This is a genomic window from Nonomuraea sp. NPDC004580, assembly GCF_040609855.1.
In the GTDB taxonomy this organism is placed as follows: domain Bacteria; phylum Actinomycetota; class Actinomycetes; order Streptosporangiales; family Streptosporangiaceae; genus Nonomuraea; species Nonomuraea salmonea.
On record NZ_JBEXLH010000034.1, the window covers coordinates 1 to 55,393 of the forward strand.

The 55,393-nt window shown below is 72.6% G+C and carries 55 protein-coding genes and 2 pseudogenes (1 of these 57 cut by a window edge); 27 read left to right on the top strand and 30 right to left on the bottom strand.

Features of this window, described 5'->3' with window-relative positions; genetic code table 11:
* Together ABZW11_RS29005 and ABZW11_RS29010 are read left to right on the top strand one after the other, a co-directional pair.
* Positions 1-355, top strand: a 355-nt coding sequence (locus tag ABZW11_RS29005; RefSeq protein ID WP_355423577.1) for a helix-turn-helix domain-containing protein, incomplete at its 5' end; no start/stop codon positions are given.
* 24 nt (positions 356-379) lie between these two features.
* The gene (locus tag ABZW11_RS29010; RefSeq protein ID WP_355423580.1) at positions 380-1,213 is read left to right on the top strand and encodes a metallophosphoesterase; all 834 of its coding nucleotides are present in this window, start codon (positions 380-382) and stop codon (positions 1,211-1,213) included.
* A 57-nt stretch (positions 1,214-1,270) separates the two neighbouring features.
* Here ABZW11_RS29010 and ABZW11_RS29015 read toward each other — a convergent pair whose 3' ends face one another.
* From ABZW11_RS29015 to ABZW11_RS29025, 3 genes are all read right to left on the bottom strand, one after another.
* Complete coding sequence (locus tag ABZW11_RS29015) at positions 1,271-2,899, bottom strand: hydantoinase B/oxoprolinase family protein (protein ID WP_355423583.1); 1,629 nt, start codon at positions 2,897-2,899, stop codon at positions 1,271-1,273.
* Positions 2,896-4,920 (bottom strand): hydantoinase/oxoprolinase family protein, encoded by a 2,025-nt coding sequence (locus ABZW11_RS29020; protein ID WP_355423586.1) that lies wholly within the window; start codon positions 4,918-4,920, stop codon positions 2,896-2,898. The genes ABZW11_RS29015 and ABZW11_RS29020 overlap by 4 nt, the downstream gene beginning before the upstream one ends.
* A gap of 171 nt (positions 4,921-5,091) precedes the next feature.
* Entirely contained in the window at positions 5,092-5,409 is a 318-nt protein-coding gene (locus ABZW11_RS29025; RefSeq protein WP_355423589.1) for a hypothetical protein, read from the bottom strand.
* Between the two features lie 80 nt (positions 5,410-5,489).
* On the opposite strand from ABZW11_RS29025, the gene ABZW11_RS29030 reads away from it, so the two are divergent.
* Positions 5,490-6,110 carry a YigZ family protein gene (locus ABZW11_RS29030; RefSeq protein WP_345385516.1) on the top strand — a complete coding sequence of 207 codons (621 nt, stop codon included), beginning with the start codon at positions 5,490-5,492 and terminating at the stop codon, positions 6,108-6,110.
* A 58-nt stretch (positions 6,111-6,168) separates the two neighbouring features.
* Here the strand turns inward: ABZW11_RS29030 and ABZW11_RS29035 are convergent, their stop codons facing one another.
* On the bottom strand, positions 6,169-7,398 hold the full coding sequence (locus tag ABZW11_RS29035; protein WP_355423592.1) for an isochorismate synthase: 1,230 nt from the start codon (positions 7,396-7,398) through the stop codon (positions 6,169-6,171).
* A 218-nt stretch (positions 7,399-7,616) separates the two neighbouring features.
* Between ABZW11_RS29035 and ABZW11_RS29040 the strand changes: the two genes are divergently transcribed.
* A complete protein-coding gene (locus tag ABZW11_RS29040) occupies positions 7,617-8,456 on the top strand; it encodes a GDSL-type esterase/lipase family protein (RefSeq protein WP_355423595.1) in 840 nt (279 codons plus the stop codon).
* A 1-nt stretch (position 8,457) separates the two neighbouring features.
* Here ABZW11_RS29040 and ABZW11_RS29045 read toward each other — a convergent pair whose 3' ends face one another.
* Positions 8,458-9,171: an HNH endonuclease family protein gene (locus tag ABZW11_RS29045; RefSeq protein WP_355423598.1), complete on the bottom strand. Its 714-nt coding sequence runs from the start codon at positions 9,169-9,171 to the stop codon at positions 8,458-8,460.
* A 72-nt stretch (positions 9,172-9,243) separates the two neighbouring features.
* On the opposite strand from ABZW11_RS29045, the gene ABZW11_RS29050 reads away from it, so the two are divergent.
* From ABZW11_RS29050 to ABZW11_RS29060, 3 genes are all read left to right on the top strand, one after another.
* Positions 9,244-9,699: a CrcB family protein gene (locus ABZW11_RS29050; protein WP_355423600.1), complete on the top strand. Its 456-nt coding sequence runs from the start codon at positions 9,244-9,246 to the stop codon at positions 9,697-9,699.
* Entirely contained in the window at positions 9,696-10,055 is a 360-nt protein-coding gene (gene crcB, locus ABZW11_RS29055) for a fluoride efflux transporter CrcB (protein WP_355423602.1), read from the top strand. The genes ABZW11_RS29050 and crcB overlap by 4 nt, the downstream gene beginning before the upstream one ends.
* Positions 10,056-10,141: 86 nt before the next feature.
* The gene (locus ABZW11_RS29060; RefSeq protein WP_355423604.1) at positions 10,142-11,062 is read left to right on the top strand and encodes a trypsin-like peptidase domain-containing protein; all 921 of its coding nucleotides are present in this window, start codon (positions 10,142-10,144) and stop codon (positions 11,060-11,062) included.
* 143 nt (positions 11,063-11,205) lie between these two features.
* Here ABZW11_RS29060 and ABZW11_RS29065 read toward each other — a convergent pair whose 3' ends face one another.
* The 5 genes from ABZW11_RS29065 to ABZW11_RS29085 form a co-directional block, all read right to left on the bottom strand.
* Complete coding sequence (locus ABZW11_RS29065; RefSeq protein WP_355423607.1) at positions 11,206-12,504, bottom strand: glycosyltransferase family 4 protein; 1,299 nt, start codon at positions 12,502-12,504, stop codon at positions 11,206-11,208.
* A 158-nt stretch (positions 12,505-12,662) separates the two neighbouring features.
* Positions 12,663-15,869 carry a PDZ domain-containing protein gene (locus ABZW11_RS29070; protein ID WP_355423610.1) on the bottom strand — a complete coding sequence of 1,069 codons (3,207 nt, stop codon included), beginning with the start codon at positions 15,867-15,869 and terminating at the stop codon, positions 12,663-12,665.
* Positions 15,870-15,966: 97 nt separating this feature from the next.
* Positions 15,967-16,089, bottom strand: a complete 123-nt coding sequence (locus tag ABZW11_RS29075) for a hypothetical protein (RefSeq protein WP_355423612.1) — start codon at positions 16,087-16,089, stop codon at positions 15,967-15,969.
* A 157-nt stretch (positions 16,090-16,246) separates the two neighbouring features.
* Complete coding sequence (locus ABZW11_RS29080; RefSeq protein ID WP_355423615.1) at positions 16,247-18,121, bottom strand: translation factor GTPase family protein; 1,875 nt, start codon at positions 18,119-18,121, stop codon at positions 16,247-16,249.
* A 145-nt stretch (positions 18,122-18,266) separates the two neighbouring features.
* A complete protein-coding gene (locus ABZW11_RS29085; protein ID WP_355423617.1) occupies positions 18,267-19,307 on the bottom strand; it encodes an Rv2578c family radical SAM protein in 1,041 nt (346 codons plus the stop codon).
* A gap of 133 nt (positions 19,308-19,440) precedes the next feature.
* Here ABZW11_RS29085 and ABZW11_RS29090 point away from each other — a divergent pair, with 133 nt between their 5' ends.
* Complete coding sequence (locus ABZW11_RS29090) at positions 19,441-19,722, top strand: DUF3040 domain-containing protein (RefSeq protein WP_355423619.1); 282 nt, start codon at positions 19,441-19,443, stop codon at positions 19,720-19,722.
* 141 nt (positions 19,723-19,863) lie between these two features.
* On the opposite strand, the gene ABZW11_RS29095 is transcribed toward ABZW11_RS29090, so the two are convergent.
* The gene (locus tag ABZW11_RS29095) at positions 19,864-20,334 is read right to left on the bottom strand and encodes an OsmC family protein (protein ID WP_355423622.1); all 471 of its coding nucleotides are present in this window, start codon (positions 20,332-20,334) and stop codon (positions 19,864-19,866) included.
* Between the two features lie 146 nt (positions 20,335-20,480).
* On the opposite strand from ABZW11_RS29095, the gene ABZW11_RS29100 reads away from it, so the two are divergent.
* Positions 20,481-21,128, top strand: coding sequence for a PadR family transcriptional regulator (locus ABZW11_RS29100; RefSeq protein WP_355423624.1), 648 nt, complete (start codon positions 20,481-20,483; stop codon positions 21,126-21,128).
* A gap of 131 nt (positions 21,129-21,259) precedes the next feature.
* A complete protein-coding gene (locus ABZW11_RS29105) occupies positions 21,260-22,102 on the top strand; it encodes an alpha/beta hydrolase (RefSeq protein ID WP_355423627.1) in 843 nt (280 codons plus the stop codon).
* 12 nt (positions 22,103-22,114) lie between these two features.
* Here the strand turns inward: ABZW11_RS29105 and ABZW11_RS29110 are convergent, their stop codons facing one another.
* From ABZW11_RS29110 to ABZW11_RS29130, 5 genes are all read right to left on the bottom strand, one after another.
* On the bottom strand, positions 22,115-23,689 hold the full coding sequence (locus ABZW11_RS29110; protein ID WP_355423630.1) for a penicillin-binding transpeptidase domain-containing protein: 1,575 nt from the start codon (positions 23,687-23,689) through the stop codon (positions 22,115-22,117).
* Between the two features lie 81 nt (positions 23,690-23,770).
* Positions 23,771-24,430 (bottom strand): lysophospholipid acyltransferase family protein, encoded by a 660-nt coding sequence (locus ABZW11_RS29115; RefSeq protein ID WP_355423633.1) that lies wholly within the window; start codon positions 24,428-24,430, stop codon positions 23,771-23,773.
* Positions 24,431-24,768: 338 nt separating this feature from the next.
* The gene (locus ABZW11_RS29120; RefSeq protein WP_355423635.1) at positions 24,769-25,365 is read right to left on the bottom strand and encodes a CoA pyrophosphatase; all 597 of its coding nucleotides are present in this window, start codon (positions 25,363-25,365) and stop codon (positions 24,769-24,771) included.
* A 50-nt stretch (positions 25,366-25,415) separates the two neighbouring features.
* Positions 25,416-25,685 (bottom strand): hypothetical protein, encoded by a 270-nt coding sequence (locus ABZW11_RS29125; protein ID WP_355423637.1) that lies wholly within the window; start codon positions 25,683-25,685, stop codon positions 25,416-25,418.
* Positions 25,686-25,740: 55 nt separating this feature from the next.
* Entirely contained in the window at positions 25,741-27,741 is a 2,001-nt protein-coding gene (locus ABZW11_RS29130) for an ATP-binding domain-containing protein (RefSeq protein WP_355423640.1), read from the bottom strand.
* A gap of 68 nt (positions 27,742-27,809) precedes the next feature.
* Between ABZW11_RS29130 and ABZW11_RS29135 the strand changes: the two genes are divergently transcribed.
* From ABZW11_RS29135 to ABZW11_RS29150, 4 genes and pseudogenes are all read left to right on the top strand, one after another.
* Positions 27,810-28,412, top strand: a complete 603-nt coding sequence (locus tag ABZW11_RS29135; RefSeq protein WP_355423642.1) for a TetR family transcriptional regulator — start codon at positions 27,810-27,812, stop codon at positions 28,410-28,412.
* A 437-nt stretch (positions 28,413-28,849) separates the two neighbouring features.
* Positions 28,850-29,857, top strand: a pseudogene (locus ABZW11_RS29140) (SulP family inorganic anion transporter); the annotation flags it as partial.
* A gap of 250 nt (positions 29,858-30,107) precedes the next feature.
* Positions 30,108-30,215, top strand: a pseudogene (locus ABZW11_RS29145) (hypothetical protein); the annotation flags it as partial.
* Between the two features lie 25 nt (positions 30,216-30,240).
* Positions 30,241-30,447 carry a hypothetical protein gene (locus tag ABZW11_RS29150; protein ID WP_355423645.1) on the top strand — a complete coding sequence of 69 codons (207 nt, stop codon included), beginning with the start codon at positions 30,241-30,243 and terminating at the stop codon, positions 30,445-30,447.
* 114 nt (positions 30,448-30,561) lie between these two features.
* Here the strand turns inward: ABZW11_RS29150 and ABZW11_RS29155 are convergent, their stop codons facing one another.
* Complete coding sequence (locus ABZW11_RS29155) at positions 30,562-31,536, bottom strand: WYL domain-containing protein (protein ID WP_355423648.1); 975 nt, start codon at positions 31,534-31,536, stop codon at positions 30,562-30,564.
* A 127-nt stretch (positions 31,537-31,663) separates the two neighbouring features.
* Here ABZW11_RS29155 and ABZW11_RS29160 point away from each other — a divergent pair, with 127 nt between their 5' ends.
* Entirely contained in the window at positions 31,664-32,059 is a 396-nt protein-coding gene (locus tag ABZW11_RS29160) for a RidA family protein (RefSeq protein WP_355423651.1), read from the top strand.
* Between the two features lie 92 nt (positions 32,060-32,151).
* Here ABZW11_RS29160 and ABZW11_RS29165 read toward each other — a convergent pair whose 3' ends face one another.
* Together ABZW11_RS29165 and ABZW11_RS29170 are read right to left on the bottom strand one after the other, a co-directional pair.
* On the bottom strand, positions 32,152-33,123 hold the full coding sequence (locus ABZW11_RS29165; protein ID WP_355423653.1) for a tyrosine-type recombinase/integrase: 972 nt from the start codon (positions 33,121-33,123) through the stop codon (positions 32,152-32,154).
* Positions 33,124-33,133: 10 nt separating this feature from the next.
* Positions 33,134-34,798, bottom strand: a complete 1,665-nt coding sequence (locus ABZW11_RS29170; protein ID WP_355423656.1) for an acetolactate synthase large subunit — start codon at positions 34,796-34,798, stop codon at positions 33,134-33,136.
* 149 nt (positions 34,799-34,947) lie between these two features.
* Between ABZW11_RS29170 and ABZW11_RS29175 the strand changes: the two genes are divergently transcribed.
* Positions 34,948-35,394: an aldo/keto reductase gene (locus ABZW11_RS29175; protein WP_355423659.1), complete on the top strand. Its 447-nt coding sequence runs from the start codon at positions 34,948-34,950 to the stop codon at positions 35,392-35,394.
* A gap of 6 nt (positions 35,395-35,400) precedes the next feature.
* Here ABZW11_RS29175 and ABZW11_RS29180 read toward each other — a convergent pair whose 3' ends face one another.
* Positions 35,401-36,435, bottom strand: a complete 1,035-nt coding sequence (locus ABZW11_RS29180; protein WP_355423661.1) for an aldo/keto reductase — start codon at positions 36,433-36,435, stop codon at positions 35,401-35,403.
* Between the two features lie 60 nt (positions 36,436-36,495).
* Positions 36,496-36,921, bottom strand: a complete 426-nt coding sequence (locus tag ABZW11_RS29185) for a VOC family protein (RefSeq protein WP_355423664.1) — start codon at positions 36,919-36,921, stop codon at positions 36,496-36,498.
* 197 nt (positions 36,922-37,118) lie between these two features.
* On the opposite strand from ABZW11_RS29185, the gene ABZW11_RS29190 reads away from it, so the two are divergent.
* Entirely contained in the window at positions 37,119-37,502 is a 384-nt protein-coding gene (locus ABZW11_RS29190) for a VOC family protein (RefSeq protein WP_355423667.1), read from the top strand.
* 4 nt (positions 37,503-37,506) lie between these two features.
* Here ABZW11_RS29190 and ABZW11_RS29195 read toward each other — a convergent pair whose 3' ends face one another.
* Complete coding sequence (locus tag ABZW11_RS29195; protein ID WP_355423670.1) at positions 37,507-38,022, bottom strand: hypothetical protein; 516 nt, start codon at positions 38,020-38,022, stop codon at positions 37,507-37,509.
* 188 nt (positions 38,023-38,210) lie between these two features.
* On the opposite strand from ABZW11_RS29195, the gene cseB reads away from it, so the two are divergent.
* The gene (gene cseB / locus ABZW11_RS29200) at positions 38,211-38,897 is read left to right on the top strand and encodes a two-component system response regulator CseB (protein WP_355423672.1); all 687 of its coding nucleotides are present in this window, start codon (positions 38,211-38,213) and stop codon (positions 38,895-38,897) included.
* Positions 38,894-40,156, top strand: coding sequence for a HAMP domain-containing sensor histidine kinase (locus ABZW11_RS29205; RefSeq protein ID WP_355423675.1), 1,263 nt, complete (start codon positions 38,894-38,896; stop codon positions 40,154-40,156). The genes cseB and ABZW11_RS29205 overlap by 4 nt, the downstream gene beginning before the upstream one ends.
* 13 nt (positions 40,157-40,169) lie before the next feature.
* Here the strand turns inward: ABZW11_RS29205 and ABZW11_RS29210 are convergent, their stop codons facing one another.
* The gene (locus tag ABZW11_RS29210) at positions 40,170-40,631 is read right to left on the bottom strand and encodes a TrkA C-terminal domain-containing protein (protein ID WP_355423678.1); all 462 of its coding nucleotides are present in this window, start codon (positions 40,629-40,631) and stop codon (positions 40,170-40,172) included.
* A 357-nt stretch (positions 40,632-40,988) separates the two neighbouring features.
* Between ABZW11_RS29210 and ABZW11_RS29215 the strand changes: the two genes are divergently transcribed.
* The 5 genes from ABZW11_RS29215 (at position 40,989) to ABZW11_RS29235 (ending at position 46,412) form a co-directional block, all read left to right on the top strand.
* Positions 40,989-42,695 (top strand): potassium/proton antiporter, encoded by a 1,707-nt coding sequence (locus tag ABZW11_RS29215; RefSeq protein ID WP_355423681.1) that lies wholly within the window; start codon positions 40,989-40,991, stop codon positions 42,693-42,695.
* A gap of 152 nt (positions 42,696-42,847) precedes the next feature.
* Positions 42,848-43,873, top strand: coding sequence for a hypothetical protein (locus tag ABZW11_RS29220; RefSeq protein WP_355423684.1), 1,026 nt, complete (start codon positions 42,848-42,850; stop codon positions 43,871-43,873).
* Between the two features lie 35 nt (positions 43,874-43,908).
* Positions 43,909-44,241 (top strand): YciI family protein, encoded by a 333-nt coding sequence (locus ABZW11_RS29225; protein WP_355423686.1) that lies wholly within the window; start codon positions 43,909-43,911, stop codon positions 44,239-44,241.
* On the top strand, positions 44,238-45,530 hold the full coding sequence (locus tag ABZW11_RS29230) for a sigma-70 family RNA polymerase sigma factor (protein WP_355423689.1): 1,293 nt from the start codon (positions 44,238-44,240) through the stop codon (positions 45,528-45,530). Before ABZW11_RS29225 ends, ABZW11_RS29230 begins: the two co-directional genes overlap by 4 nt.
* Before the next feature lie 111 nt (positions 45,531-45,641).
* Entirely contained in the window at positions 45,642-46,412 is a 771-nt protein-coding gene (locus tag ABZW11_RS29235; protein WP_355423692.1) for an alpha/beta hydrolase, read from the top strand.
* Between the two features lie 116 nt (positions 46,413-46,528).
* Here the strand turns inward: ABZW11_RS29235 and ABZW11_RS29240 are convergent, their stop codons facing one another.
* Complete coding sequence (locus ABZW11_RS29240; RefSeq protein ID WP_355423695.1) at positions 46,529-47,719, bottom strand: alpha/beta hydrolase; 1,191 nt, start codon at positions 47,717-47,719, stop codon at positions 46,529-46,531.
* 70 nt (positions 47,720-47,789) lie between these two features.
* Positions 47,790-48,581 carry an aminoglycoside phosphotransferase family protein gene (locus ABZW11_RS29245; RefSeq protein WP_355423699.1) on the bottom strand — a complete coding sequence of 264 codons (792 nt, stop codon included), beginning with the start codon at positions 48,579-48,581 and terminating at the stop codon, positions 47,790-47,792.
* Positions 48,582-48,651: 70 nt separating this feature from the next.
* Here ABZW11_RS29245 and ABZW11_RS29250 point away from each other — a divergent pair, with 70 nt between their 5' ends.
* Together ABZW11_RS29250 and sigJ are read left to right on the top strand one after the other, a co-directional pair.
* On the top strand, positions 48,652-49,386 hold the full coding sequence (locus ABZW11_RS29250) for an SDR family NAD(P)-dependent oxidoreductase (RefSeq protein ID WP_355423702.1): 735 nt from the start codon (positions 48,652-48,654) through the stop codon (positions 49,384-49,386).
* Positions 49,387-49,415: 29 nt separating this feature from the next.
* A complete protein-coding gene (sigJ, locus tag ABZW11_RS29255) occupies positions 49,416-50,348 on the top strand; it encodes an RNA polymerase sigma factor SigJ (RefSeq protein WP_355423705.1) in 933 nt (310 codons plus the stop codon).
* An 11-nt stretch (positions 50,349-50,359) separates the two neighbouring features.
* Here the strand turns inward: sigJ and ABZW11_RS29260 are convergent, their stop codons facing one another.
* Together ABZW11_RS29260 and ABZW11_RS29265 are read right to left on the bottom strand one after the other, a co-directional pair.
* On the bottom strand, positions 50,360-51,064 hold the full coding sequence (locus ABZW11_RS29260; RefSeq protein WP_355423708.1) for a helix-turn-helix domain-containing protein: 705 nt from the start codon (positions 51,062-51,064) through the stop codon (positions 50,360-50,362).
* The gene (locus tag ABZW11_RS29265; RefSeq protein ID WP_355423711.1) at positions 51,058-52,260 is read right to left on the bottom strand and encodes a cytochrome P450; all 1,203 of its coding nucleotides are present in this window, start codon (positions 52,258-52,260) and stop codon (positions 51,058-51,060) included. The genes ABZW11_RS29260 and ABZW11_RS29265 overlap by 7 nt, the downstream gene beginning before the upstream one ends.
* Positions 52,261-52,389: 129 nt before the next feature.
* Here ABZW11_RS29265 and ABZW11_RS29270 point away from each other — a divergent pair, with 129 nt between their 5' ends.
* Positions 52,390-53,019, top strand: a complete 630-nt coding sequence (locus ABZW11_RS29270) for a TetR/AcrR family transcriptional regulator (RefSeq protein ID WP_355423714.1) — start codon at positions 52,390-52,392, stop codon at positions 53,017-53,019.
* A gap of 10 nt (positions 53,020-53,029) precedes the next feature.
* Here the strand turns inward: ABZW11_RS29270 and ABZW11_RS29275 are convergent, their stop codons facing one another.
* The 3 genes in view from ABZW11_RS29275 to paaE are tightly spaced (at most 53 nt apart) and all read right to left on the bottom strand, a layout consistent with a single transcriptional unit that may run on beyond the window.
* Positions 53,030-53,914 carry a 3-hydroxyacyl-CoA dehydrogenase family protein gene (locus ABZW11_RS29275; protein ID WP_355423717.1) on the bottom strand — a complete coding sequence of 295 codons (885 nt, stop codon included), beginning with the start codon at positions 53,912-53,914 and terminating at the stop codon, positions 53,030-53,032.
* Complete coding sequence (locus ABZW11_RS29280; RefSeq protein WP_355423720.1) at positions 53,911-54,666, bottom strand: enoyl-CoA hydratase/isomerase family protein; 756 nt, start codon at positions 54,664-54,666, stop codon at positions 53,911-53,913. The genes ABZW11_RS29275 and ABZW11_RS29280 overlap by 4 nt, the downstream gene beginning before the upstream one ends.
* A gap of 53 nt (positions 54,667-54,719) precedes the next feature.
* Positions 54,720-55,393, bottom strand: partial view of a 1,2-phenylacetyl-CoA epoxidase subunit PaaE gene (gene paaE, locus ABZW11_RS29285; RefSeq protein ID WP_355423723.1) — the 3' portion only. It continues 409 nt past the right edge of the window; 674 of the gene's 1,083 nt are visible here — the last part of the coding sequence; the start codon falls outside the window, past its right edge — the gene reads right to left on this strand; it ends in the stop codon at positions 54,720-54,722.

The following is a 55,393-nucleotide window of genomic DNA, read 5'->3' on the forward strand; positions in this document are numbered from 1 at the left end:
GTTCGTGGCCGCGCCCGGCACGGTGGCGCGGGCCGACCGCATGGGCCCCGCCGAGCTGCTGGGCGCGCTGCCGGTCGGCGGGCTGCGGGCGCCCGCTGAGGTCGTGCTGCGCCCGCTGCTGGCCGTCGACAAGGACGGCACGCTGCTGGAGACGCTGGCCGCGGTGCTGGACGAGGGCGGCGCGCTGCGCGCCGCCGAGCGGCTGGGCGTGCACCGCAACACGATCACGACCAGGCTCGAACGCATCAAGGCGGCCGGCTTCGACCTCGACGACGCCCCGGCCAGGCTCGCCCTGCAGCTCGCCTGCCACGTGCTGCTGCGATCACCGGGGACGCCCGACGTGACATCCTCTTAAGAGCAGCAGGAAAGGAGACCCCCGTTGCCGGACGCCAGACTGCTCGCCGTCAGCGACCTGCACGTCGCCTACCCCGAGAACCGCGCCATCGTGGAGGAGCTGAAACCGCTCGCGCCCGGCGACTGGCTGCTGGTGGCCGGCGACGTGGGCGAGCGGCTGGCCGACATCCGGTGGGCGCTGGGCCTGCTGGCCGGCCGATTCGAGCGGGTGGTGTGGGTGCCGGGCAACCACGAGCTGTGGACGCCGCCCGGCGACCCGCCCGAGCTGCGCGGCGTGGCCCGCTACGACGAGCTGGTGCACATCTGCCGTGAGCTGGGCGTCGTCACGCCGGAGGACGACTATCCGTTATGGCGGGGCGCGGGCGGCCCGGTGCGCATCGTGCCGCTCTTCCTCCTGTACGACTACACGTTCCTCCCCGAAGGCCACACCACCAAGGAGAGCGCGCTCGCCTACGCCCACGGCACCGGCGTGGTCTGCACCGACGAATACCTGCTCCACCCCGACCCCCACCCCACCCGCGACGCCTGGTGCCGCGACCGCGTGGCGCGCACCGAGCGCCGGCTGGCCGAGCTGGACGACGACGTGCCGCTGGTCTTCGTCAACCACTACCCCCTGGTACGCGAGCCGACCGACATCCTGCGCTACCCCGAGTTCGCCCAGTGGTGCGGCACCACGGCCACGGCCGGCTGGCACGTACGTCACCCCACGGCCGCGATGATCTACGGCCACCTGCACATCCCGCGCGTCACCCGCCACGACGGCGTGCGCTTCGAGGAGGTGTCGCTCGGCTACCCGCGCGAGTGGAAACGCCGTCCCGGCGGCCGTCGGCTGCTGCGCGACGTGCTGCCGGAGGCGTAGAAGGGGGAGGCCCGCCGCCCCGGTGCCAGGGGAAAGCACCGGGACGGCGGGCGGGTCTCATCCGGTGACCATGCCTTCCGCGCGGTCCTCCGCCACCGCCTCGGGCGCGCGCTCTGCCGGCGGCCCGTAGCCGCCGCCACCGCCCGACTGGCAGCGCAGCACGTCACCGGCCTTGACGGGCAGCGCGTTGACCTTGAGCATGTGCCGCTCGCCCGGCGTGCCGGGGTTGAGCGTGACGCGCGGCGGCGCGCCGTCCGCGCCGCCCGCCAGGCCCCACGCGGGCGTCACCGACCGCTCGAACCACAACGACAGCGAGGTGTCGCCGCAGAACTCGTACTCGCGCACCACGCCGTTGCCGCCCCGCCAGCGCCCCGCGCCGCCGGTGTCGGGGCGCACCTCGTAGCGGGTGACGCGGACGGGGAACAACGTCTCCAGCACCTCGATCGGCATGTCGCGCAGCGACCCGTTGACATTGTTGATCAGGCAGCTCTCGCCGTCGCCGCCCTCCCAGGCGCCCCAGCCGCCGACGGTGGCCTCCTGCGAGACGTAGAGCTTGCCGGTGCGCGGGTCGGTGCCGGTGAACTGCACGATCATCGAGTCGCCGTACGACGCGGCGGCCGCCTTGCCCGGCAGCACCGGCGCCAGCGCCTTGACCACCAGGTCGATGAGCAGCCCCAGGTGGGAGTAGTAGTACTGGCAGGCGGCCGGCGACTCGGCGGCCAGCATGGAGCCCGGCCTGGTGCGCACCGACAGCGGCCGGAACGAGCCGCCGTTCAACGGCACGTCGCCGGAGACCAGCAGCTTGTAGCCGACCCGCACGGCGGCCACCGCCTGCGCGGCGCCGCAGTTGACCGGGCCGGTCGCCTGGTCGGCGCAGTCGGTGAGGTCCACGTGCATGCTCTCGCCCGACACCGTGATCGCCACGGTGACCGGCAGCGGCGTGTCCAGGTCGATGCCGTCGTTGTCGAGGAAGCCCGAGGCCCGGTAGACGCCGTCGGGGATGGCCGCGATGGCCGCGCGCTCCATGCGCTCGGTCTGGGCGAAGATCTGCTCGCGCGCCTCGGCGAGCGTGGCCAGGCCCCACCGGCCGACGATCTCCTTCAGCCGCCGCTGCCCGGTCATCGCGCAGCTCACCTGGGCGCGCAGGTCGCCCAGCGTGGCGTGGGGGAAGCGCACGTTGCGGGAGATGATCTCGTGCAGGTCACGGCAGGGCTCGCCGCCCTCGCACACCTTGACGGGGCCCATCCGCAGGCCCTCCTGGAAGATCGACGTGGAGTCCATCGAACCGCCGGGGTCCTTGGAGCCGACGTCCAGCCAGTGGGCGCGCGACGCGGCGAACCCGGCCAGCTCGCCGCCCGCGAAGATCGGCCCGTAGACGGTGACGTCGTTGAGGTGAGTGCCGCCGATGTAGGAGTCGTTGAGCACCCACACGTCGCCCTCCCGCCACACCTCGGGCCCGTACAGGCGCTCGGTCTCGCGGGTGCACACCTCCAGGTTGCCGAGGAAGATCGGCAGCCCGGACGACTGGCCGAGGACGTTGTGATCGCGGTCGAGCAGCGCGACCGCGCAGTCCTTGGCCTCGTAGATGACGGGGGTGTAGGAGCTGCGGATGAGGGTGGTGTTCATGTCCTCCGCCGCCTGCAGCAGCGCGCAGCGGATGATCTCGGTGGTGACGGGGTCGATCACGTGTTCACTTTCATGATGAGGAAGCCGTTGTCGTCCACGCTCGCCAGGCAGCCGGGCGGGACGACCGTGGTCGCGGTCTCCTCCACCACGATCGCCGGCCCGGCCAGCTCGCCGTCCAGGCCGGAGCGGCGCAGGACGGGAGTGCGGTGCACCTCGCCGTCGAAGATCACATCCCGTACGCCGGCCTCCTGCGGCGCCTCGGCCCCGGCCGCGGGGGCGGCGGTCCGGGGGAACGAGCCGAAGCCGGTGCTGCGCAGCATCACGAACTCCACCGGCGCCTCCGGAGTGGCGTGCCCGTAGCGGCTCGTGTGCGCCTCGGCGTAGCGGGCGGCCACGCACTCCAGGAACCCGGCCTGGGCGGGCTCGGTGGCGTCGCGCAGCGGGATGGTCAGCGTGTAGTCCTGGCCCTCGTAGCGCATGTCCACCGCGTGCTCCACGCGGCGCCGCTCCTCGGGCACGCCCTGCGCGTCGAGGGCGTCGAGCGCCTCCCGCTCCAGGGCCACCAGCCGCTGCGACATGTCGCCGCCGTCGAGGACGTCCTGCGGCCGGAAGTACGGGTCCGTCAGGTCCCTGCGCACGTCCGCCTCCAGCATGCCCCAGGCGGAGAACGCGCCAGGGAAGCGCGGCACGACCACCTCGGAGATGCCCAGCTCCCGCGCGATGAACGCGGCGTGCATCGGCCCGGCCCCGCCGAAGGCCACCAGCGCGAACTCGCGCGGCTCCACCCCGTGCTCCACCGTGAGCGTGCGGATGGCCTGCGCCATCTTCGCGTTGGCCACCGCGCAGACGCCCTCGGCCAGCTCCAGCGGGTCCAGCCGCAGCCGCGCCGCCAGCTCCGCCACCGCCGCGCCCGCGGCCTCGGCGTCCAGCGTCATCAGCCCGCCCGCGAACCAGGCCGGGTCCACCCGCCCGAGCGCCACGTTCGCGTCGGTGACCGTGGCCTGCGTGCCGCCCCTGCCGTAGCAGGCGGGCCCGGGGTCGGCGCCCGCCGACTCGGGGCCGACGCGCAGCGCGCCCGCCTCGGCGTACGCGATCGAGCCGCCGCCCGCGCCGATCGTGTGCAGGTTGACGATCGGCATCAGCACCGGATGACCCTCGATGCTCGCCTCCGCGCTCACGTCGGGCCGGCCGTCCACCACGAGCGACACGTCGAACGAGGTGCCGCCCATGTCGATGCAGATCGCGTTGTCGCGGCCCAGCAGCCGGGCCGCCGCCACGCCGCCCATCGTCCCGCCGACCGGCCCCGACAGCAGCGTCTGCAGCGGCCTGCGCATCGCGTACGAGGCGTTGACCAGCCCGCCCGATGACTGCATGACGTGCACAGGCACGCCCAGCCCGCGCTCGGAGAAGCGCCGCTCGATGCCCGCGAGGTAGCGCCGCACCACCGGCCCCGTGTACGCCTCCAGCACCGCCGACGAGGTGCGCTCGTACTCGCGCCACTCGCGCGCCACCTCGTGCGAGAGCACCACGAGCACGTCGTCGCCCAGCTCCTCGCGCAGGATCCGGCCCGCCCGCAGCTCGTGGTCCGGGTTGACGTAGGAGAACAGCAGGCACACCGACACCGCGTCGAAGCCCTCGGCCCGCGCCCGCTGGGCCGCCGCGCGTACCGACTCCTCGTCGAGCGGCCGCAGCTCGCGGCCCAGGTAGTCCAGCCGGCCGCCCGCCTCCATCACGTCGCGGCGCGGCACCAGCGGCTCCGGCTTGCGGTAGCGCAGGTCGAACATGCGGTCGCGGTTGCCGCGCGCGATCCGGTAGACATCGCGCGCGCCGCCGCTCGCCAGCAGCAGCACCCTCGCGCCCTTGCGCTCCAGCAGCGCGTTGAGCCCCTGGGTGGTGCCGTGCACGAAGAACGAGATCTCCGACGGGTCGTCCATCACCCGTCCGAGCGCGGCGAAGACGCCTTCTGCGAGGTCTCCCGGCGTGGTGGGCGCCTTCGAGGCGGTGACGGCACCCGTCCTGTCGTCGTAGCAGACGACGTCGGTGAAGGTGCCGCCGATGTCCATGGCGACGCGATAGCTCATGTGCCGCACCGTACGCGGGACCCCGCACCGCCGTCCTGTGCGTCCCGCACACCCACCACTCCGCACCCGTGCACCCCGCACCACCCCTCCGGTCGGGGCGGGGACGGGGGTGCGGGGAAGGTCGTCATGCTCCCGATCGCAAGGCGGGGGCCTCGCTCGCTGCGCGCCTCGTCAGGCGGGCGTGCGGGGGAGCATGGCCGCCACCTCGAAGCGCAGCAGGGGGTCGGTGCGGAGCTCTGCCGCGAGTGTCAGCCTGAGCGCGGTCCGGCAGGTCTCGTCGTCCGGCTTGGCGCCCGCGACCCGGCCGATCACCTCGCGCGAGGCGGTGTCGCCGCGGCCGAAGACCCGTTGCAGGATGCGCCCGCCCCTCGCCATCTCCGTGTCGGCGGCCAGCTCGCGGGTCCTGGCCAGCACGCCGGTGCCGTAGGCGTCGATCGCCGCCGTCACGTAGGGCATGACGGCGGTCGCGGTGTCGTTGGGACTGTCCATGAGACCCCTCTCGGTCCTGAAGACCTGACGGCATGGTAGCTCTCGCCGGGGCCGCGCGGCGGGGGACTACCCTGTCCGATGTGCCAGCCCCGTACCTCACCCTGAACACCGTCGTCGAGCACGAGACCGAGGCGCGGCGCTCGCGGTTCATCTGCGCGCTGGCCCCGGCGCGCAGCGTCGATGAGGCCGCCGCGTTCATCGCCGAGCGCCGCAGGCTCTACTCCGACGCCACCCACAACTGCACCGCCTACGTCATCGGCGAGCGCATCCAGAAGGGCGACGACGACGGCGAGCCGGGCGGCACCGCGGGCACGCCCATGGTGCAGGCGCTGGTGGGGCGGGGGTTCAGCGACATCGTGGCGGTGGTGACCCGCTACTTCGGCGGCACCCTGCTGGGCGCGGGCGGGCTCGTGCGCGCCTACGGCTCGGCCGTCACCGAGACGCTCGACCGGGCCGAGCCGGTGCGGATGGTGCCGGCCAGGCTCGTCCACGTCGCCGTCGCGCACGACCAGGCCGGGCGGGTGGAGAACGACCTGCGGGCCTCCCGCCACGCGGTGCGCGACGTGACGTACGCGGGCGAGGTGACCTTCGCCGTCGCGGTGGGGGAGGACGAGGTGGCGGCGTTCACCGACTGGGTCGCCACGCTGACGGCCGGCCGCGCCCGCGTCGACCTCGGCGACCCCCTCCACGTCCCCGCCTGACCGCGCCCGCCCTTGAGGGCCCGGTGCGTTCCGGCGTCGTGCGGCGGGCCCGGGGCGGTCAGCCCTCCAGGGCGTACTGCATGACGCGGAACTTCGCCTGAGCCTCGGCGAGCTCGGCGGCCGGGTCGGAGTCGCCCATGATGCCGCCGCCCGCGAACAGCCGGGCCCGGCGGCCCTGCACGAGGCCCGAGCGGAGCGCTATGCCCCACTCGCCGTCGCCATGCGCGTCGATCCAGCCGACCGGACCGGCGTAACCCGCGCGGTCCATGCCCTCCAGCTCGCGGATGACCTGGATCGCCGTCGAGGTCGGGGTGCCGCCGACCGCCGCCGTCGGATGCATGGCGGCGACCACGTCGAGCACGGAAGCCCCGTCGGCCAGCCGCCCGGTGACGTGGCTGGCCAGGTGCTGCACGTTGGGCAGCGTCAGCAGTTCGGGCTCGTCGGGCGTGGTCAGGGACGAGCACAGCGGGGCCAGCGTCTGGCGTACGGAGGCGATCGCGCACTCGTGCTCGTGCCGGTCCTTGGCCGAGGCGAGCAGCGCGGCGCCGCGGGCGAGGTCGTCGGCCGGGCCGGTGCCCCTCGGGGTGGTGCCGGCCAGCACCAGCGACTCGATCTCCTGCCCGGTGCGCCGGATGAGCAGCTCGGGCGTGGCGCCGACGAGCCCCGCGACCGAGAACGTGTAGCACTCGGGGTAGCGGGCGGACAGCCGCGACAGCAGCAGCCGCACGTCGATCGGCCGTTCGGCGGTGGCCACCAGGTCGCGGGCCAGCACCACCTTCTCCAGCTCGCCCTCGCGGATGCGCTTGGCGGCCTGCGCGACCACGTGCTCCCACTCGGGCGCGGACAGGCTGCCGTCGCCGTAGCTGATGCGTCCGGGGTCGCGGATGGGCGTGAACCTCTCCAGCGGCGACTCGCCGACGGTGGTCAGCCACGCCCGGCCGTCCCTGCGGGCCAGCACGGCCCGGGGGACCACCAGCACGGAGCCGTGGGCGTCCTCGTCGAAGGTGAAGCTGCCGAAGGCGACCGCCCCGGAGCCCGGCGTGCCTACGGAGTCGTCGACCTGCGCCTCACCGAAGACGGTGGCCAGCCACTTGCGGGCCCAAGCGAACCGTCCTGGCCCCGGAGGGACGGCCACCCTGGCGGCCTCACCCCATCCGACGAGGCCCTCTCCGTTCCTGACCCAGGCGTAGGGGGCCGTGTGGGGCAGGGACGCCAGCAGGTCGCCGGGGTCGCCTACAGGGGTGGTGCGAACCGGCAGCGGGCGGGTTGTTCCGAGCGCGACACTCACTCAAGACACTCTATGCGGGAACTGAACACGTTCGACTCGGACCCCCGTGAATGCACTGTTACCCGTCAAGAACCGGGTAAGAACCGGCCGCCGCCCGCTGTTGAGCACTGCCCCGGCAGGCCCCCGTTGTCAAGCCGCCCTATGAAGATGGTCCTGAACAGGCAGTACGCGCCTCGAGATCGTGGCAGGCCGGTCATCGCGTCCCTACCTTGGTGCCCATGATCGCTCGCCTGGGCTCCGTGCTCGCCGCCGCCGTCGTTCTCACCGCCTCGGGCACGGCCGTGCGGGCCGCGCCCTTCGCCCAGCCCGTGCCGCAGGTCATGGCCGCGCTCGGCGACTCCATCTCGACCGGGTTCAACGCCTGCGGCTGGTACGTCTCCTGCACCGCCCGCTCCTGGTCGTCCGGCGACAACAAGGACGTCAACAGCCACTACCTGCGCCTTTCCGAGCTCTCTGGAACGCTCCAGAAGAACAACCTGAACTTCGCCAAGCCCGGCGCGACCAGCGCCGACCTGCTCGGCCAGGTGAAGAAGGCGGTCGCCGCCAAGGCCGACTATGTGACGATCCTCATAGGCGCCCAGGACGCTTGCGTCCGCACCGAGCAGCAGATGACCCCGGTCGCCACCTACCGCCGCCGCGTCGACGCCGCGCTGGCCGAGCTGCGCGCCGGCATGCCGGGGGCCAGGGTGTTCTTCGCCAGCGTTCCCGACCTGCGGCGGCTGTGGCAGGTCGGCAAGTCCAGCGCCCTGGCCAGGACGTTCTGGGGCGCCGGCCGCATCTGCCAGTCGATGCTGGACAACCCCGCCTCCACCCGCCGCGCCGACGACCAGCGCCGGGCCAGGGTGCGGGCCCGCGTCATCGCCTACAACAGGGCCGCCGCCGCGGCGTGCGCCGCGTACGGGCCCGGCTGCCGCTCCGACGGGGGAGCGGTGTTCTCCTACCCGTTCACGCTGGAGCACGTCAGCCGCTGGGACTACTTCCACCCGAACTCGGAGGGGCAGCGGGTGCTGGCCGAGCAGACGTACCGGCGGGGCTTCCAATGGCTCGACCCGCGCTGACCTACCGGCACTGCTTCAGCATGATCTTCTTGTCGGCCGGGCGGACCGGCACGTCGTACTTGAGCGCGACCTGCGCGAAGCGGGTCACGTAGGCGCAGCGGACGCCGCGTCTCGGGGGCAGCCAGCTCGCCGGCCCCGAGGCGTCCTTCTGCTCGTTGGCGTGCCCGTCCACGGGCAGCAGGTTGAGCGGGTCGTTGGCGAAGTCGAGCCGCTTGGACATCGACCAGCGCGGCGCGCCCATCCGCCAGCCGTAGTTGAGCGGCACCACGTGATCGACCTGCACCTCGTCGGCGTTGCCCTTGTGCCAGTGGATCACCCGGCCGGTGTAGGGGTCGGTCAGCTCCATGGAGACGACCTCGCAGTCGGAGCCCTTGCGGTACTTCACGTTCCGCCCGTCGCGGGCCAGCAGGTCGTCGCGGGTGCGGCAGCCGTTGCGCGCGTACGGGACGCCGGTGGCCGAGTCGGCCCAGTTGCCGCCGTAGCGGGTGCGGGCGTAGCCGGTGTTGGGGCCGAAGCCCTTCGTGCGCAGGCGTTTGATGATCCCGCGTGCCTCGGCCTTCTCCGCGTCCGCGATGATGGGGGCCAGGCCGGGCAGCGTGCCGCTGACGTTCCCCAGCGGGCTGGCCGCGGTGGCGGGCGGGGTTCTGGCAGTGCCGACGAAGGAAGCGACGATGACGGCTCCGGCGAGGACGGCTATGGCGTCCTTGGTGCTCAAGCAGACCTCCATGAGCTCCGGGTTGTCTAGAGAGATTCCCGGTGCGCGGTATTTCGACACGGGGAGGGTTATGTGACTGATCGTCCCATCGACCCTGACGTCGATCTCCATGTCCCCGCCCAGCGCGCCGAGCTCCGGTGGCCGGTCATCGCCGTGATCGCGGCCGGCGGGGCACTGGGCGCGCTGGCCCGCCACGGGCTGCAGACCTTGTCGCCGACTCCGCCCGGCGGGTTCCCGTGGGCGACGTTCCTCGCCAACGTGTCGGGCTGCCTGCTCATCGGGGTGCTCATGGTGGTCATCACGGAGGTCCGCACGGCCCACCGCCTGATGCGGCCGTTCCTGGGGGTGGGGGTGCTGGGCGGCTACACCACGTTCTCCACGTACGTGGTGGACACGCAGCGTACGATCGCCGCCGGCGCGCCGGTGACGGCGCTGGTCTACCTGGCGGCCACCATGGCGGCGGCGCTGCTGGCGGTCGCCTCGGGGATGTGGCTCACCCGGCGGGTGGCCGGAGGGCGCGCCCGATGACGGTGCTGCTGATCGTGATCGGGGCGGCGGTCGGGGCGCCGCTGCGCTACCTGGCGGACCGGGCCGTGCAGGCGCGGCACGAGACCGTCTTCCCCTGGGGGACGCTGAGCGTCAACGTGGCAGGGTCCGCGCTGCTGGGCTTCCTGGCCGCGCTCCCCGCGGACGGCGGGGTGATGGCGCTGGCGGGCACGGGGTTCTGCGGGGCGCTGACGACGTACTCGACGCTGGGGTACGAGACCGTCCGGCTGGCCGAGGAGGGCGCCCGCTTCCACGCGATCGCCAACGCGCTGGCCAGCGTGGTCGCCGGCCTCGGCGCCGCCTCCTGCGGCATGGCCGTCGCCCAGGCCCTGGCCTGACCGCCCGGTCGTTTCCGCCCCGGCCGCCCGCGAGGCGTGCTTCGGGAGTTAGCGTGTAAGCACGTAATCATCTCCTGGAGGGCGTGATGGCGGATCCCCTCGACGCCTACTCTCGCGTCGTGTCGTCCGTGGCGGCCGAGTTGCTGCCGAAGGTGGCCAGTGTGCGGGCCGGCCAGGGGAGCGGGTCGGCGGTGGTGTTCACCGCCGACGGGTTCCTGCTGACCAACGCGCACGTCGTCGGCACCGCACGGTCCGGGACCGTCGCGTTCGCCGACGGCGGTTCCGGCGGGTTCGAGGTGGTCGGCCGCGACCCGCTGTCGGACCTCGCGGTCATCAGGGCGCAGACCCCCACCCCGCCGCCCGCCGAGCTGGGCGACAGCGACGACCTCGTGGTGGGGCAGCTCGTGGTGGCCGTCGGAAACCCGCTCGGGCTGGCCGGGTCGGTCACCGCCGGCGTGGTGTCCGGTCTCGGCCGCTCGCTGCCCGCCCGCAGCGGGGCCGGCATGCGGCTGATCGAGGACGTCATCCAGACCGACGCCGCACTCAACCCCGGCAACTCGGGCGGCGCGCTGGCCGACGCGCAGGCGCGGGTGGTCGGCATCAACACGGCCGTCGCCGGGGTCGGCGTCGGCCTGGCCGTGCCGGTCAACGCGACCACCAGGTCCATCATCGCCGCGCTCATCAGGGACGGCCGGGTCAGGCGGGCGTTCCTCGGCCTGGTGACCTCGCCGGCGCCACTGCCCGAGCCGCTGCGCCGGCGCACCGGGCAGGACGGGGCGCTGCGCGTGGTCGAGGTGGTGCCCGGCTCACCCGCGCAACGCGCCGGGCTGCGCGCGGGCGACCTGGTGCTGAGCGCGGGCCGTATCCCGGTGGGCGATGCGCAGAGCCTCCAGCGGCTGATGTTCGCCGACGCCATCGGCCGCCCGCTCCCCATCACCGTGCACCGCAACGGCGCCTTGGTGGACGTCATCGCCGAGCCGGTGGAACTCACCGGCACCGGCGTCTGACCGCACGAAGCCAGGCGGCGCCTTCGGTCCTCCCGGCGATCGTGCGTTGCTGATCGTGCGTTGCTGATCGTGCGCTGCTGATCGTGCGCTGGGCGCTCGGGAGCCCCTGACGGTGGCGGGCCCCCGCTACCACTCCTCCGAGCTCAGGTGGCGGTGGTCGACGCCGGGTCCTGGGCGGCCAGCTGTTTGCGGTAGCGGGTCTCGCGGTGGGTCAGGAGGTCGGCGAGGAGCTTGTCCCACTTCTGGCCGATCACGTCCACGTCGTACATCTGCGCCTTCTCCAGCGCCCCCGCCGCCAGGTCACGCCGCAACTGCTCGTCCTCGATGACCCGGATGATCGCGGCGGCCAGGTTCGCGTTGGTGCGCGGCTTGACCAGCAGCCCGTCCACCTCGTTCTTGATCATCTCCTTCGGCCCGTGCGGGCTGTTGAAGCTGACGATGGCCAGCCCCTTCGCCATGGCCTCCAGGATCGTCATGGGAAAGCCCTCGTGACGCGAGCTCATCACGTAGATCGACGCCTTCTCCAGCTCGGCCCCGACGTCGGTGGTGGGCCCCGGCAGCTCGACCTTGCCCTCCAGACCGGCCTCCGCGATCTGCCTGGCGAGGTTCTCCTTCTGCGGCCCGGCCCCGAAGATGCGCAGCTTCCAGTCGGGGTGCGCCTGCGCGACCGTCTCCCAGGCGGTGATCAGCCGGTGGAACCCCTTGATCCGGGTCATCCTGCCGACCGCCACGGCCACCTTGGCGTCGAGCTTGGACACCTCGCCGCTCATCGGCGGCACCGCGTTCGGGATGCGCACCAGCTTGCGCGGCGCCTTCTTCAGCGTGTCCTGGTAGTCCTTCAGGTCCGCCCTGGTGAGCGTGACCAGCGCGTCCAGGCGGCGGTAGCGCCACTTGATCAGCTCCTGCACCGGCTCCGGCTGGGTGGCCAGGGCCACGTGCTCCTGCCCGATCGTGATGACGCCCGGTGGCGCTAACTGGGCGACCGCGAGATTCAGCCCGGGGCGGGTGGCCATCAGCACGCCGTCGTCCAGCGAGCGGATGAACCGGGCCAGCTTGAGGTCGGTCCACAGATTGAACCGGTGGTACGCCGACTCCTCCTTGGGGATCAGCCGGCTCGGCAGCTTCGACAACATCGCGCGTACGGGGTCGTGCCCGGGGTTGAGACGATCGTCCAGATAGCGGAACGTCACCCGCGGGTCGATCGGGAAGAACGGCTGCTCGGCCTCCTTCAGGACGGAGACGATCTCGACCTCGTGCTCGTCGGCCAGGTAACCGGCCAGGTTGAACACGGTCCTGATCGTGCCGCCCATCCCGTGCGCGTGCAGGAGGAGGATGCGGATCCGCCTGGTCGAGGGCGGCGGCGCGGTGCGTGCCTTGCGCCTGTCGTACCCCCGATAGAGCCGGGCCATCGCCGACTTGCCCTTGCGTGCCAGTGCGCGCACCTGTCACATCTCCCATCAGCGTCAAAAAGCTGTACATACACATCGCCGGTGGTGAGGGCGTCAGCCTCACCACCGGCTCGGTCGTGTCCGGCGGGGTACACGTCCTTCATCCCCTGTGCGCTTTCCCCACCTATGATCATTAGACGCCGGGAAGGTGACTAAGGTTGCATTCCGGGCCGGTGCCGGAAATCCGGAGTGTGCGGCGGATGCTCGGCGAGCAGCGCGAGAGCGGTGTCGATGGCCGTCTCGAGCTGCGTGTCCACGCCTCTCGCGTAGTCCTGCGGGGTGATGTCCACCTCGATGTCGGGATCGGTGCCGTAGTTCTCCACCTGCCAGCCCACGTCGTCGAACGCGAACGAGAACTCCGGCTGCGTCGTCACCGTCCCGTCCGCGAGCTGGTGGCGCGGCCAGATGCCGATCACGCCGCCCCACGTGCGCCTGCCCACCAGCGGGCCGAGGCCGAGCAGCTTGAAGGTGTGGCTGAAGATGTCGCCGTCGGAACCCGCCCACTCGTTGGTGACCGCCACCAGCGGGCCGCGCGGCGACTCCGGCGGGTACGGCTCCGCGTCGCCCCACCGCGGGTAGTCGTAGCCGAGCCGCCGTCTGGCCAGCTTCTCCAGCAGCAGCGCCGAGACGTGCCCGCCGCCGTTGAAGCGCACGTCCACGATGAGCGCGTGCCGGTCGTACTCGGCCAGGAACCCCCGGTGGAACTCCCCGAACCCCTCGGCCCCCATATCGGGCACGTGCAGGTAGCCCACCCGGCCGCCGGAGCGCTCGTGGCAGCGGGCCCTGTTGAGGTTCACCCAGTCGCGGTAGCGGGCCGGGCGCTCGTCGGCGAGCGCGCGTACGGTGACCGTGAACACCCGCTCGCCGCGCCGCAGCGTCAGCTCGACCTCCTCGCCCGCCTGGTTGACCAGCCGCTCGTTCGGGGTGGCCGCGATGCCGATCGGCGCGCCGTTGATCGCCAGCACCGCGTCGCCCGGCCGTACGTCGAGGCCGAGCCGGTTCAGGGGCGAGGTCGCCTTCGGGTCCCACCGGTCGCCGGTCACGATCGAGCGGATGTGGTAGACACCGTCCCGGTGGTCCCAGTCCACGCCCAGCTTGCCCTGGCTGTAGTCGGGCCCCGGACGGTACTCGCCGCCGCTCTCGAAGGCGTGGCTGGTGGCCAGCTCGCCGTGCAGCTCCCACAGCAGGTCGGAGAACTCGCCGCGGGTGGTGACCCGGTCGACCAGCGGCTGGTAACGGTCGTAGACGGCCGCCCAGTCCACGCCCGCCATGTCCTCGGTCCAGAAGTTCTCCCGTTGCAGCCGCCACGCCTCGCGGAACATCTGCCGCCACTCCGCCTCAGGGCAGACCGGCACCTTGACCCGCGACAGGTCGATCCAGCCGCTGTCGCGCCCCGGCGTGTCGCCGTCGCCCGGCACCTCGCCGGCCTTGACCACGCGCAGCCGGTCGTCCGCGCGGTACAGCAGCGTGCGATGGTCGCGGCCCACCTCGAACGCGGTGACGCCCTCGGCGAAGGTCTCGTTCTCGCCCTTGGCGAAGTCGAACAGGTGCAGCGTGCCGTCGCCCTCCAGCGGGCTGGTGAGCAGCAGCGCCTTGTCCTTGTGCAGCCCGGCCACCTGCTCGTAGCGGCCCTCCGGCAGCGGGAACGCGGTCACCCGGCCGGTCAGCCCGTCCAGGTCCACCCGCAGCGGCTCCTCGTGCTCTTCCTCTTCGTCGTCCTCGTCGTCCTTGTCGTCCCTGTCCGTCAGCGGGTGCCGGCGCGGGACGAACGGGTCGGGCACGTCCGCGCGCAGCGCCACCGCGTACGGCCGGGTGCCCAGCGGGAAACCCAGGTCGAACTGGAGCTGGTCGTAGACCGGCGAGAAGACGCGCTGCCCGATGAAGTACAGGTAGCGGCCATCCGGGTCGAAGGCCGGCATCGAGTCCTTCAGCACCGGCTCGCTGGCCTGCACCGTCCGGCCGGTCTCCGGGTGGTGCAGCTTGATCGCGGTGGTCTGGGCGTTGAGCGGGCTCGCGTACGCCAGCCACCGCCCGTCCGGCGACCAGGCAGGATCCTCCGGCGCGCCGTGCGGGTTGGCCTCCACCAGCACCGACCGGCCCTGGGACAGGTCGAGCAGGTGCAGCTCGTGGCGATGGTTGACGATCGCCACCCGATCGTGTGCCGGGTCGGGCACCAGCTCGTTGATCCGCCCCAGCCGCGCCACCTCGACCCCCGCCCCTGCACCCGCACCCGCCCCCGCGTCTGCCCCCGCGTCTGCTCCTGCGCCCGCCTTCGCCTCCCGGCCGGCGCTCGCCCCGGCGTCGGCCGGCTCCAGGACGACCAGGCGCTCCTCGTCGCCGTCGTCGCTGGCCGCCGCGATGAGCCTGACGCCGTCGTTCAGCCAGGTCAGGAAACGGTAGCGGACCCCGTCCGTGGAGCCGTGCCGCCGCACGGGGCCCTCCCAGTTCCCCATCGCGTACGCCTTGCCGCGCGTCGTGAGCGCCACCGCGCTGCCGTCGGGGGCGAGGGTGGCGCTGTCGAGGAACTCGGCGGCGTCCACGAACCTGCGGTTGCGCTGCGTCCTGGAGCTGGCCAGCCGCACCTCCAGCCGGCGCGCCGGCTCGCCCGGCTCCAGCAGGTACAGGTCGGCGCCGGCGTGGTAGACCAGGCGGTGCCCGTCGCCCGACAGATTGCGGGCGTAATAGTCGTCGTGATGGGTGTGCTTGCGCAGATCGTCACCGTCGGGGGTGCACGAGTAGACGTTGCCGACGCCCTCGTGGTCGGAGATGAAGCACACCCGGCCGTCGCTCCAGCAGGGCGAGGCCAGGTTGCCGGGCAGCCGGATCAGGCGGCGGAACTCGCCGTCGCCGCGCGGGTCGATCCACAGGTCGCCGACCGTGCCGCCGCGGTAGCGCTTCCACCGGGCCGGGTCCGCGGTGTTGCGGCCCAGCACGATCATGCCGCCTGGCGCGTACGCGATCGAGTTCGCCGGCCCGTACGGCAGCCGCTCCGGCACCCCGCCGGGTGCCACCCGGTGCAGCCACTTGCGTCCCTCGAAGGGCTGGCCCTGGTCGCTGGCGTACAGGATGCGGCCGTCCAGGTCCCAGCCGGTCACCGTGCAGCGGGCGCCGTGGAAGGTCACCCTGCGGGCCGCGCCGCCGCCGGCCGGCATCACGTACACCTCTTCAGGACCCTCCTCGCGCCCCACGAACGCGAGCCGGTCGCCGCGCGGTGAGATGCGCGGGTAGCCGGCCTCGGCCAGCCCCGCGGTCAGCCGGAACGCCCGTCCGCCCTGGGCGGAGACCATCCACAGGTCGTCCTCGGCGGCGAACACCACCACGTCCTGGAACACGGCGGGGAAGCGCAGGTAAGCCGACATGAGCGCAGCTCCACAGTCGATCGGACGGTCGAGGCCCCCCGCCTCGGCCGTCCGATCAGCTCACCGGACGGGCAGCCTGGGAGGGCTGCCCGGAAGATCACTCTTCGCCGGTCGGCTTGGTGCCTTCCCGCTTGGTCTCCTTGGCCTGCCGGCTGGTCTTGATGGCCTGCTTCTTGGACTTGCCGGACTTGGCCGCGGGTTTCTTCTTCGTGTCAGCCATGGAGATCATCCCCCCTGTACGGACGTGATGCACCTGATTGGTACACCAAGCCCCTTAATACCCATCGCACGACGAAACCCGACATGCCTCTTATGTACTGTTCGTAACCCCTTGGCTACTCGGACATGCGGCTCTCGAATCCACTCACCGACGTCCGTCAGCGCCTGCTCGCGACCCCTGGGCGGACCGGCCGGTCGCCGGACGCCTCCGACCACCACACCCCCTCGCCGTGCGACAGCCCGGGCAGCCGCCGCTCGAAGACGTGCACCGCCGCCGCCGGGATCTCCCCGCCCAGCACCCACGTGTCCGCGCGCCGCGCCGTGTCGCGCAGCTCGCCGCCCAGCGCCGCGAGCTGCGCCGTGACCGGGCCGAACGTCTCCACCGGCACCTCCACCTCGAACCGGTGGCACGGCTCGTGCACGATCGTGCCGGCCCGGCGCAGCGCCCGCGCCAGCACGATCCGCGTACGGCCACGGAAGTCGGCCGCCACGGTCTCCGGCGCGCTGTAGCCGGTCCTGGTCAGCGTCACCGTCACGTCGGTCACCGGCCAGCCGTGCGGCCCCTCGTGCAGCGCCGCGCGCACGCTCTCCTCGATCGCCCGGTGGAAGGCCAGCGGCAGCGACCCGAGCGCCACCTCCAGCCGGTAGCCCACCCCCGAGCCGCGCGGCGCCGGGTCCACCCGCAGCCCCACCGTCGCCATGTGCTCGTTGGGCCCGTGGCGCTGGATCTCCGCCAGCGCCACGCCGGTGCCCGCGGGCCGCTCGAAGTAGACGGGGCGGCTCGGCTCGAACACCGCGTCCACGCCGTACTCCCTGGCCAGGGTCTCGCCGATGACCTCCTTCTGCACCTCGCCGTACAGCAGGACCGAGGTCTCGCCGCCCGCCACCGTGCGCGTGCCGATCAGCGGGTCCTGCTCGGCCAGCGCGAGCAGCGCCGCGTGCACGCGCGGCTCCTCGCCCGGCACGCGCGCCCTGACCACCGTCTCCAGGCTCGGCGGGGTGAAGTGGGCCCGCCCCGACGGCCCCGGACCGCCCAGGTGATCGCCGACCCGCAGCTCGGGCACACCCCAGACCTTGACGATGTCGCCCGCCAGCGCCGTGCGCCGCTGCGGCGCGCCCGCCACGGCGAGCGCGGTCAGCCGCCCGTCGTAGGCGTGCGTCCCGTCCCGGTAGAAGCCGACCTTCTCGCGGGTACGCAGCACACCCTCGCGCACCCGTACGTACGCCGCCTTCTCCCCGGACGGGCCCCGCTCGACCGCGAACACGGGACCGCTCGGCCGCCCGCCCTCGGCGGGCTGGGGCACGGCGGGAAGCAGTTCGGCGATGCCGTCGAGCAACTCGGGCACGCCCTGCCCGGTGATCGCCGAGCCGAACAGCACCGGATGCGCCTCACCGGCGCCGCATTGGCGGGCCAGCGCCGCGCGTACCTGCTCGGCACCTGGCTCACCACCTTCGACCAGCACCTCCAGCAGGTCGTCGTCGCGTTCTGCGAGCGCCTCGGAGGCCGGCCGGAGCGAGGGGAGCGGCCGGGTGACGGCCGCGCGCCCGCCGATGCCCTCGACGGTGGTGATCGGCACGCAGGACGGCGACAACCGCCGCCGCATCTCGGCCAGCAGCTCGTGCTCGCGCGCGCCGGCCCGGTCGATCTTGTTGACGAAGATCAGCGTCGGCAGCCGCAGCCTGCGCAGGGTCTTCATGAGGACCCGGGTGTGCGGCTGCACCCCTTCGACGGCCGACAGCACCAGCACGGCGCCGTCCAGCACACCGAGCGCCCGCTCGACCTCGGCCACGAAGTCGGCGTGCCCCGGCGTGTCCACGAGGTTGACCCGCAGGTCGCCGAGCGTGAAGGAGGCGACGGCGGTGCGGACCGTGATGCCGCGGCGCCGCTCGATCTCGCCGGTGTCGGTCTGGGTGCTGCCGGTGTCGACGCTGCCGAGCCGGTCGATGACGCCGGTCTCGAACAGCAGCCGCTCAGTCAGGCTGGTCTTGCCCGCATCCACGTGCGCGAGGATGCCGATGTTCAGGATGTGCACGGTTGAGGAACCCTCGGGAAACTCTCGAGCCAATAGGGCGCTGGGAGACTCCGAGGCACCTCATTCCGAACTCCTGATCTTCGACGTCGGGGTGCCCGCCATCCTGCCATCCGCCGGACCGCTGCCGCCAACCCTTTTTCCCGCGTCAGAGGAGGCGGAGCTGCTCGGGCTCGGGCGGCTCGGGGGGAGTGGCAGGACGGGCCGGAGGGAGGCGGCGGGCCGTGGCGGGGGTGGCGCGGCCGACGCCGTGGCGCCGGGCCAGCTCCTTCACCATGCCGACGATCCGCTGCTGGTACGCCTTCGGCGCGTAGGAGCCGCGGCCGTAGAGCTCCAGGTAGCGCGGCATCAGCCGCGGGTGCTCGCGAGACAGCCACGACAGCCACCACTCCCGCGCGCCCGGGCGCAGATGCAGCACTATGGGCGAGATGTGGGTGGCGCCGGCGGCGGCGATCTCCTTGACCGTGCGGTCGAGCTGGGCGGGAGAGTCGGTGAGGTAGGGGAGGATCGGGGCCATCAGGACCCCGCACGCGATGCCGTTGTCGTTGAGCGTCGCGCACGTCTCCAGCCGCCGGCCCGGGTGCGGCGTGCCCGGCTCGACCGCGCGCCACATCTCCGGATCGACGAACCCGACCGACACGTCGGCGCCCACCTCGGTCACCCCGGCGGCCTCGGTGAGCAGGTCGAGGTCGCGCAGGATCAGGGTGCCCTTGGTGAGGATGGAGAACGGGTTGGCGGCGTCGCGCAGCGCGGCCAGGATGCCGCGCATCAGCTTGTAGCGGCCCTCGGCGCGCTGGTAGCAGTCGACGTTGGTGCCCATGGCGATGTGGTGGCCGCCCCAGCGCGGTGAGGCCAGCTCTTTGCGGGCCAGCTCGGCGGCGTTGACCTTGACCACGATCTTCGAGTCGAAGTCCGCCCCGGCATCGAAATCTAGATATTCGTGCGTTTTTCGGGCAAAACAGTAAATGCAGCGGTGGGTGCACCCGCGATAGGGGTTGATCGTGTACTCGAACGGCACCCGGCTCGCGGCGGGCACGCGGTTGACGATGGATCGGGCCTGGATCTCGTAGAAGGTCATGCCCCGGAACTCAGGCGTGTCGAACGTTCGGGTGACCGCGCCGCGAGCGAACAGCGGCACGGCCGGATCGTCCCGGCCGGGCTCGGCCAGGCGCAGGTTGTCCCAGCGCATCCCATGATTAGAACAAGTATTCGAGCTTGATCGCAAACCGAAAGACGTCGCAATTACATGGTCAGCATGGGGCTAATGATCTTCATGGTTGGGCAGAAAGACGCCACGGAGCTTGCGTTCGGGAGGTGCACCTATGGCCTGGTCGCAGGACGAGGAGCGGATGCTGGCCCAGATCGAGCAGCACCTCGTCGACGACGATCCGAGACTTGTGGCACGGCTTGAGTCGTTCAACGAGCGGGTTCGTCGCAGCGAGGCGAGGTCCACGGGGCAATCGGGTCCCAAGCGCAGGCCGCGCCGCTCGACGGTCATCATTTTGATCAGCTGGGTGTTGATCGCCACTTTGGTCGCCACATTGCTGATCATGGTTCTCCGCCACGAAGCCGCCGCCGCCATGGCTCTGTCCGCCATGTTCTGAGCCCTGGCCGCAGACGGCCCACACGAAGATCTCCGGCGTCGAGCCTCCGTGCTCGTCGCCCTCTCCTTGTGCGCTTCCGGCGATCACGGAATGTGGTCTGCCCGGAAAAGCCGCGCAATCACGTGCCGCGGCGATTTCGCCTCAGCCGGCGACGCGGACCGTGGGCTCGTGGCGGACGGGGAAGTTGACCGAGGCGGCGATGAAGCAGGCCTTGGCGGCGTCGGCGTGCAGGGCGATCGCCGTCTCCACCATCTCCGGCGCCGCCACCGTCACCACCGGCCGCAGGACGACCTCCGTGAAGCGGCCGCCCTCCGCGGTCTCGGCCATGACGCCCTCGGCGGTGTCGACGTAGCCGGTCACGATGACCTTGGCGACGCTGCACTTGTGCAGATACCAGAGCATGTGGCACTGCGACAGCGAGCCCACCAGCAGTTGTTCGGGGTTCCACCGCGCCGGGTCGCCACGGAAGGCCGGGTCCGAGCTGCCCAGGAGGACGCCGGGGCCTTCGGCGGACAGCTCGTGCTCACGGCCGTAGTCGCGGTAGCCGCTGGTGCCGGTGCCCTTGTCGCCGGTCCAGGTCACGACGGTCTCGTAGCGGTGCCGTCGGCTCATCGGTGCTCGTCTCGCTCTCGCTCGGGGTGCGTCAGGACTCAGGACGAACGTATCGAACCGCGCGGACAGGCCGACGTGGGCCCTTGTTCCTCGAATACTCGCGTGCGTATACTCGCAGACGAGTATTCGATGGCGGGGAGTGCATGATGGCCAAGCGGCGACCGGTGACGAACCTGCTGGCGCTGGCCGTGCTCACCGTCGTCGGCCGGCGCCCCATGCATCCGTACGAGATGGCCTCCGTCCTGCGCGCCCGGGACAAGGACCAGGACATGCCCATCAAGTGGGGCTCGCTCTACACCGTCGTCCGTAACCTGCACAGACACGGCTTCCTTGAGGCGGTGGAAAGCGGGCGGCAGGGCGCGCGGCCCGAGCGGACCGTCTACTGCATCACCGACGCCGGCCGCCGCGAGGCCGCCGACTGGACGCGCGAGCTGCTGTCCACGCCCGAGCGGGAGCCGACGGCGTTCGAGGCCGGCCTGTCCGTGATGGGCGGGCTCGGTCCCGACGAGGTCGGCGCGCTGCTGCGGGAGCGCCTGGCGCGGCTGGAGGAGCAGATCGAATCCGACCGGCGGGCGCTGGAGGAGGAGCGGGCCGAGCTGCCGCGCCTCTTCGTCGTCGAGTCGGAGTACGCGCTGGCGATGCGCGAGGCCCAGGCCGCCTGGGTGCGTTCGCTGGTGGCGGAGCTGGACGGGGGCACGTTCCCCGGGATCGAGGAGTGGCGGGCCTTCCACCGTACGGGCGACCTGCCGGACGGGCTGGAGGACCTTGCCGCCAGAGGCACGCAGGACGACTGACCGGACAGGCCCGGCGGCGGTGCTGCAACACCGCCGCCGGGCGGATCTCGCACCCGAAGCGGAGCCCGGCCACGAGATGGCATCGACAACGATAGCCGGGCTGCCCTTCACGCACCGATGAGGGAGCTCTCATGATCATGACCACCGCAGGCGACGTGACGTCCGACGACGGCACGACGATCGGCTACCACCAGGTCGGCCGGGGCCCAGGGCTGGTGATCCTGCACGGCGCCATGCAGACCGGCAGCAGCCAGCTCGACCTCGCGCACGCCCTGTCCGCCGACTTCACCTGCTACCTGCCCGACCGGCGCGGCAGGGGCGCGAGCGGCCCTGCCGGCCCCGCGTACGGGCTGGAGCGGGAGGTGGCCGACCTCGCGGCGCTCATCGAGGCCACCGGCGCCCGTTACGTCGCCGGCGTCAGCTCAGGGGCGATCATCACGCTGCGCACCCTGCTCGTCCGTCCCGACCTGCGCGGGGCCGTCGTCTTCGAGCCGCCGCTGCTGCCCGACGGCGCCGCCCTGGACGTCCACCTGAGCCGCCTCGACCAGGAGCTCACCGCGGGGAACGTGCCCGCAGCGCTGGTCACCGGCATGAAGGCGGCCGAGCTCGGCCCGCCCGTCTTCAACCTGGTGCCGCGCACGCTGCTGGAGCTGCTCACCCGCAGGATGTTGAAAGGCCCGGGCGCGACGTTCGCCGAGCTGGCGCCCACCCTGCGCCAGGACCTCCAGCTCGCCAGGGAGGCGGCGGGCGACCTGGAGATGTATCGGGCCGTGCGGCAGGAGGTGCTGCTGCTCGGCGGCACCAGGACCCGCCCCTACCTGCGCGCGGCCCTCGCCGGCCTCGAGGAGGTGCTGCCGCACGCCACCAAGGTGCTCATGGAGGGCCTCGACCACAGCGCCACCTCCAACACCGCCGACCGCGGCCGCCCCGGCCGCGCTGCCGAGGAGATCCACCGCTTTTTCAAGGACCGGTGACGAGCGGGCCGATCAGTAGTTCTTCAGGAACGTGGCGGCGACCGGGGCGGCGACCGCGCCACCGCCGCCCCCGCCCTCGACGACCACCGCGAACGCCACGTCGCCCTTGAAGCCCATGAACCAGGCGTGCGACTCCAGCTTCTCGCCGGTGCCGAACTCGGCCGTGCCGGTCTTGCCGTGGGTGCCCGCGGGCAGGCCGGCCGAGCGGGCGGTGCCCTTGGTCACCACGGCCGACATCATCTGGTGCATCCCCGTCTTCACCTTGGCGGGCAGCTCACGCTCTGACAGCTTCTGCTTCATCGACGGCACCAGCGTCGGCGGGCGCCAGGTGCCGTCGGCGATGGCGGCGGCGACCGAGGCCATCGACAGCGGGCTCGCGGTGATCCTGGCCTGCCCGAACGACTCCGCCGCCAGCTCGGCGTCGGACTGCGCCTTGGGGAAGCTGGCCTTCGTGGCCGGCACGCCGATGGTCAGCGGCTGGTTGAAGCCGACGTCCTCGGCCGCGTCGAGCAGCTTCGCGGCCCCCAGCTTCGACTGCGCGAGCGGCGCGAACGTGGTGTTGCACGAGTGGGCGAAGGAGTCGAGGAACGAGATGGAGCCGAACTCCTCCTTGTCGGAGTTGCGGACCTTCAGGCCGCCGACGGTGGCGTACATGGGGCAGGTGACCTTGTCCTGCGGCGACATGCCGGCGGCGAGCAGCCCGATCGCCGTCACGGCCTTGAACGTCGAGCCGGGCGGGTAGCGGCCGTCGAGCGCCCGGTTGAACCCGCCCACGTTGTTGACCACGGCCAGGATCTCGCCGGTCGACGCCTTGATCGCGACCAGCGAGGTGGGCTTCTTCATCTCCTTGACCGCCGTCACCGCGGCGGCCTGGGCGCGCGGGTCGAGACTGGTCCGCACGGGCTCGCCCTCGGCGCCCTCGATGGTCTTCAGCGTCTTGTCGCCGAGCTTGATCTCGGTCGTGGGCGTGCCGGCCAGCTGCTTCTGGAACGTCGCCTGCAACCCGTGGCTCCCGACCGCCTGGCCGACCTTGTAGGACGAGCCGAGTTTGGCGACGTCCTTCTTCGTCGCCTTGACCAGGTAGCCCACGAGCTGCTGCACCGACCCGCCGACCGTGCCGTCGTCGATGCGCGACCCCTCGGCGTCGGTGATCGCGGCGCGCTCAGGCCAGCGGGTCTTCAGCGAGAACTCGGCGCCGGAGGTCAGCGACGGATGCAGGGTCGAGGGCTTCCAGTCGACCTTCCACGTACGGTCGGCCACCACCAGGTCGATCGTGCCTTCGTAGGTCCACTCACCGATGTTCTTCAGCTCGAGCTCGGCGGTGTAGGGGACGCTGGCCCGGCCGTCGCCCTCGGTGACCCGGCCCAGCTCGATCGCGGTGGACTCGACGGCGAGCGCGCTGCGCTGCTGGTCGTATGCGGTGAGCGGCTGGCTTTTGGCCAGCTCTTTGGTCATCGCGCCCTTGTCGCCCGCCTGCCACGCCGCGGCGAACCGCTGCGCGGTCTCGGCCGGAGTGCCGCGGGTGTGCAGCACGTAGTAGGCGCCCCCGGCCGCGGCCCCCACCGCGAGCACCGACGCCACGGACACGATCGCGATGGTACGGCCCCGCGCCACTGATCAGCCCCCTGCTCCTCGACGACAACTTCCGAGACTAGCGGGAGCTCCCAATCAGGACATACCATTCTCGGCTTTGACGCTGGCCGCGTACTTCGGGACGTACTCCTGGCCGGAGAGCTCCTGGATGGCGGCCATGATCTCGTCGGTGACCCGGCGCCGGTCCTGCGCCTTGGTGTGGTCGCCGGTGAAGCGCAGGGGAGCGCCGATGGCGATGCCGATGGGCGCGGGCCGCGGCACCTTCGCGCCGAGCGGCAGCACCTTCTCGGTGCCGCTGAGCGCCACGGGCAGCACCGGGGCGCCGGTGCGCAGCGCCAGCCAGGCCACGCCGATCTTGCCGCGGTAGAGGCGGCCGTCGGGGGAGCGGGTGCCCTCGGGATGGATGCCGAACAGCTCGCCCCGCTCCAGCAGCGCGGCGGCCTCCTCCAGCATGGCCTGCGCGGCGTGCGCGCTCTCCCGGTCGATCGGCAGGCTGCGGCCCAGGCGCATGAAGAAGCCCGAGACGGGGTTGCCGGAGAAGTATTCGTTCTTGGCCGTGAACGTCACGTGCCGTGGCAGCAGCGCGGGCAGCAGGAACGAGTCGAGCACCGACAGGTGGTTGGCGGCCAGGATCGCCGGTCCGGTGCGCGGCACGTGGGCGGCGCCGGAGATGTGCGGACGGCACATCGCATGGACGAGTGGCGTCGAGGCGAACTTGGCCACGTGGTATAGCAACGAGCTCTCCTGATGATCGGGCTGACGGCCACCCCACAATAAAGCAGGCGCCCCGCGGGTGCTGCGAGGCGCCTGGGAAAGCTGTTAGGCCGATGTGGCGGTCGCCTCCTCGGCGAGGTGCACAACACGGCTCCAGCCGAACGGTATTCCGTGAAGGCGGTAATTTGCGGCCCGGGGGACACAAACCACATCGGCAATCTTGAGTTAAGCACACCAGGGGGCCCTAAAGGTAATCGTGGCGCGCTCTTGGGCCCCAGTTGGGAGGGGTTCCCGAGGGCCTGACCAGGCACTCCGTACCGTCCTGAATGGCCCGGAATTGGGCGGTGTGCGAAGATCGGTCAGGTGCGGGTCCAGCGGGGCTGGGCGACGTCGAAGACGCGCTGCTCACGGCCCCGCAGCGCCACCTCGGCGAACTGCCACAGGATCGCCCCCGTCGGCGCGTGGATCACGATGGACGGCCCCAGCGGCATCTGCAGCAGGTCGCCCCGCCAGCGCGGCACCCCCGGCGCGAGGAACCGCTCCAAGGGGACGGCGTGCACCGACGCCACCTCCCGGGGATCGCCCACCGGCTCCTGCCGCCCGCCGAACGCCACCACCGGCGTGATCACGAACCCCGAGTCGGTGACGAAGTCGTCGAGCAGCCCGGCCACCTCGACCCCAGTGACGCCGGTCTCCTCGGCCAGCTCGCGCAGCGCCGCCGCCTCGGGCCGCTCGCCGTCGTCGGCCCGCCCGCCGGGCAGCGCCCACTGGCCGGCGTTGCGCCCGGCCGCCGCACGGCGGATCACCACGACGTACGGGCTGCGGCGGGCGTCCTCCAGCACGCACACCGTGACCCCGGCCCTGCGCAGCCCGTCGGCCGCCGGGACCTCCCGCCGCCTGAAGGCGGCCAGCCGGGCGGTGACCTGCGGACGCAGCTCGTCGATGGACGGAAGCATCCGTCAAGGATCTCACGCCACACGGTGCCTGTTACGGCGCCCGGACCGGGTCAGGTGGTGGTCATGAGGAGGCCGAGCAGGGTGCCGATCAGCATGGCCGCGCCCGCCGCGGTGGCGGCCCACCGGCCGAGCGGCTCGCCGCGGGTGTGCCCGACGATGCCGAGCACCACCCCGGCCAGTCCGAACAGGATGGGGATGAACAGCAGGGCCATGGCCGCACAGGCGAACCCGATGATGGACAGCATCTGGTCGCCGGCGCGGGGCCGGGCGTCGGGGGGAGTGCGCGGAGCGCCGTCGGGCGGGTCATGAGGTGAGGTCATGGGCCGGCTTCTTTCGAGGCGGTGACGGTTTGTTCGTTCCCGGCATCCGCCCATCTCAAGCCGTGAGTTGCGGAGGGAGCGGGCGGGCGTGCAGGACGTCGAGGCGGGAGACGGCGCGGGTGAGTGCGACGTACAGGCGGTTGAGCCCCCGCCGCTCGGCCTCGGCGATGGCGGCCGGCTCCGCGACGACGACGTGGTCGTACTCCAGGCCCTTGCACAGGGTGGCGGGCATGACGCTGAGGCGCTCGCTCACGTCGAGGCCCTCGTCCCTGAGCGCCGCCGTGAGGGCGGGGACGTCGGCGTCGGCGGCGATGACCCCGATCGACCCCTCGAACGTCATGGCCTCGCGCACCGCGGCGACCACCCCCTTGCCCAGGCCGGTGACGGGGGTGACGCGCAGCCGCCCGTCCGAGCGGTACGAGCGCGTCTCGGGCACCCGCACCTCCAGCGCGGCCAGCAGCCTGTTGGCGAGGTTCACCACGGCGGCCGGCACCCGGAAGCCGGTGGTCAGCGCGACGACCTGGCCGTCCGGCTTGCCGAGCAGGGCCAGGCGGTCCTCCCACGAGGTGGCCGCCCACGGGGTGGTGCCCTGGGCCAGGTCGCCCAGCACGGTGAGCGAGCCGTGCTCGCTGCGCCTGGCGACGGCCCTGCACTCCATCGGCGACAGGTCCTGTGTCTCGTCCACGATGACATGGCCGTAGCCGCGCGGCCGGTCGATGAGGCCGGCGATCTCGTCGAGCAGCACGAGGTCGGCCGCCGACCACTTCGCGCTCTTCACGCTCCGGGGCGGCCTGGCCCAGGTGAGCGCCTCGCGTTCGGCGTCGGTGAGCAGGCCGCGGGCGGGATCGGGGGCGGGATCGGGGGCGGGATCGGAGGCGTCGCCGGTGGGGCCGCGCAGGACCTCGAACAGGACCTGGACGGGTTTGACGGCCGGCCAGACGGTGTCGAGCCAGGTCGTGACGGCGCGGCCGATCTTGCGCAGCCAGGCGGCGTTCGGGGTGGCGCCGCGCGACTCGGCCTGCCTGCGGATGGCCTCCACGACGCGGGCGCGCACGCGTTCGCGGCCGACCGCGTACGGCAGGGACGCGCGGCGGGTGTCGTCCACGATGCGGCGCAGCTCGTCCTCGTAGACCCGCCAGCGGTAGGAGCCGTCGGGGACGGCGACCGGCTCGACCGGCTTGCCGATGCGCCCGTAGAGCGCCCTGCGCAGCACCTCGGCCATGCGGGCGTCGTGCTTGACGGCGGCCGTGGCGGGGGCGTCGGCGGCGGTGACGGGGACGGTGGCGAGCAGCCGTTCGAGGGTGGTCTGCTCGACGTCCATCTCGCCGAGTGCGGGCAGCACGGCGGAGATGTAGCCGAGGAAGGCGCGGTTGGGGCCGAGGACGAGCACGCCCGATCGTTCGAGCCTGCGGCGGTGGGCGTAGAGCAGGTACGCGGCGCGGTGCAGGCCGACGGCGGTCTTTCCGGTGCCCGGCGCGCCCTGGACGCAGAGCGAGGTGTCGAGGCCGGCGCGGACGAGGTCGTCCTGCTCCGGCTGGATGGTGGCGACGATGTCGCGCATGGGGCCCACGCGGGGGCGTTCGATCTCGGCGGCGAGGATCCGGCTCTCGCCCTCCTCGCCCTGGCCGAGCCGCTCGTCCTCGAAGCTCGTCAGGGTGGTGCCGGACCAGCCGAAGCGGCGGCGTACGGCGACGCCCTGCGGGTCGCGGGCGCTTGCCCGGTAGAAGGCCCGCGCGACCGGCGCGCGCCAGTCGACCACGACGGGCGTCCCGCCGTGCTCGCCCGCGATGTGCCGGCGGCCGATGTGGTACGCGCGTCCCCGGTGCTCGCCTGCGTCATGGCCGAAGTCGAGCCGGCCGAAGAACGGCGGACCCTCAGGCGCCTCGCTCAGCTCCTTGGCCAGGCTCTTGAGGTGGCGTCCCAGCCGTTCCGCGCTGTAACGGTCGCCGGCCACGCTCTCACCGACGATCACGTTGTCCCGCGCGTCCTGAAGCATCCTGCGCAGGCCGTCCTTGCAGCGTTCGACGTACGCGCGCTCCTCGTCGAGCGTCGCCATCACACCTCCCAAAGTGTTAACTCGGTTAAGATATTAACCAGGTTAACACTTTGCTAGGGTGGGGCTTCATGACGGGACTGCGGGAGCTGCAGCGGCAGCGGGTGCGCGAGGCCATCTCCTCGGCCGCCATCACGCTCTTCCTGGAGCGCGGCTTCGACGAGGTGCCCGTGACGGAGGTCGCGGCGGCGGCGGGGGTGTCCAAGCCGACGCTGTTCAAGTACTTCCCGACCAAGGAGGACCTGGTTCTGCACCGCATCGCCGATCACCTGGGGGAGTCCGCGCGCGTCGTGCGCGAGCGGGCCTCGGGGGAGTCGCCCGTGGGGGCGCTGCGCCGGCACTTCCTCGACGGGCTGGCCAGGCGTGATCCGGTGACGGGGCTCAACGACGAGCCCGAGGTGGTGGCGTACCACCGGATGGTCTTCTTCACCGCACCCGGTCTGCTGGCCCGGCTGCACCAGCACATGGCGCGCGACGAGGAGCTGCTCGCCGAGGCGCTGGCCGGGACCTCCGACGAGCTGACCGCGACCCTGCTGGCCGGGCTGCTGGTGTCCACTCAGCGGGTGCTGGCGCGGCGCAACTGGGCGATGCTGGCCGACGGCCGGCCGCTGGCCGAGGTGGAGGCGGAGGCGGTGCGGGCGGCGGAGCGCGCCTTCGCCCTCTTGCCCGCGTGATCGCCGGAAGCTTACTCGCGCGATGCCTGATGAGGGCGACGTTTAAGCAGGTGAGAGGGGGTGTAGTTGATAGTCTGACGACCTCTTGACCGATTGCAGACTTCTGCAAACCGGGACATTCGCGGGGTTGTCCGACGCTCGGAGGGAGTGAGGGTGAGCGGTTCTTTCGCGCGCCAATGCCGTCACAGCGACGATCCGATCGGTAACTCGACGTGATGGTCGAGTTCGGGGGCGGCGGTCGCGCCGCGCGATCCCGCCGCCTGCCCACCGGACTGTTCGGCCGCATGCGGTCCGTGCTGCCACACCGGCCAGGCAGGCTGTTCGGGCGCATGCCGGCGTATCGCGGCGGGGAATCCCCGGTGTTTCGTCGCGTTCGGGCGTTGTTGCCGCGGCGTGGCGATCTGGCGGAGATGCGTCGTCAGCCGCGTACCGACCTGATGGCCGGGTTGACCGTGGCCGTCGTGGCGTTGCCGCTCGCGCTCGGGTTCGGGGTCTCCTCCGGGCTCGGTGCCGCCTCGGGGCTGGCCACGGCCGTGGTCGCCGGGGCGCTGGCCGCGCTGTTCGGCGGGTCCGCGGTGCAGGTGTCGGGAGCGAGCGGCGCGATGACCGTCATCCTCATGCCGATCATGAGCGCCCACGGCGCCACCGGCGTGTTCACCGTCGGCCTGCTGGCCGGTCTGCTGCTCCTCGGGCTCGCCCTGGCGGGGGCCGGCCGCCACGTGGCCATGGTCCCCGCTCCCGTCGTCGCGGGGTTCACCGTCGGCATGGCGTGCGTGATCGCGTTGCAGCAGCTCCCGCACGCGCTGGGCGTGCCCGCGTACCACAGCGACGAGGTGGCGGTGATCGCCTGGCACGCCGTCGCCGGCTTCCTCGCCACGCCGCACTGGTGGGCACTCGGCACCACACTCGCCGTCGCCGTCGTCCTGCTGGCCGGGGCCGCGCTGCGGCCCGCCGTGCCGTTCTCGCTGGTCGCCGTGGCCGCCGTCACCATCGTCGCCGACCTGGCCGGGCTGCCGCTGGCCCGCATCGGCGCCCTGCCCGCCGGGCTGCCGGTGCCCTCGCTCGGCTTCCTCGACCTGGCGGCGCTGCCGTCCCTGCTCGCGCCCGCCGTCGCCGTTGCCGCGCTGGCGGCGCTGGAGTCGCTGCTGTCGGCGACCGTGGCCGACGGCATGACCGGGCGCACCCGCCACGACCCCGACCGCGAGCTGTTCGGCCAGGGCGTCGCCAACCTCGTCGCCCCGATGTTCGGCGGCATGCCGGGCACCGGCGCCACCGTGCGCACCGCCGTCAACGTGCGCTCGGGCGCCAGGTCGCGGCTGGCCGCGCTGGCCCACGCGCTCATCCTGGGCGCCCTCGTCTTCACCGCCGCCGGCCTGGTCGCCCGCATCCCGCTCGCCGCGCTGGCCGGGGTGCTGCTCGCCACGGCCATCCGCATGATCGAGGTCGGCGCCGTACGCGCGATGGTCCGCTCCACCCGCGCCGACGCCGTGGTGCTCGTGCTCACCGCCGTGGCCACGCTGACCCCTCGACACCGTGTGGGCCGTCATCCTCGGGCTGGTCGTGGCCGGGGCGCTGGCACTGCGGGCCATCGCCGGGAACGTCCGCTTCGACCAGGAGCCGCTCCGCCACGACCTGCAGCCGCAGCACACCGTGGAGGAGCACGCCCTGCTGGCCGAGCACATCGTCACCTACCGCATGGAGGGGCCGCTGTTCTTCGCCGCCGCCCACCGCTTCCTGCTGGAGGTGTCGGCGGTGACCGGCGTGTCGGTGGTGGTGCTGCGCATGAGCCGGGTCACCACCATCGACGCCAGCGGCGCGCTCGTGCTGGGTGACGCCGTCGCCCGGCTGGAGCAGCGCGGCATCGCCCGTGTACGTGTCCCGCATCCCCGACGGGCACCACCGGCCGCTCGAGGCGCTCGGCGTGATCGCCCGGCTGCACCAGGCGGGCCGCGTGTTCGCCACCACCGACGAGGCCATCGCGGCCGCCCGCGAACGCCTCCACACCACCGGCATCGTCCCCCGCCTGGCGGGCTGACCGCCCGCACGGCCCGCGTCGGACGATCTCCGGCCGATGTGGTCGGCGGGGGTCCTGGCGGCTCACGCACCCGGTCGCCGGCCGTCCAGGTGGCGGTCTCGGTGCGGGGGCGGGTCAGGCGCGGGGCTGGTAGCGGGTGGCGATGGCGGTGGCGCGGTCGTGGAGGGCGTCCCGCAGCCACTGCGGCTCCAGGGCCTCCGCGCCGGCCGCGAGCTGCCACAGCGCCCAGACGGCGTGCCTGCGGTCCTGGAAGGCCACCTCCAGCCGCAGCCACCCGTCCTCGCCGGTCTCCTCGCCGCGTACGGACAGGGCGGTGCCCACCAGCTCCTCGCGCCGCTCGGGATGCACCCGTACGACCACGCCGACCTGGTCGTCACCATGCCGGAACCGGGTGCTGCGCTCCTGCCACGCCCGGTCCAGGTCCACCCGGTCGGGCCGCTGCGCGGGCTCGGCCAGCTCCTCGACGGCCAGCACCCGCGACAGCCGGTACGTACGGTCCTCCCCGGAGCGGGTCGCCAGCAGGTAGCCCCGCCCGCGCACGGTGACCAGCCCGATCGGGTCCACCGTGCGCCACGACGGCTCCCGGCCGGGCGGCGCGTAGCGCAGGCGCAGCCGTCGCCCGCCGAACACCGCCCGCAGCACCGTCGCCACGACCGCGTCAGGCACCTCGTCGGAGGGCTGGCGGCGCGCGAGCAGGTCGGTCTCCGGCTCGATGAGCAGGCGTTCCGCCGCGCCCGCCGCGGTGTCGCGGTAGCTGTCGGGCAGCGCGTCCACCACCTTGAGCATCGCCGAGGCGAGCGCCGAGCCCAGCCCGAACGCCTGCGCGCCGCGCCGCGACCCGGCGACCAGCAGGGCCAGGGCCTCGTCATGATTCAGGCCGGTCAACTCGGTACGGAAGCCGGGCAGCAGCGCGAAGCCGCCGTGCCGGCCGCGTTCGGCATAGACGGGGACGCCGGCGGCGGACAGCGCCTCGATGTCCCGCAGCACCGTACGCGTGGACACCTCCAGCTCGCGGGCCAGCGCGGCGGCGGACATCCGGCCGTGCTGCCGCAGCAGCAGCACCAGGGAGACCAAGCGGTCGGCACGCACGCCGAAAACCCTACAGAGATACACGACACAAGATGTCGTGATTCGCCGGGAAGCTGATCATTGACGCGAACAACCGTGCCGGCGCTCACCCGCGTCGGCCGATCTTGTAGAAGGAGCTGACTCCACGATGGAACGCACGGCGGTCAACCCGTGGCCGTGGTCGCTGAACCTGGGCTACAACCAGGGCGAGATCGTCTCGGGGGAGACCAGGACGCTGTACTGCTCCGGGCAGACCGCGATGGACGCCGACGGCAAGCCGCAGCACGCCGATGACATGGGCGCGCAGCTCGCGCTCAGCCTCGGCAACCTGGAGGCGGTGCTCGCCGAGGCCGGCATGTCGCTGGCGGACGTCGTCCGGCTGAACGTCTACACCACCGACGTCGACCGCCTCTTCGAGCACTACGGCGTCCTGGCGGGCAGGCTCGGCGCCGCGGGCGTGGCACCGGCCACCACGATGCTCGGCGTGACCCGCCTGGCCCTCCCCGGCCTCCTGGTCGAACTGGAGGCCACCGCCGTCTCCTGACACCTCCCGCGCCCGCCCCGGCGGGCGCGCCTTCGGCCGCCCCCAGCCACCCGACCCGTCCAGGGGGAAAGCGGCCGAGGCCGGGCCCCGGTTCAGGCCAGGGGGCGGGGTTTGGGGAGATTGAGGCGGTCGACGGCTTCGCGGCGGGTGCGCTCGGGGCGGCGGTCGTAGCGGGCCGTGGTCGCGGGGCTGGCGTGGCCGACCAGGGCCTGGGCGGTGGCGAGGTCGACGCCGGCGTCCAGCAACTCGCCGATGAACGTGCGGCGGAAGTCGTGCGGCGTACGGCGAGCCGCGCCGGCCGCCCCGAACCGGCGGGTCAGGATGTCGGAGATGCCCTGCCCGGTCAGCCCCACCGGCCGCCCGTCGCGCATCCGCAGCCGCCCGGCGGTGCTGATCGGGCTGAACAGCGCTCCCGGCGCGGTGCCGCGCACCGCCAGCCACCGCTCCACCAGCCCGATCGCGTCGGCGGTCAGGTAGACCAGGCGCTCCTTGTCGCGCTTGCCCCGCACCCGCAGCGAGCGGGCGCCCGGGTCGTAGTCGGCCAGCGACAGCCCGCCCAGCTCGGCGCGGCGGCACCCGGTCGAGTAGAGCACCGCGATCAGCGCCGCGTCGCGCTTGCCGGCGGGAGAGTCGTCGCACGCCGCCAGCGCCGCCCCCACCACCTCGGGCGGCACGTGGTGCCCGGCGGGCAGCCGGCTCTGTCGTACCGGGGCCAGGTCGGAGGCGCGCGCCAGGTCCTCGGCGCTGGTCTGCCCGAGCCGCCACGCCTCCTTCAGCACCCGGCGCAGCGCCACCAGGTGCTTGTTGACGTAAGCCGCCGACCAGCCCTGATCGGTGAGCATCGTACGGATGCGCACGGTGTGCTCGTACCGCAGCAGATGCCACGGCTGGCCCGCGCCCGTGGCGTGCTCGTCGCCGGTCAGCATGCGGGCCAGCCGGTCGAGGCAGCCGCGCATCGTGCGGCGCGACTCGGGGCTGGTCAGGGAGTCGAGATAGACGTGGTACGGGTCGCGCGCCGGCTCGACCGGCGGCGCCCCCGCGGCGGATACGGCGGGCAGGCTCACCCGGACGATCTTAGAAGGGTCCGGTCAGCTCGCCCAGCTTGTCGGTCAGGCCGAGGTTCGCCGAGTAGTCGACGGGCACCGCGATCACCGACACCACGTCGTCGGCCAGCGCCTTGCGCAGCGTCGGCAGCAGCTCGTCCGCGCTGGAGATCCGGTAGCCGCGGGCGCCGAAGCTCTCGGCGTACTTGACGAAGTCGGGGTTGCCGAAGGCCACATGGGAGTCGCGGCCCAGCTCGAGGTCCATCTTCCACTCGATGAGCCCGTACGCGCCGTCCTCCCACACCAGCACCACGAACGGGATGCGCTCGCGCACGGCGGTCTCCAGCTCCTGCGAGTTCATCAGGAACGCCCCGTCGCCGGTCGCCGCCAGCACCTTGCGCCGCGGGTGGGCCAGCTTGGCGGCCAGCGCGCCCGGCACCGAGAACCCCATCGACGACAGCCCGTTGGAGACCAGCATCGTGTTCGGCTCGTACGTCGGGTACATGCGAGCCATCCACATCTTCACCGCGCCCGTGTCGGCCAGCACGATGTCCTCGCGGCCCATGGCCTCGCGGACGTCGCTCACCACGCGGCGGGGCGACAGCGGGAACCCGTTCTCCTCGCGCCCCTGCTCCAGCTCCTCGCGCAGCATGCGGCGGATCTTCTCGCCGGTGCCGTTCATGGTGAAGCGGCGGCGGACGGCGTCGCCGAGCGCGTGCAGCGAGCGGGCGATGTCGCCGTGCACGCCGACCGCCACCGGGTAGTGGTCGTCCACCTCGGCGGGGAACCGGTGCACATGGATGATCTTCTTGTCGCGGGCCGGGTTGATCTTGACCGGGTCGAACTCCTGCAGCTCGTAGCCGACCGTGATGAGCACGTCGGCCTCGTCGAAGCCGAAGTTCACGTAGTCGTGGCGCATGAAGCCGACCGCTCCAAGCGCGTGGCGGTGGTCGTCGGGGAAGACGCCCTTGCCGTTGAACGTCGTCGCCACCGGCAGCCCCAGCTTCTCCGAGAACCGCACCAGCGCGTCGGACGCGCCCGCCCTGGTGGCGCCGTGGCCTGCCAGCACGATCGGGCGGCGCGCGGTGGCGAGGATCTCGGCGGCGCGGGCGACCTGCGAAGGCGAGGGGTCCTGGGGGCGTACGACGTTGAGCGGCAGCGGCGCGAGCCCCTCGGGCAGCGGCGCAGACTCGACGTCCTCGGGGATGGCCAGGTAGACGGCGCCAGGCCGCTCGGTCTGCGCGGTCTTGAACGCCTTGCGGATCAGCTCGGGCAGCGCCTGGGGCGACGGCGCCAGCTCCGACCACTTCGTGATCGGCCTGAACAGCGACACCAGGTCCACCACCTGGTGCGACTCCTTGTAGATGCGGTCGAGCCCCACCTGCGCCGTGATCGCCACCACCGGCGTGCTGTTGGTCGTGGCGTCGGCCACGCCGAGCTGCAGGTTGATCGCGCCGGGGCCGAGCGTGGCCGAGGCGACGCCGGCCTTGCCGGTCAGCCTGCCGTAGATCTCCGCCATGAACGCCGCGCCCTGCTCGTGGCGGACGAGGACATAGCGGATGGAGGAGTCATTGAGCGCGTCGACGAAATGGATGTTCTCCTCGCCCGGGATGCCGAAGACGTATTCGACGCCCTCCGCCTCCAGAGCCTGCACGATGAGCTGGGCCGCCGTCCGTTGCGTGGCCTGCGCTGACATGCGAAACGCCTTCTTTCCTCTGTGACTGCACCCGTCACAGCACGCCTCGCCCCCGGTTCATTCCGCGCCCTCCGGCCGGGCCTGTGACCGGCCGTCATGGCATTGACGGTGCCTGGAACCCGCTTCTCACCGGGGAGCACAGTGGAGCCATGACGACGACTCACCTCGGTACGCGCCGGCTCGGCCGTACCGGTCCCACGCTGTCGGTCAAGTTCGGCGGCATGCGCGACCCGTCCGGGCAGCTGAGCGGCACCGTCGCGGGCATCCGGGCCGGCTCGCCGCGCTTCCAGGGCGCCAACCTCGACCACAACGCCGCCCTCGCCGGCCGCCTCCAGGACCTGGCCGCCGCCAAGGGCGTCTCCGTCGCGCAGCTCGCCATCGCCTGGGTCGCCGCGCAGGGCGACGACATCGTCCCCATCGTCGGTTCCCGAACCCCGGACCAGGTCACCACCATGATCGGCGCCGACGCGGTGTCGTTCACCGCCGAGGACCTCGCGCGGATCGAAGACCTCGTCCCCCGCGACGCCGCCAAGGGCGACCGCTACCCCACAGCCCTCATGGCCGCCCTGGACAGCGAACGCCGGAACCCGAACTGACCCGCCTCAGGCGGCTGGGCGCTCGGCCTTGGGGCGGCGGCGGAGGGTGGCGTCCGTGAGGGCGGGTGGGGGGTGGGCGACGTCGATGGGGCCGAGGTCGGTGCCTGGGGGGACGATCTCGTCGATGCGGTCGAGCAGGTCGTCGTCCAGGGTGACCGAGGCGCCGGCCAGGAGGTCGTCGAGTTGCTCCATCGTCCGGGGGCCGATGATCGCCGAGCTGACCCCGGGGTGGGCGATCGCGAACGCCATCGCCAGGTGCGTCAGCGACAGCCCGGCCTCCTCGGAGAGCGGGATGAGCCGCTCGACGGCGTCGAGCTTGCGCTCGTCGGTCATGTGCCGGGGCACCCAGTGCAGCCGCGCCCCCGAAGGCCCGATACCGCCCTTGCGGTAGCGGCCGGTGAGCAGGCCCATCGCGAGCGGGCTCCACACCAGCGCCCCCATGCCGTGGCGGCGGCACGCGGGCAGCACCTCGCGCTCGATGCCGCGGTTGAGGATGGAGTACGTGGCCTGCTCCGTACGCGGCCGGTGCAGCCCGCGCCGCTCCGCCGTCCACTGGGCCTCGACGATCTCCGACGCGGGCGTGTTGGACAGGCCGACCGCCCGCACCTTCCCGGCCCGCACCAGATCCGTCAGAGCGGACAGCGTCTCCTCGATGTCGGTGTCAGGGTCGGGGTGATGGATCTGGTAGAGGTCGATGTGGTCGGTACGCAGCCGCCGCAGCGACTCCTCGACCTCCGCCACGATCCACCGCCGCGAGCTCCCGCCCCGGTTGGGCCCCTCGCCCATGACGCCGTTGACCTTCGTGGCCAGCACGACGCCGGCCCGCCTGCCCTGGAGCGCCTTGCCGACGATCTCCTCGGACTCGCCGCCCGGCCCGTACACGTCGGCGGTGTCGATGACGTTCACGCCCGCGTCCAGCGCCCGGTGGATCATGCGGACGCACGCTTCGTGATCGGGGTTGCCCGTCTGCCCGAACATCATCGTGCCCAGGGCGAAGGGCGAGACCTGGATGCCGGTACGGCCCAGGGGTCGTGTTCTCATCACTCGTGTCCTTCGTTAAGAAGGGCGGCGGGGGGACGCCCGCCGCCCTGGAAGCCGTGGTCAGGAGGGGTTGTAAGGGGGGAGGACGTCCAGCACCCACGTGACGCCGAAGCGGTCCTTCACCATCCCGTAGACCGTGGCCCACTGGGCGGGCCCCAGCGGCTGCACGACGGTGGCGCCGTCGGCGAGCTTCTCCCAGAAGCCGGTGATCTCCTCGACGTCCCCGCCTCTGACCGAGACGAAGAACGGCTTCGCACCCGGCTCGTACGGCAGGTGCCCCGGCACGTCGTAGGCCATCACGCGGAAGCCGTTGCCCGCGCTCACCTGCCCCCACATCACCTGGTCGGCCTCGGCCTCCTCCGTCACGTTCCCGGCGTCCTTGTAGGTGATCACGGCCAGGTCGCCGCCGAACACCGACTGGTAGAAGGTGAGCGCGGCGCGGGCGTCGCCCCGGAAGTTCAGGTGGGTCACAACATCGATGGACATGGACGTTCCTTCGTCGCTCGTTCTTGCTGGTGTGACCACCGTTCCAGGGGTAGCGGACAGGGTGTGGCCGCTACTTACGCCGGAATCCCAGTCGCGTCCGCGCGGGCGGCTCCGCTACGATCCCCGGACCGTTTTGACGCTCGAAGGCCAGGAAACGGACTGTTCGGGGGTCTCTGACCGAAGGTGGGTGTTGTCGCGTGGCGTCACGGATCAGCGAACTGGTGCTCGCGTGCCGCGATCCCGAGCTGCTGGCGCGGTTCTGGTGCGAGGTGCTGGACTTCGTGGTGCTCGACAGGGAGGACGACGGCGCCATCGAGATCGGGCCGCGTGAGGGGTTCGGCGGGGCGCAGCCGACGATCATCCTCAGCCCCCAGGAGGACCTGCCGCCGGCGCACACGTACCGGCTGCACATCGACGTCAACGCCACCGACCGCGATCAGGACGCCGAGCTCGAACGCCTGCTGAAGCTCGGCGCCCGCCGCGCCGACGTGGGCCAGAGCGGCGAGGAGCCGTGGCACGTGCTCGCCGACCCGGAGGGCAACGTCTTCTGCCTGCTCAGGCGCCGTCTCGACCCGCTCTGACGGCTCAGCGGAGTGGCCGGTGACGGCGCTGGTAGGAGTACGCCACCGCGTACGTCAGCGGCCCCCACGCCAGCAGCGGCAGGTAGCAGACGACCAGGATCGCGTGCCCGGTGGCCGACAGGAACGGGAAACCCGAGCCGAGCCCCAGGATCGCGGCCAGCGCCGCGTACCCGCAGAAGAGCGTGATCAGCGTGGCCCCGGTGTAGGCGGCGGCGAGCACGGCGCGCGGGCGCATGCGCCGGCCGCCCACCAGCGGCACCCACCGGGGCGGCACGTCGCCCCAGGGCTTCACCAGCCCGATCGTCAGCAGGGCGGCCAGTTCGCTGACGACGCTGAGGCCGATGATGTACGCGGACTCGCCGGCGGGGATGTGGGGCCGGTCGGCGACGTACCCGATGGGCAGTCCTGTCACCAGGGCGACCCGCCACAGTCCTGAGGGCAAGGTGACGAGGGCGATCGCGTGCGCGGCCCGCACCGCCCAGTGCGGCACCGGGCGGATCGCCGTGGAGGTCATGGTCATGAGGACAGGCTCCCGGGTGCGGCGGCGGTGGCGCCTCCCCCTGCCGGGGGAGCATGGCCGCCCTGCCGGGGGAGCATGGCCGCCCGGGCGGGGGAGGCCGCTGATGCACGGCCGATACACCGCCGACACGGGGCCGAGCGGCAGCCGATGCCGAAAACAGTGCACTTCGCTGGATATCGTGCTTTTTCATGACATCCCTGCTGCTCGTCGAGGACGACGCCGTCATCCGCGAGTCGGTCGGCCTGGCCCTTGAGCGCTACGGCTACCGCGTGAGCACCGCCGCCGACGGGCTCAGCGGCCTGGAGGCGGCCCTGGCGGGCGGCCACGACCTGCTGCTGCTGGACGTCATGCTGCCCGGGCTCGACGGCATCAGCCTGTGCCGCAGGGTCAGGGAGTCCAGCCAGGTGCCGATCCTCATGCTGTCGGCCCGCGGCGACGGCCTCGACATCGTGGCCGGGCTGGAGGGCGGCGCCGACGACTACGTGGTCAAGCCGATCGACCTGCCGGTGCTGGTGGCCAGGATCCGCTCGCTGCTGCGCAGGGCCGCCGCCGCCCGGCCGGAGCCCGAGCCCGGCGGCGGGCGGCCTGCCCCGCTCACGTTCGGTGACCTGAGTGTCGACACCGCCGCGCTGGAGGTCTGGCGCGCCGGCGAGCGGGTCGAGCTGACGCCGACCGAGCTGCGGCTGCTGCTGGAGTTCGCCGCGCATCCGGGGATCGTGCTGGAACGGGCCACGCTGCTGCGCACGGTCTGGGACTACGGCTGGGACGGCGACAGCCGCGTGGTCGACCTGTGCGTCCAGCGGCTGCGCAGGAAGATCGGCACGGACCGCATCGAGACCGTACGCGGGTTCGGCTACAAACTGAGCGCCACGTGAACCGGGCCGCGCTGACCTGGCGGATCGCCAACCCCGCCTCGCTGCGCTGGAAGATCGCCGCCCTCGTCACGCTCGCCTGCGCCGTCGTCGCCCTCGTGGTCGGGCTGCTGGTGCACCAGGCCACCTGGGACCGCTCGCTGGCGACGGGACGCGGCGAGGCCGAGATCGCGCTCGACCAGGCGCTGGCCGACCCGGCCGCGAACCTGGTGAGCGTCGCCGGGCTGCCCGGCGAACTCGCCGCCCAGTCGCGGCCAGGCCGGCGCGTCATCTGGTACGGCACCGACCACCGCGACGAGCCCTGGATGTGGGCGGTCCAGCCGTACGGCGACGGCGAGAACGCCGTGCTGGCGCAGATCTCGATGGGCTCCGACCTGCTCAGCCTGCACGCGCTCGACCGCGACATGATCAAGGCCGCGCTGCTCGCCCTGGCCGGGGTGGTGCCGGTCTCGGTGGGCCTCGCCGAGCTGGCCAACCGGCGGCTGCGGCGCGTCGCGCGTACGGCACGGCGCATCGCGGACGGCGACCTGGACGCCCGCATCACCACCGGCCCGCCGCGCCGGCCCGGCCGGGACGAGATCGCCGACATCTCGGCCGCCGTGGACTCCATGGCGGCCGCGCTCCAGCACCGGCTCCAGGCCGAGCAGCGCTTCACCGCCGACGTCGCCCACGACCTGCGCACCCCGCTGATGGGGCTGGTCGCCGCCGCCGGGCTGCTGGAGGAGGGCCAGGCGGCCGATCTGGTACGCGACCGCGTCCAGGTGCTGCGCTCGCTGGTGGAGGACCTGCTGGAGGTCTCCCGCCTGGACACCGGCGCCGAGGTCGCCGACCGCGTCCGCGTGCCGCTGGCCGAGCTGGCCGCCGAGTCGGCCGCCCGGGTGGGCGTCGAGGCGCGGGTGCTGGCCGAGGGCCGGCCCGAGGCGAGGACCGACCCGCGCCGGCTCGACCGCATCCTCGCCAACCTCGTCCTCAACGCCCACCGCCACGGCGCCCCGCCGGTCGAGGTCGTCGCGGGGGACCACGTGATCGAGGTCCGCGACCGGGGGCCGGGGTTCCCGCCTGAACTCCTCGCCGAGGGGCCGCGCCGGTTCCGTACGGGCGCCGCGGAACGCGGGCACGGCCACGGGCTTGGGCTCACGATCGCCGCCGGCCAGGCCCGCGTGATCGGCGCCGAGCTGACCCTCACCAACGCCGCCGACGGAGGCGCCATCGCCACCCTGCGCCTGCCTGCGTCCGAGGAACACCACCCGTCCGAAGGCTGACGTCTTGGCGTGCTCAGCCGTCGGCGAGGATGCCGGCGACCGCCTGGACGCTGTCGGCGCTGCCCACCACGACCACCACGTCGCCCGCGTCCAGCACGAAGCCGGGTGCCGGGCTGGCGACGATCTGCGCCTTGCGCACCACCGCCACGATGGAGGCCCCCGTACGGGTGCGCACCTGCGCGTCGCCCATCGGCCGCCCCGCGTAGGGCGATGCGGTGCCGATCGGCAGTTTCTCGCTGACCAGCCCCTCCACTTCCCGGTGCAGGTCGTCGAGCCGCCGGATGATGCGCGGCGCGCCGAGCAGCCCGGCCAGCGCGTCGGCCTCGTCGTCGTTGAGCCTGACGGTCTCACACGCCTGGTCGGGGTCGTGGGAATCGTAGATCACCAGGTCGCGGCGGCCGGTGCGGTGGGAGACGACGGCGACGCGCCGCCCTGAGCTCGTCGTGAATTCGTGCCGCAGTCCGATCCCTGGCAACGCTGTCTGCTCGATCTCCACCGGTCACCTCACGTCCGTCCTGCGCCGCACCGTTCGGGAGCGCCCCGGCGCGTGGCGCCGGCCTCCCAGAACGATCCTTTCCGAGGATGACAGATTCGCGTAAGTGGACGGCAGGTGCGACTTCCGGCGCTTCGGACGTCTTTTCGGGGTACGACAGACCCCGCGCCATCGACACGCGAATGCCCCGGCCGCGCCGCACCCCCACCGGCCGGTCCGCCCGTGAAGATGGAGAAGCCGTCCCTGTGACAGGAGGAGTCCGCCGATTCAGCATGATTTGCGAGCAATGAGTAATGATCGCCACATAACTGCTTCAACGATGCCATGTGGGGGTTCACGATGAGTCTGCAGCAGCTTTACGGTGTTTTACTGGCCGGTGGCCTGGTGTTGCTGGCGAGCATCGCCGCGGCGCGTACGGCCAGCCGGCTCGGTCTGCCCGGCCTGCTGCTGTTCCTCGCGCTCGGGGTGCTGCTCGGCGAGGACGTGCTGGGCATCGACTTCGACGACGCGCAGCTCGCGCAGACCCTGGGGACGTCGGCGCTGGGCGTCATCCTGGTCGAGGGCGGTCTGAGCACCAGGTGGTCCGACATCAAACGGCTGATGGTGCCCGCGGGACTGCTGGCCACGCTGGGCGTGGCGGTCAGCGTGACGATCACCGCCGCGGGCGCGCACTTCCTGCTCGGCCTGAACTGGCAGCTCTCGCTGCTGCTGGGCGCGATCGTGTCGTCCACGGACGCCGCCGCCGTGTTCTCCGTGCTGCGCGCGCTGCCGCTGCCGCGCCGCGTGGCCGGGATGGTGGAGGCCGAGTCGGGCTTCAACGACGCTCCGACGGTCATCCTGGTGCTGGTGTTCTCGACGGCGTTCACCGACCTGCCCGACCCCGCCTCGATCGCCACGCAGATCTCGTACGAGCTGGCGGTCGGCGCCGCGATCGGGCTGGCCTGCGCCTGGGCGGGCACGCTCGCCCTGCGCTACGTCGCGCTGCCCGCCACCGGCCTGTACCCGCTGGCCACCGTGGGCATGGGCATCATCGCCTTCGCCGCGGCGGGGGTCGTGCACGCCTCCGGGTTCATCGCCGCCTACCTGGCCGGGCTCGTCCTCGGCAACGCCGTCCTGCCGCACCGCGCCGCCACCCGGTCGTTCGCCGACGGCATCGGCTGGCTGGCGCAGATCGGCCTGTTCGTCATGCTCGGCCTGCTGGTCACCCCGCACGAGCTGTTCAGCGCGCTGATCCCCGCCGTCGTCATCGGCCTGGTGCTGATGCTGGTCGCCAGGCCGGCGTCCGTGGCCGCGTGCCTGACCTTCTTCCGTACGAGCTGGCGGCATCAGGCGTTCATCGCCTGGGCCGGGATGCGTGGCGCGGTGCCCATCGTGCTGGCCACCTACCCGATCGTGGCCGAGGTGCCGGGCAGCCGGCACCTGCTGAACATCGTGTTCGTCCTGGTCATCCTCTACACCCTGGTGCAGGGCCCCACCCTGCCGCTGGCGGCCAGGCTGCTCAAGGTCATCCAGCCGCACCAGGCCAAGGAGGTCGAGATCGAGGCCGCGCCGCTCGACGTCCTCGCGGCCGAGTTGCTCACGCTGACCGTCCCGCCCGGCTCGAAGCTGCACGGCGTGGAGATCTTCGAGCTGCGGCTGCCGAAGCCGTCGATCGTCACCCTCGTCATCCGGGGCGGCGACACGCTCGTCCCCGACCCGGACACCCGGTTGCGGGAGGGCGACGAGGTGCTCATCGTCACCACGCCCGCCACCCGTACCGAGGTCGAGCGGCGGCTGCGCGCCGTCGGCAGGGGCGGCCGCCTCGCCCACTGGCACGGCGAGGACGGCGAGCCCGACAACGGCCAAGCACCCGCGACGTCCCCGGAGCCGCGTCCCGCCCCCGCCGCCACACCGGCGCCCGGCCGGCGGCGTGCGGGCCTGCGCTGGCGTACCCGCCTCGCCGGCGGCCGCCGGCGCCACGTCCGCCCGGTCGCGCCCCCACCTCCGGAACCGGGCGACGACCTGCTCCCCGGCACGGAATCGGAGTCCGACCCCGCCGTCACCTGACGCCACCCACGCCCGCCCTTGCAGCGGGCGGGCGGGAGCTGGGGAGGTGACGAGCGGGACTTGTGACGGTGTTTCGCTGACATATCCGGTCAGGCCCTATTACGGTGTCGTGCTGAGCCGGACACGCCTTGTCATCCCCCCGGAGACGCCACATGCGCATCGCAGCCGCGATCCTCACCTTCTTGCTCGGCCTCACTCTCCTCCCATCCGGCCCGGCGGCCGCCGCCACGGCGCTGCCGGGCGGCAAGTCGACGTTCGTGGTCTCGCAGGGCCATCTCAAGGCCGCCTCCCAGCAGAACTGGCTACGCCTGGGCAACTACACCTTCGCCAGGAACGGCACCGTGAGCGCCGGCTTCTACCTGTGGTGGCAGCGGAGCCCGAAGGCCAGGCAGAGCACCGGCACCGCCCCCGACGCGAGCTGCAGCACCAAGGCCGGCGGCAAGTCCACCCGGGTGCGCGGGTGCAAGGTGCTCACCGCCGGCGGCTTCACCGGCGGCCCGAGCGAGCGGCGCACCGGGACGTACTCGGTGGCGGGCGACGTGCTCACCATCAAGTGGAAGATCGCCCAGACCTGGACCGAGCAGTGGTACGTCCGCAAGTCGCCGGACGGCAAGCTCGCCCGCCTCGACCTCAAGCGCAGCACGCTCGCCACGCACGGTTACGGCTACGGCAGCAACGCCTCCTACGGCACCCGCCGCGCGATGAGCTCGGTGAAGGCGTTCCCCAGCTCGCTCAGGCAGGACCTGACGAGCTGGGCGGGCGGCAAGCTCGTCAGGTCGGCCAACCAGCCGTTCGGGCTCTCGTCGTTCCGCCAGTGCTCCGGCACCACCTCGTGCCTGACGTACCTGCAGCCCTCGTCCAACAGCGCCTGCCAGAAGGAGGGCGGCTGCCCCAGGTACGGCGGCGGGACCAAGGCCAACATCTCCTCCATCCAGTACTACCTGACGATGATCTCCAAGACCGACCGCCGCGACACGCTCTGGCACTGGTGCACCTGCCTGGCGATGGAGCGGGGCCAGTTCTGCTACACCGGGAACTCGCACGTCAAGCCGCTCATGCAGATCATCGACGACTCGGGGGCGTTCCGCGGCTGGGTCGGCGCCGAGGCGTCCTTCTCGACGGACGGTTCCCGCGCCAAGGACATGCTGGCGGTGCTGCGCATCTCCGACTTCCGCTGACCCCGGCGGGCGGGCGGGGGCTTTAGGGTTAACGGATGAAGTACCTGCTGCTGGTCTGCGGGGACGAAGAGTCCTATCAGGCGATGCTGGCCGATCCGGACTTCCTGCCCGGCTGCAAGGCGTGGGCCGCGGCGCGCGGCGACGGGCTGATCGCGACCGGAGGCCTCGAACCCCCGGCCGACGCCACCACGGTGCGGGTGCGCGACGGCGAGGTGCTGATGACCGACGGCCCCTTCGTCGAGTCGAAGGAGGTCGTCGCCGGATTCAGCCTGATCGAGTGCGCGTCCCGCGAGGAGGCCATGGAGGCCGCCCGGACCCACCCGGTGGCCCGCCACGGCACGATAGAACTCCGCGCCCTCCAACCGTGACACCACAGGACCCGCCACAGGAACCGGCGCAGGCGGGCGTCCGGGAGACGGTGACGGCCCTGTTCCGCGAGGAGTGGGGCCGCGTCGTGGCGACCCTGATCCGGCAGACCGGCGACTGGGACCTAGCGGAGGAATGCGCCCAGGACGCCTTCACTCAGGCGCTGACCCGCTGGCCGGAGGACGGCGTGCCGCCGGCCCCCGGCGCCTGGCTCACCACGACGGCCCGCAACAAGGCGATCGACCGCCTCCGCCGCGTCTCGGCAGGCGCCGCGAAGCTCCGCGAACTCGCCACCCTCCACGCCGCCACCCTGCCCGCTTCCGGCGGACCGGCCGGTTCGCGCGGTGGCGGCCCGGGGACCGTCGTTGAGGACGACCGGTTGCGGTTGATCTTCACGTGCTGTCATCCGCGCCTGCCGTTCGAGGCGCGGGTGGCGCTCACCCTGCGAACGCTGGCGGGGCTCACCACGGCGGAGATCGCGCGGGCGTTTCTCGTGTCCGAGGGCACGATGTCCAAGCGGATCACCCGCGCCAAGCGCGCGATCCGCGACGCGGGGCTGCCCTTTCAGGTGCCGCCGGCCGAGGAGTTGCCGGAGCGGGTGCCGGCCGTGCTCGGCGTGCTCTACCTGCTCTTCTCCGAGGGGTACGCGGCGGGCGCGGGCGATGAGCCGATCAGGCGGTCGCTCACGGACGAGGCGATCCGGCTGGCGCGGCTGGTGCACGGGCTGCTGCCGGGCGAGCCGGAGGCGGGCGGGCTGCTGGCGCTGATGCTCCTGCACGACGCCAGGAGCGCGGCCCGCGAGGACGGCGGGGAGCTGGTGCCGCTGGAGGAGCAGGACCGTTCACGGTGGCGGCGCGAGCAGATCGACGAGGGCGTGGCGCTGCTCGACGACGTGCTGCGGCGCGGCAGCGCGGGCGCGGGACCGTACCGGATCCAGGCCGCCATCGCCGCCTGCCACGCGACCGCTCCGTCGTTCGCCGAGACGCCCTGGACGGAGATCGCCGCCCTGTACGGCGCGCTCGAACGCCACGTCCCCTCCGACATCGTCCGGCTCAACCGGGCCATCGCCGCCGGCATGGCCGACCCCGCCCGTGGCCTGGCCATGACCGAGCCGCTCGGAGCCCGCCTGGACGGCCACCACGTGCTCCACGCCGCCCGCGCCGACCTCCTGCGCCGCATGGGCCGCACGGACGAGGCCGCCGAGCACTACCGGCGGGCCGTGGAGCTGGCTCCCGACGGCCCGGAACGACGGCACCTGACCCGCCGGCTCGGAGAGATCGCGCACGTCTGAGCGGCACGCGATCCGCCGCCCGCACGAAACTTCTCCGGGAGGGGTGTCCGTCTGGGCGGTTGCCGTTCGTAGGCAGGGCGGAAACAGTCGTCTTCTACGAAAGGCATGACCATGAAGACCACCCGTTCGGCCGACGGCACCCCCATCGCGTTCGACGTCATGGGCGACGGGGAGCCCGTCGTGCTGGTGAGCGGGGCGTCCTGCACCAGGGGCGTTCACGAGCCGCTGGCCCGGCTGCTGGCCGGCGAGCGTACGGTGATCAACTATGACCGGCGGGGGCGCGGCGACAGCGGCGACACCTCGCCCTACGCGGTGGAGCGCGAGGTCGATGACCTCGCGACGGTCATCAAGGCGGCAGGGGGAGCGGCGGCGGTGTTCGGGAACTCGTCGGGCGCGGTGCTGGCGCTGCGTGCCGCCGCGGCCGGCCTGCCGATCACGCGGCTCGCGCTGTGGGAGCCGCCGTTCCAGCTCGACCCCGGCGCGCCCGCCCGCGCCCGCGCGTACGCGGACGAGCTGGCGGCCTGCCTGGACGGCGGGCGGCCGGGGGACGCCATGGCGCTGTTCCTGCGCTCGGTCGGGATGCCGGGCGAGGCGATCGAGGGAATGCGCCACGCTCCCATGTGGCCGTCCATGGAGGCGATCGCGCCCACGCTCGCGTACGACGCCGCCGTCCTCGGCGACGGCGGCCTGCCGCCGGGCCTCGCCGCCGTCACCGCGCCCGTCCTGGTGCTGACCGGCTCCCGCACCGGCCCCTGGGCGGACGCCGCCGCCCGCGTCCTGCTGGACGCCCTGCCCGAAGCGCGGCACACGGTGCTCGACGGCCAGGACCACAACGTCTCCTGGGAGGTCCTGGCACTCCACCTGACCGGCTTCCTCGGCTGACCCGGCTCGGGCGGGGCCTGGGGGTCCACGTGAGCCGGCTCAGGTCACCTCCCTGATTCGGAGATTCCTGTCAGCAGACAAGGAAACCGGCCTGGTCAAGGGAAACACCCCGCAGATCACGGGTTCTGGAAGGTGACCTCGGGATTGGCGGCGGTCGGGCCGTCGAGCAGCGGCCGCTTCGCGCCCTGGAGGTGCCGGTCGAAGAAGGCGCCCACGTACGAGGTGGTGATCTCGCCCGACCGCTTGCCCGGCAGCGGCGCCTCCGGGTCGGTGATCCCGGCCTGAGCGCCCAGCACGGGCAGGTCGATGAAGGTGAAGTGGCCGGAGTCGGCCACGGTCAGCCAGCGCTTCCAGCCGTCCAGCCGCCGCCAGTCGCGCGGCCAGGACGTGTCGGTGGAGCCGGGGGAGTGCCCCGCCTTCGTGCCGAGCATGAGGAACGGCCGTTTGGCGAGCCCGCTCTTGGGGACGGGCGCGAAGAACGTGCCGTCCATGTTCACGCCGGCGCGCACCCGGCGGTCGGCGGCCATGAGGGCGGCGGCGGCGTTGCCGCCGATCGAGTGTCCTGCCGCGCCGACGCGCTTCCTGTCGATCATCGCCGCGCGCTTCCATCCGGAGGCGCGGGTGACCCGGTCGATCACGAACGACAGGTCGGCCGCCCGGCCGGTGGCGACCTTGGCCATCATGCGCTTGCTCGCCGCGTCGGACGGGGCCTTCTCGACCGCGTCGCACGCGGCGCAGGTCAGGGTGCGGCCGCCGGGGAACGTCGTGCCGAACGACTCGTAGGCGTGGTCCACCAGCGCGACCACGTTCCCCCGGGAGGCCAGCTCTTCGGCGAGCATGGTCAGCGTGGCCCGGTTGAGCGAGAACCCGGGCGACAGCATCACCAGGGGGTGCCGTCCGGCGGCCTGCCGGGCGCCGGTCCGCGCGTTGGTGCGCACGCCGGTGATCTGCTCGGGCTTGAACACCTTGTCCAGCTTCTGCGATCTGAGCAGCGCCGCGGCTTCTGCGGTCGTCATGTACGGGGCCGCGCCGCCGCCGGAACGTGCGGGGTAGTACATCGAGACCATCAGCTCGCGCGAGCGGGCCGACGGCACCCAGGGGTCGCGCCGCCCGGCGTCCTTCAGGTGCAGGACGTCCCGCCCGACCTGGTACGCGCCGGTCGGCCGGGGAATCGCGAAGGTCACCTCGGCCGTGCCGGCGGCCTGCGCGGGGAGCGCCGCCACAGTGAGGGGCAGGGAGAGGGACAGGGTGAGGGGCAGGGTGAGGGGCAGGGTGAGGGCGAGGGAGGTAACCGTGGTTCTGATCATGGCGAGTACGGTACGGACGGGCCTGGACCGCTCGACATGCTCGAAAGACGGGCACGCACCCTGACTTTCGTCAGGGTCTGAGCCGCTCGGCCACCTCCAGCCACCGCGTCACCTCGGAGGCGCTGAAATGGCGGATCGCCCAGTCCACCAGGCGCAGGCTCATGTGCGCCCAGCAGCGCAGCGCCACCCGCTCGGGCACGTCCACGTGCAGGCCGGGGGTCCGGTGTGCGAGGTCGAAGCGGAGCGTGAACAGGTCGAAGCCGGCGTCGCCGCGCGTCGCGCCGTCCCAGTCGATCACACCGGTGATGGCGCCGTCCGCGTCGACCAGGACGTTCTCCGGGTGGAAGTCGGTGTGCACGAGGTCGTCGCCGTCGAGGACGTCGCCGGGGAACGCCCTGCCGACCTCCTCGATCTGGTCGAGCAGGCGGCGGGTCCGGCCGTCGTAGGAGCGCAGCGAGCCGTGCAGGCAGAAGCCGGGCCCGTCCTCCGTCAGGAACAGCCGCAGCGGCGGCAGGTCCGAGCGGCCCGCGAGCACGCCCCGGCACCGCCGGTTGATCTCGATCATCTGCTGGACAAGCTCCGCCGTGGCCTTCTCCGGGACGCGCCCTGGCATCAGCTCCTGCACCAGGAGGGGCGGGTGGACCAGCTCGTACGCGGGCGCCGGCACCCCCGCCGCTCGCGCCACCTCAAGCAGCGGGCCGACGTCGGGCCCCCGGGTCAGGACCGACCGGCGACCGTCGGGCCAGCGGACGTAGGCGGCGCCCACCTGCCCGCCGGGACACGGCCCCTCGTAGGCGAGCGGCACGGGCAGGTCGCGCAGGGCCTGCTGGACGTCGAGCTTCGGTACGGGCGGCAGCGTCACGATCTCTCCTCAGCCGTGTGACCTCACTCACAGCCGTCACAACAGGGCGGGCCATCTCGTCTTTGAGTGCATGGAACGAACGAGTGTAGTGATCACCGGTGCGAACAAGGGACTCGGCCTGGAGACGGCCAGGCGGCTCGGCGAGATGGGCTGGCAGGTCTTCCTCGGCTCCCGCGACGCCGGGCGGGGCCGCGCGGCGGCCGAGAAGCTGGCCGCCGACGGCATCGAGGTCGTCGTGACCCCCCTGGACGTGACCTCCGACGAGTCGGTCGCGGCGGCCGTGAGCCTGGTCCGCGAGCACACCGATCACTTGGACGTGCTGATCAACAACGCGGGCGCGCCGGGCAACGTGCTGCCGCCCGCCCAGGCCACGGCCGATGAGCTGCACGCCGTCTACGACACCAACGTCTACGGGCCGGTTCGCGTCACCCACGCCTTCCTGCCGCTGCTGGAGGCATCGGACAACCCGCGCGTGGTGAACGTCGGCAGCGGCGGCGGCTCCTTCGGCGTGGTCACCGATCCTGACCAGCCGGTCTCGAAGATGCACGAGCTGGCGTACAGCTCGTCGAAGGCGGCGCTCAACATGATCACCGTCCGGTACGCGCAGGCGCTGCCGCACATCAAGTTCAACGTGCTCACCCCCGGCGAGATCGCCAACCGGGCCTACACCGCCACCGACATGAACCACCACACCGGCACGCTCACCGTCACCCAGGGCAGCGACCCGATCATCAGGCTCGCTACCCTCGACGCCGGCGGGCCGAGCGGCATCTTCATCGACCGCCTGGGACCGGTGGCCTGGTGAGCACCGGATATTTCGGGAAGGGGACGGATATGTCGCGCGCGGACGATGAGGGCTACCGGCCGCTGCTGTTCTCCATCGCGTACGGGATGACCGGATCCGTCGGCGACGCCGAGGACATCGTCCAGGACGCCTACCTCCGCCTCACCAGGGCCCGCCAGGCGGGCACCACGGTCGCCGAGCCGAAGGCGTACCTGACGACGGCCGTGACCCGGCTCGGCATCGACCACCTGCGGTCGGCGCGGGTGCGGCGGGAGACGTACGTGGGGGACTGGCTGCCCGAGCCGGTCGTCGTCCCCGGCCTCGGGGCGGGGCTCACCTCAGGCCCCGCCGAGCACGCCGAGCTGTCCGACTCGCTGTCGATGGCGTTCCTCGTGCTGCTGGAGGCGCTCTCGCCGGTGGAGCGGGCGGTCTTCATGCTGCGCGAGGTCTTCGGGTACGGCTACCCCGACGTGGCCCGCGTCACCGGCAAGACCGAGGCGAACTGCCGGCAGATCTTCGCCCGCGCGCGCCGCAGGATCGCCGAGGGGGCGCGGGAACCCGGCGGGCCGCTCGCCCCCGCGCGGCGGGCGGAGGGCGCCGAGCTGGCCCAGCGGTTCTTCGAGGCCGCGTCAGGCGGCGACCTGGACGCGCTGCTCGACATGCTGGCCCCCGACGTGGTGCTGCACGGGGACGGCGGCGGCAAGGTGCCCGCGCTCTCATGGCCCGCGACCGACCGCCTGCGGGTGGCGCGGCTGCTCCTCGGCGGCCTGCGCCGGTTCAGGGCGCTCGGCGTCACGCTCAGTCTCGCCTGGGTCAACGGCCGCCCGGGAGCGGTCCTGCACGACGCCGAGGGACGGGTGGCGAGCGTGGTCGAGCTGTCGATCGCGGACGGGTACGTGCAGGCGATCCACTCGGTCGCCAACCCCGACAAGCTGCACCACCTCGGCCCGGTCTCCGACGTGGGCCTCCTCCCGAACCGCTGACGGCTCGCGGGTCAGGCGGGTCCGGCGGGGCCGGTGGCCTCCAGGGCCGCGGGTGGGGCCGGAGCGGTGGCGGGAGCCGTCCAGAGGCCGGTCAGGGCGTCGATGAGGCTGGTCGCGGTGGCGTCCCAGGTGAGGCTGAGCGGGTCGCCCTCGTTGAGCGCGCGTTCCCGCTCGGCCAGCGCGTGCACCAGGAGGAGGCGACTCATGTCGGCGCGGTAGCGGCGCGTCCCCTCCGGCAGGCCGGGCAGCAGCCGGAACATGCCGGCCAGGCTGGTCCGCATGGACGGCGTGGAGACGGCCTCCTCGATGACGATCTGCCGCATCGGGGGCACGGTGTTGATCTGCGCCATGCACTGGGCCCGCACGCTCGGCACGCCCAGCGCCGCCAGGTGGTCGGTGGCCGGGCGGACCAGGCACGAGATCCAGTCGCGCAGCTCGCCCGGCTCGCCCATCTCGGCCAGCAGCCGCAGCCGCCGCCGCTCCAGGTCGTAGGTGTAGCGACGGACGATCGCCTGGACCAAACCGGCCTTCGACCCGAAGTGGTAGCCGACCGCGAAGTTGTTGGCCTGCCCCGCCGCCTCGCTGATCTGCCGGTTGGACACCTCGCCGACGCCCCGCTCGGCGAACAGCCGCTCCGCCGTGTCGAGCAGCGCCTCGCGCGTGTCCCTGGCCCGCACCCCGCGGCGCTCGGGCGCGGGCCCCGAGGGCGTCACCATCGCACCGGTACCTCCTCCAGCCCCCCGACCACCAGCCCCTCGCGACGGCGCAGCTCGGCGGCGGGGACGGCCAGTTCCAAGCCGGGCAGCCGGTCCAGCAGGACCTTGAGCACGGCCTGCAGCTCCGTGCGGGCCAGTGCCTGCCCGAGGCAGGAGTGCGGGCCGGCGCCGAAGGCGACGTGGGGGTTGGGTGAGCGGTCGAGCCGCATCTCGTCCGCCTCGTCGAACTGCCGCTCGTCACGGTTGGCCGCGGCCATGCTGCACACGACGGTGGTGCCCTTCGGCAGCGTCTCGCCGCTCACGGAGACCTCTTCGGTGAGGTAGCGGGGCATGCCGAAGCCGGGGTTGGCGTCGAAGCGCAACGCCTCCTCCACCGCCGAGCGGGTCAGAGTGCGGTCGGCCAGCAGCGCCTCCCAGCGCCCGCGGTCGGCCAGCAGCATCGACATCATCTTGCCGATCATATTGGCGGTCGTTTCGTGCCCGGCCACCAGCAGGCCCCTGGCGGTGCCGATCAGCAGCTGCTCGGTCAGCCGGCCGTCCAGGCCCTCGACGATCGCGAGCAGCTCGCTGATCAGGTCGTCGCCCGGCTCCTTCCGCTTGGCGTCCACCAGCGCCACCAGGTAGACGTCGAACTCGGCCTGCGCGGCGTCGATCTCCTCCTGGGTGAACCTGGTCATGCTGAGCATCGTGTCCGACCAGTACGCGAACCTGTCGCGGTCGCCGTCGGGCACCCCGAGCAGGTCGCAGATGGCCCACACCGGCAGCGGGAACCCCAGCGCGGACACCAGGTCCGCCGGTGCGCCGCCCGCGACCATCTCCTCGACCAGGTGCTCGGCCACGGCCTCGATGCGCGGCCGCATCGCGGTGACCCGCTTGGCGGTGAACGCCTTGCCCACCAGCTGCCGCCAGGCGCGGTGCTCGTCGCCCGTCATGCTCCTGCCCCGGTTGCCGAACACGCCGCCCGACTCGTTGGCGGTCACCCTGGCGGCGTCCGGCGCGTCGAGCCGGCGGGTGAAGCGCGGGTCCGACAGGACCTGCTTGACGTCGTCGTACCTGGTCAGCAGCAGCGCCTGGTCGCCGCTCGCGAGCCTGATCGGGGCGACGGGGCAGCCCGAGCGCAGCTCCGCCCATTCGGGCGGTGGCTCCAGGGCGGTGGGGTTGGCGAACGGGTAGTCGGGAACCTGCTGCGCGCTCACGTGTCCTCCCAGAGGTGCTTGTGAGGCCCAGCTAAGTCAATCCGCTTAAGTAAATCAAGTGATTGAGAAGGGTGCCCGTACGTGGCGGGCGCGGCGATGTGTGGGGCGGACGCGTGAGATGCTGCATTTGTGACCACGACTGAGCAGGCCGAACCGGCCCCACGCCGCCGGCGGGGCCGTCCCGGCTATGACCAGTCCGCGATCCTGCGCGCCGCCGTCGAGATGTTCAACCGCCGCGGCTACGACGCCACCAGCATGGGTGACCTGGCCAAGGAACTCGGGCTGACCAAGCCGGCCATCTACCACCACGTGACCAGCAAGGAGCAGCTGCTCGGCCAGGCGCTCGACGACGCGCTCGACGAGCTGACCGCCGTGGTGACCGAGGCGTCCCGCGAGCCGGCCGGGCGCAGCGCGTACGAGCGGCTGCGCGAGGTCGTGCGGCGCAGCGTCGAGGTGCTGGTCGCACACCAGCCGTCGGTCACGCTGCTGCTGCGCGTGCGGGGCAACAGCGAGGTCGAGCTGGCCGCGCTCGAACGGCGCCGCTGGCTCGACGACCGGCTCGCCGCCCTGGTGGCCGACGCGGTCGCCGAGGGCGCGCTGCGCGACGACGTACCGCCCGCGCTGGTCAGCCGCCTGCTGTTCGGCATGGTCAACTCGCTCGCCGAGTGGTACCGCCCCGACGGCGCCTACGACCAGGCGATGGTCGCCGCCGCCATCACCTCCATCGCCTTCGACGGCCTGGCCCGCCACGAGACCTGACCGGGCGCCGTCACCAGGTGTAGAAGCCCTGGCCGGTCTTGCGGCCGAGGTGGCCTGCGGCGACCAGGTCGCGCAGGATCTGCGGCGGCTCGAAGCGCGGGCCCAGCTCGCGGGCCAGGTGTTCGGCGATGGCCAGCCGCACGTCCAGGCCCACGATGTCCGTGGTGCGCAGCGGGCCCACCGGGTGCCGGTAGCCGAGGGTCATCGCGGTGTCGATGTCGGCCGCGCTCGCCACGCCCTCTTCGAGCATCCGCATGGCCTCCAGCGCCAGACTCACCCCGAGCCGGCTGCTGGCGAAGCCGGGCGAGTCGGTCACGGTGATGGGCGTCTTGCCGAGCGCGGCCACCCAGCCCTGGGCGCGGGTCAGCAACTCGGGCCCGGTCGTGGGCGCGGCGACGATCTCGACGAGGTCGCTCACCGGGACCGGGTTGAAGAAGTGCAGGCCGAGGAAGCGTTCAGGCGCGGCCAGCTTGGCGGCGAGCCCGGTCAGTGACAGGCTGCTGGTGTTCGTGGCGAGCACCGCGCCCGGAGCCCGCCTCTCGGCGACGGCCAGCACCTCCGCCTTGAGCGCGGCATCCTCGGGCACGGCCTCCACGACCAGCTGACAGCCCGCCAGGTCGCCCGGATCGGTCGTGATCCGCAGCCGGGCCAGCACGGCCTCCTGCGGCTCGCCGAGCGTGCCCTTGGCGGCGGCCTTGCCCACGCTGCCCTCGACCCTGGCACGAGCGGCGGCGGCCGTCTCCTCACTGCTCTCCACGACGACGACAGCGCTGCCCGCGACGAGGAACGCGTGCGCGATGCCCGCCCCCATGCGGCCCCCGCCAAGGACACCGACGTCACCCGGCAAGGCGCTGGGCTGGTCGGTGGGCCGGTCGGTGGGCCGGTCGGTGGTCATGGGCGCGGTCCTTTCCGCTCGCGGCGTTCCAGGAACGCCGTCATGCGCGCGCGCTTCTCCTGGGTCTCGCACAGCACCGCCTGCGCCACGTCGTCCACGAACGGGTGCGCCTGGCGGGGCGCGTGGAAGACGGCCTTCATCAGGCGGGTCGCGAGCGGGGCCTGGGCGGCGATGCGGTCGGCCAGGCGGTGCCCGGCCGCCAGCAGGTCGTCCGGTTCGGCGAGCTCGTTCAGCAGCCGCACGTCCCTGGCCTCCTCGGCCGTCAGTACGCGGCCGGCGAGCAGGATCTCCTTGGCCAGCGGCTCGCCCACCAGCTCGGCCAGCCGCCAGGCCGCCCCGGCCGCGGCGAGGATGCCGAGGCCGGTCTCCGGGTTGCCGATCCTGGTGCGGGGCGTGCCGATGCGGAAGTCGCAGGCGTAGGCCAGCTCGGCGCCGCCGCCCAGGGCGTACCCGTCGAGGAGGGCGACGGTGGGCATCGGCAGCCGGTGCACGCGGTCGAAGATCTTGGAGTTGATGCCGCGCAGCGCGTCATCGCGGCCACGTTCGCGCAGCTGGGCGATGTCGGCGCCGGCCGCGAACGTCCCGCCCTCGCCGACGAGCAGCACGACCTTCGGGTCCGCCTCGACGGCCGCGCACGCCTCGTGCAGCGCGGCCACCAGCTCGCGGTCGATGGCGTTGCGCACCTCGGGCCGGTTGAGCCGCCACACCACGCGGTCCGCGCCCTCTTCGACGAGGAGGCTCGGCCCGCTCACGTCCGCTCCCCGAGCGTGGGCAGGGCGAAGGAAGTTGTCACGTGGGCTCCTGTTCAGGCGTCGTAGTCGACGGTGACGTGCTCGCCGACGGGATAGGTCTGGCAGGTCAGGACGAATCCGGCGGCCAGCTCGGACGGTTCGAGCGCGTAGTTGCGCCGCATGTCCACCTCGCCCGACCGTACGACGGCCCGGCACGTGCCGCACACGCCGCCCTTGCAGGCGAACGGCAGGTCCGCCCGGGTGGCCTGGGCGCCGTCGAGCAGCGTCGTCTCCCGGGAGACGGTCGAGGTGGTGCGCAGCCCGTCGAGCACGGTCGTCAGCTCCGTGGTGGCGCCCGGCGGAGTCGAGTCGTCCCTGTGCGGCGGGGGCGGCGGCGCGTCGGCGTAGAACAGCTCGACGTGCACTCGCTCGGCGGGCACGCCCAGCTCGGCGAGGACCGGCCTGCCCTGCTCGATCATCTCCAGCGGCCCGCAGAGCCACACGTGGTCGAACACCTCGACCGGGACGAGCGAGGTGAGCAGGCGGCGCAGCCGGTCGCCGTCGAGCCTCCCTGACAGCAGCTCGACGTCGCGGGGCTCGCGGGAGAGCGCGTGCACGACCTGAAGGCGGGGGCCGTAGCGGTTCTTCAGGTCGCCCAGCTCCTCGGCGAACATGACCGTGCGGCTGGTGCGGTTGCCGTACAGGAGGGAGACCTGGGCGCGGGGGTGGGTGAGCACGGTCGAGGCGA

Bases quoted from the DNA above. Each gene is read 5' to 3' on its own strand.
- ABZW11_RS29095 (WP_355423622.1), bottom strand. From the start codon at position 20,334: ATGAGCCGACGGCACCGCTACGAGACCGTCGTGACCTGGACCGGCGAC.
- ABZW11_RS29085 (WP_355423617.1), bottom strand. From the start codon at position 19,307: ATGCGCTGGGACAACCTGCGCCTGGCCGAGCCCGGCCGGGACGATCCG.
- ABZW11_RS29105 (WP_355423627.1), top strand. From the start codon at position 21,260: ATGATCATGACCACCGCAGGCGACGTGACGTCCGACGACGGCACGACG.
- ABZW11_RS29195 (WP_355423670.1), bottom strand. From the start codon at position 38,022: ATGACCATGACCTCCACGGCGATCCGCCCGGTGCCGCACTGGGCGGTG.
- ABZW11_RS29175 (WP_355423659.1), top strand. From the start codon at position 34,948: ATGACGACGACTCACCTCGGTACGCGCCGGCTCGGCCGTACCGGTCCC.
- ABZW11_RS29160 (WP_355423651.1), top strand. From the start codon at position 31,664: ATGGAACGCACGGCGGTCAACCCGTGGCCGTGGTCGCTGAACCTGGGC.
- ABZW11_RS29135 (WP_355423642.1), top strand. From the start codon at position 27,810: ATGACGGGACTGCGGGAGCTGCAGCGGCAGCGGGTGCGCGAGGCCATC.
- ABZW11_RS29170 (WP_355423656.1), bottom strand. From the start codon at position 34,798: ATGTCAGCGCAGGCCACGCAACGGACGGCGGCCCAGCTCATCGTGCAG.
- ABZW11_RS29215 (WP_355423681.1), top strand. From the start codon at position 40,989: ATGAGTCTGCAGCAGCTTTACGGTGTTTTACTGGCCGGTGGCCTGGTG.
- ABZW11_RS29090 (WP_355423619.1), top strand. From the start codon at position 19,441: ATGGCCTGGTCGCAGGACGAGGAGCGGATGCTGGCCCAGATCGAGCAG.
- ABZW11_RS29075 (WP_355423612.1), bottom strand. From the start codon at position 16,089: ATGGCTGACACGAAGAAGAAACCCGCGGCCAAGTCCGGCAAGTCCAAG.
- ABZW11_RS29130 (WP_355423640.1), bottom strand. From the start codon at position 27,741: ATGGCGACGCTCGACGAGGAGCGCGCGTACGTCGAACGCTGCAAGGAC.
- ABZW11_RS29185 (WP_355423664.1), bottom strand. From the start codon at position 36,921: ATGTCCATCGATGTTGTGACCCACCTGAACTTCCGGGGCGACGCCCGC.
- ABZW11_RS29275 (WP_355423717.1), bottom strand. From the start codon at position 53,914: ATGACCACCGACCGGCCCACCGACCGGCCCACCGACCAGCCCAGCGCC.
- ABZW11_RS29220 (WP_355423684.1), top strand. From the start codon at position 42,848: ATGCGCATCGCAGCCGCGATCCTCACCTTCTTGCTCGGCCTCACTCTC.
- ABZW11_RS29240 (WP_355423695.1), bottom strand. From the start codon at position 47,719: ATGATCAGAACCACGGTTACCTCCCTCGCCCTCACCCTGCCCCTCACC.
- ABZW11_RS29060 (WP_355423604.1), top strand. From the start codon at position 10,142: ATGGCGGATCCCCTCGACGCCTACTCTCGCGTCGTGTCGTCCGTGGCG.
- ABZW11_RS29125 (WP_355423637.1), bottom strand. From the start codon at position 25,685: ATGACCTCACCTCATGACCCGCCCGACGGCGCTCCGCGCACTCCCCCC.
- ABZW11_RS29040 (WP_355423595.1), top strand. From the start codon at position 7,617: ATGATCGCTCGCCTGGGCTCCGTGCTCGCCGCCGCCGTCGTTCTCACC.
- ABZW11_RS29020 (WP_355423586.1), bottom strand. From the start codon at position 4,920: ATGAGCTATCGCGTCGCCATGGACATCGGCGGCACCTTCACCGACGTC.
- ABZW11_RS29225 (WP_355423686.1), top strand. From the start codon at position 43,909: ATGAAGTACCTGCTGCTGGTCTGCGGGGACGAAGAGTCCTATCAGGCG.
- ABZW11_RS29120 (WP_355423635.1), bottom strand. From the start codon at position 25,365: ATGCTTCCGTCCATCGACGAGCTGCGTCCGCAGGTCACCGCCCGGCTG.
- ABZW11_RS29260 (WP_355423708.1), bottom strand. From the start codon at position 51,064: ATGGTGACGCCCTCGGGGCCCGCGCCCGAGCGCCGCGGGGTGCGGGCC.
- ABZW11_RS29235 (WP_355423692.1), top strand. From the start codon at position 45,642: ATGAAGACCACCCGTTCGGCCGACGGCACCCCCATCGCGTTCGACGTC.
- ABZW11_RS29100 (WP_355423624.1), top strand. From the start codon at position 20,481: ATGGCCAAGCGGCGACCGGTGACGAACCTGCTGGCGCTGGCCGTGCTC.
- ABZW11_RS29025 (WP_355423589.1), bottom strand. From the start codon at position 5,409: ATGGACAGTCCCAACGACACCGCGACCGCCGTCATGCCCTACGTGACG.
- cseB (WP_355423672.1), top strand. From the start codon at position 38,211: ATGACATCCCTGCTGCTCGTCGAGGACGACGCCGTCATCCGCGAGTCG.
- crcB (WP_355423602.1), top strand. From the start codon at position 9,696: ATGACGGTGCTGCTGATCGTGATCGGGGCGGCGGTCGGGGCGCCGCTG.
- ABZW11_RS29180 (WP_355423661.1), bottom strand. From the start codon at position 36,435: ATGAGAACACGACCCCTGGGCCGTACCGGCATCCAGGTCTCGCCCTTC.
- ABZW11_RS29070 (WP_355423610.1), bottom strand. From the start codon at position 15,869: ATGTCGGCTTACCTGCGCTTCCCCGCCGTGTTCCAGGACGTGGTGGTG.
- ABZW11_RS29250 (WP_355423702.1), top strand. From the start codon at position 48,652: ATGGAACGAACGAGTGTAGTGATCACCGGTGCGAACAAGGGACTCGGC.
- sigJ (WP_355423705.1), top strand. From the start codon at position 49,416: ATGTCGCGCGCGGACGATGAGGGCTACCGGCCGCTGCTGTTCTCCATC.